Origin of the sequence: Endozoicomonas sp. (assembly GCF_031844845.1) — a bacterium.
Taxonomy (GTDB): domain Bacteria; phylum Pseudomonadota; class Gammaproteobacteria; order Pseudomonadales; family Endozoicomonadaceae; genus Endozoicomonas.
Genome location: NZ_JAVRMB020000164.1, coordinates 1 through 57,671 on the forward strand (window position 1 = coordinate 1; position 57,671 = coordinate 57,671).

General features: G+C 47.4%; 54 protein-coding genes and 4 tRNA genes (1 of these 58 running past the window's edge). 26 read left to right on the forward strand and 32 right to left on the reverse strand.

Annotated features, from left to right (window positions below):
• From RM811_RS08390 to xthA, 4 genes are all read right to left on the reverse strand, one after another.
• Nucleotides 1-518 (reverse strand): efflux RND transporter permease subunit (locus tag RM811_RS08390; protein ID WP_402522861.1); only part of this gene is annotated, 518 nt, incomplete at its 3' end.
• A gap of 4 nt (nucleotides 519-522) precedes the next feature.
• Entirely contained in the window at nucleotides 523-1,632 is a 1,110-nt protein-coding gene (locus RM811_RS08395; protein ID WP_402522864.1) for an efflux RND transporter periplasmic adaptor subunit, read from the reverse strand.
• Between the two features lie 273 nt (nucleotides 1,633-1,905).
• Nucleotides 1,906-3,090: a hypothetical protein gene (locus RM811_RS08400; RefSeq protein WP_402522866.1), complete on the reverse strand. Its 1,185-nt coding sequence runs from the start codon at nucleotides 3,088-3,090 to the stop codon at nucleotides 1,906-1,908.
• Nucleotides 3,091-3,254: 164 nt separating this feature from the next.
• Nucleotides 3,255-4,067 (reverse strand): exodeoxyribonuclease III, encoded by an 813-nt coding sequence (gene xthA / locus RM811_RS08405; protein WP_402522984.1) that lies wholly within the window; start codon nucleotides 4,065-4,067, stop codon nucleotides 3,255-3,257.
• A 545-nt stretch (nucleotides 4,068-4,612) separates the two neighbouring features.
• Between xthA and RM811_RS08410 the strand changes: the two genes are divergently transcribed.
• The 4 genes from RM811_RS08410 (at nucleotide 4,613) to RM811_RS08425 (ending at nucleotide 8,659) form a co-directional block, all read left to right on the forward strand.
• Nucleotides 4,613-4,942, forward strand: a complete 330-nt coding sequence (locus tag RM811_RS08410) for a MarR family winged helix-turn-helix transcriptional regulator (protein WP_020583484.1) — start codon at nucleotides 4,613-4,615, stop codon at nucleotides 4,940-4,942.
• A gap of 397 nt (nucleotides 4,943-5,339) precedes the next feature.
• Nucleotides 5,340-6,419 carry a DNA-binding protein gene (locus RM811_RS08415; protein WP_402522869.1) on the forward strand — a complete coding sequence of 360 codons (1,080 nt, stop codon included), beginning with the start codon at nucleotides 5,340-5,342 and terminating at the stop codon, nucleotides 6,417-6,419.
• Nucleotides 6,416-7,528 carry a tyrosine-type recombinase/integrase gene (locus tag RM811_RS08420; protein WP_402522870.1) on the forward strand — a complete coding sequence of 371 codons (1,113 nt, stop codon included), beginning with the start codon at nucleotides 6,416-6,418 and terminating at the stop codon, nucleotides 7,526-7,528. Before RM811_RS08415 ends, RM811_RS08420 begins: the two co-directional genes overlap by 4 nt.
• Nucleotides 7,529-7,636: 108 nt before the next feature.
• On the forward strand, nucleotides 7,637-8,659 hold the full coding sequence (locus RM811_RS08425) for a protein DA1 (protein ID WP_402522871.1): 1,023 nt from the start codon (nucleotides 7,637-7,639) through the stop codon (nucleotides 8,657-8,659).
• A gap of 189 nt (nucleotides 8,660-8,848) precedes the next feature.
• On the opposite strand, the gene RM811_RS08430 is transcribed toward RM811_RS08425, so the two are convergent.
• The 9 genes from RM811_RS08430 to RM811_RS08470 form a co-directional block, all read right to left on the reverse strand.
• Nucleotides 8,849-8,922, reverse strand: a tRNA-Cys gene (locus RM811_RS08430).
• A 21-nt stretch (nucleotides 8,923-8,943) separates the two neighbouring features.
• A tRNA-Leu gene (locus RM811_RS08435) sits at nucleotides 8,944-9,030 on the reverse strand.
• 61 nt (nucleotides 9,031-9,091) lie between these two features.
• Nucleotides 9,092-9,165: transfer RNA gene (locus RM811_RS08440), tRNA-Cys, on the reverse strand.
• A 15-nt stretch (nucleotides 9,166-9,180) separates the two neighbouring features.
• Nucleotides 9,181-9,265: transfer RNA gene (locus RM811_RS08445), tRNA-Gly, on the reverse strand.
• Nucleotides 9,266-9,364: 99 nt separating this feature from the next.
• Entirely contained in the window at nucleotides 9,365-9,928 is a 564-nt protein-coding gene (pgsA, locus tag RM811_RS08450; RefSeq protein ID WP_402522873.1) for a CDP-diacylglycerol--glycerol-3-phosphate 3-phosphatidyltransferase, read from the reverse strand.
• Nucleotides 9,929-9,993: 65 nt separating this feature from the next.
• Entirely contained in the window at nucleotides 9,994-11,838 is a 1,845-nt protein-coding gene (gene uvrC / locus RM811_RS08455) for an excinuclease ABC subunit UvrC (RefSeq protein WP_402522876.1), read from the reverse strand.
• A 178-nt stretch (nucleotides 11,839-12,016) separates the two neighbouring features.
• Nucleotides 12,017-12,655: a UvrY/SirA/GacA family response regulator transcription factor gene (uvrY, locus tag RM811_RS08460; protein WP_402522879.1), complete on the reverse strand. Its 639-nt coding sequence runs from the start codon at nucleotides 12,653-12,655 to the stop codon at nucleotides 12,017-12,019.
• A 193-nt stretch (nucleotides 12,656-12,848) separates the two neighbouring features.
• On the reverse strand, nucleotides 12,849-13,778 hold the full coding sequence (locus RM811_RS08465; RefSeq protein ID WP_402522881.1) for an electron transfer flavoprotein subunit alpha/FixB family protein: 930 nt from the start codon (nucleotides 13,776-13,778) through the stop codon (nucleotides 12,849-12,851).
• Nucleotides 13,778-14,527: an electron transfer flavoprotein subunit beta/FixA family protein gene (locus RM811_RS08470; protein WP_402522883.1), complete on the reverse strand. Its 750-nt coding sequence runs from the start codon at nucleotides 14,525-14,527 to the stop codon at nucleotides 13,778-13,780. The genes RM811_RS08465 and RM811_RS08470 overlap by 1 nt, the downstream gene beginning before the upstream one ends.
• A 436-nt stretch (nucleotides 14,528-14,963) precedes the next feature.
• On the opposite strand from RM811_RS08470, the gene RM811_RS08475 reads away from it, so the two are divergent.
• On the forward strand, nucleotides 14,964-16,622 hold the full coding sequence (locus tag RM811_RS08475) for an electron transfer flavoprotein-ubiquinone oxidoreductase (protein ID WP_402522885.1): 1,659 nt from the start codon (nucleotides 14,964-14,966) through the stop codon (nucleotides 16,620-16,622).
• 24 nt (nucleotides 16,623-16,646) lie between these two features.
• On the opposite strand, the gene RM811_RS08480 is transcribed toward RM811_RS08475, so the two are convergent.
• Nucleotides 16,647-17,228, reverse strand: a complete 582-nt coding sequence (locus RM811_RS08480; protein ID WP_402522887.1) for a DUF1285 domain-containing protein — start codon at nucleotides 17,226-17,228, stop codon at nucleotides 16,647-16,649.
• A 197-nt stretch (nucleotides 17,229-17,425) separates the two neighbouring features.
• Between RM811_RS08480 and RM811_RS08485 the strand changes: the two genes are divergently transcribed.
• Nucleotides 17,426-18,361 carry a hypothetical protein gene (locus RM811_RS08485; RefSeq protein WP_402522889.1) on the forward strand — a complete coding sequence of 312 codons (936 nt, stop codon included), beginning with the start codon at nucleotides 17,426-17,428 and terminating at the stop codon, nucleotides 18,359-18,361.
• Nucleotides 18,362-18,800: 439 nt separating this feature from the next.
• Here RM811_RS08485 and RM811_RS08490 read toward each other — a convergent pair whose 3' ends face one another.
• From RM811_RS08490 to RM811_RS08500, 3 genes are all read right to left on the reverse strand, one after another.
• Nucleotides 18,801-19,079, reverse strand: a complete 279-nt coding sequence (locus tag RM811_RS08490) for a 4a-hydroxytetrahydrobiopterin dehydratase (protein WP_402522892.1) — start codon at nucleotides 19,077-19,079, stop codon at nucleotides 18,801-18,803.
• 251 nt (nucleotides 19,080-19,330) lie between these two features.
• A complete protein-coding gene (locus RM811_RS08495; protein WP_402522894.1) occupies nucleotides 19,331-19,726 on the reverse strand; it encodes a hypothetical protein in 396 nt (131 codons plus the stop codon).
• A gap of 497 nt (nucleotides 19,727-20,223) precedes the next feature.
• A complete protein-coding gene (locus tag RM811_RS08500; protein WP_402522896.1) occupies nucleotides 20,224-20,883 on the reverse strand; it encodes a hypothetical protein in 660 nt (219 codons plus the stop codon).
• 3 nt (nucleotides 20,884-20,886) lie between these two features.
• On the opposite strand from RM811_RS08500, the gene RM811_RS08505 reads away from it, so the two are divergent.
• Nucleotides 20,887-21,129 carry a hypothetical protein gene (locus tag RM811_RS08505; RefSeq protein ID WP_402522898.1) on the forward strand — a complete coding sequence of 81 codons (243 nt, stop codon included), beginning with the start codon at nucleotides 20,887-20,889 and terminating at the stop codon, nucleotides 21,127-21,129.
• Nucleotides 21,130-21,419: 290 nt separating this feature from the next.
• Here the strand turns inward: RM811_RS08505 and RM811_RS08510 are convergent, their stop codons facing one another.
• Nucleotides 21,420-21,605: a hypothetical protein gene (locus RM811_RS08510; RefSeq protein ID WP_402522900.1), complete on the reverse strand. Its 186-nt coding sequence runs from the start codon at nucleotides 21,603-21,605 to the stop codon at nucleotides 21,420-21,422.
• Nucleotides 21,606-21,923: 318 nt separating this feature from the next.
• Here RM811_RS08510 and RM811_RS08515 point away from each other — a divergent pair, with 318 nt between their 5' ends.
• From RM811_RS08515 to infA, 4 genes are all read left to right on the forward strand, one after another.
• Nucleotides 21,924-25,283, forward strand: coding sequence for a hypothetical protein (locus RM811_RS08515; RefSeq protein ID WP_402522902.1), 3,360 nt, complete (start codon nucleotides 21,924-21,926; stop codon nucleotides 25,281-25,283).
• 125 nt (nucleotides 25,284-25,408) lie between these two features.
• Complete coding sequence (aat, locus tag RM811_RS08520; protein ID WP_402522904.1) at nucleotides 25,409-26,125, forward strand: leucyl/phenylalanyl-tRNA--protein transferase; 717 nt, start codon at nucleotides 25,409-25,411, stop codon at nucleotides 26,123-26,125.
• The gene (locus tag RM811_RS08525) at nucleotides 26,125-26,832 is read left to right on the forward strand and encodes an arginyltransferase (RefSeq protein WP_402522906.1); all 708 of its coding nucleotides are present in this window, start codon (nucleotides 26,125-26,127) and stop codon (nucleotides 26,830-26,832) included. Before aat ends, RM811_RS08525 begins: the two co-directional genes overlap by 1 nt.
• Before the next feature lie 102 nt (nucleotides 26,833-26,934).
• Complete coding sequence (gene infA / locus RM811_RS08530; RefSeq protein WP_020583463.1) at nucleotides 26,935-27,153, forward strand: translation initiation factor IF-1; 219 nt, start codon at nucleotides 26,935-26,937, stop codon at nucleotides 27,151-27,153.
• Nucleotides 27,154-27,186: 33 nt separating this feature from the next.
• Here the strand turns inward: infA and clpA are convergent, their stop codons facing one another.
• The 3 genes from clpA to icd form a co-directional block, all read right to left on the reverse strand.
• A complete protein-coding gene (gene clpA / locus RM811_RS08535; protein WP_402522907.1) occupies nucleotides 27,187-29,493 on the reverse strand; it encodes an ATP-dependent Clp protease ATP-binding subunit ClpA in 2,307 nt (768 codons plus the stop codon).
• Nucleotides 29,494-29,514: 21 nt separating this feature from the next.
• Nucleotides 29,515-29,871: an ATP-dependent Clp protease adapter ClpS gene (gene clpS / locus RM811_RS08540; RefSeq protein ID WP_402522909.1), complete on the reverse strand. Its 357-nt coding sequence runs from the start codon at nucleotides 29,869-29,871 to the stop codon at nucleotides 29,515-29,517.
• A 372-nt stretch (nucleotides 29,872-30,243) separates the two neighbouring features.
• Nucleotides 30,244-31,500 carry an NADP-dependent isocitrate dehydrogenase gene (gene icd, locus RM811_RS08545; protein ID WP_402522911.1) on the reverse strand — a complete coding sequence of 419 codons (1,257 nt, stop codon included), beginning with the start codon at nucleotides 31,498-31,500 and terminating at the stop codon, nucleotides 30,244-30,246.
• Between the two features lie 338 nt (nucleotides 31,501-31,838).
• On the opposite strand from icd, the gene mnmA reads away from it, so the two are divergent.
• From mnmA to purB, 4 genes are all read left to right on the forward strand, one after another.
• Complete coding sequence (gene mnmA, locus RM811_RS08550) at nucleotides 31,839-32,984, forward strand: tRNA 2-thiouridine(34) synthase MnmA (RefSeq protein ID WP_402522914.1); 1,146 nt, start codon at nucleotides 31,839-31,841, stop codon at nucleotides 32,982-32,984.
• Nucleotides 32,985-33,044: 60 nt separating this feature from the next.
• A complete protein-coding gene (gene hflD, locus RM811_RS08555; RefSeq protein ID WP_402522916.1) occupies nucleotides 33,045-33,656 on the forward strand; it encodes a high frequency lysogenization protein HflD in 612 nt (203 codons plus the stop codon).
• A 155-nt stretch (nucleotides 33,657-33,811) separates the two neighbouring features.
• Nucleotides 33,812-34,309: a hypothetical protein gene (locus RM811_RS08560; protein WP_402522918.1), complete on the forward strand. Its 498-nt coding sequence runs from the start codon at nucleotides 33,812-33,814 to the stop codon at nucleotides 34,307-34,309.
• A gap of 169 nt (nucleotides 34,310-34,478) precedes the next feature.
• Nucleotides 34,479-35,849, forward strand: a complete 1,371-nt coding sequence (gene purB, locus RM811_RS08565; RefSeq protein ID WP_402522921.1) for an adenylosuccinate lyase — start codon at nucleotides 34,479-34,481, stop codon at nucleotides 35,847-35,849.
• 5 nt (nucleotides 35,850-35,854) lie between these two features.
• On the opposite strand, the gene RM811_RS08570 is transcribed toward purB, so the two are convergent.
• Both RM811_RS08570 and RM811_RS08575 read right to left on the reverse strand, forming a co-directional pair.
• Nucleotides 35,855-37,351, reverse strand: a complete 1,497-nt coding sequence (locus RM811_RS08570; RefSeq protein WP_402522923.1) for a DHA2 family efflux MFS transporter permease subunit — start codon at nucleotides 37,349-37,351, stop codon at nucleotides 35,855-35,857.
• A complete protein-coding gene (locus RM811_RS08575; protein ID WP_402522925.1) occupies nucleotides 37,341-38,366 on the reverse strand; it encodes an efflux RND transporter periplasmic adaptor subunit in 1,026 nt (341 codons plus the stop codon). The genes RM811_RS08570 and RM811_RS08575 overlap by 11 nt, the downstream gene beginning before the upstream one ends.
• A 303-nt stretch (nucleotides 38,367-38,669) precedes the next feature.
• Between RM811_RS08575 and RM811_RS08580 the strand changes: the two genes are divergently transcribed.
• Complete coding sequence (locus RM811_RS08580; RefSeq protein ID WP_402522928.1) at nucleotides 38,670-38,897, forward strand: hypothetical protein; 228 nt, start codon at nucleotides 38,670-38,672, stop codon at nucleotides 38,895-38,897.
• On the opposite strand, the gene RM811_RS08585 is transcribed toward RM811_RS08580, so the two are convergent.
• From RM811_RS08585 to RM811_RS08600, 4 genes are all read right to left on the reverse strand, one after another.
• Complete coding sequence (locus tag RM811_RS08585; RefSeq protein ID WP_402522930.1) at nucleotides 38,886-41,063, reverse strand: malate synthase G; 2,178 nt, start codon at nucleotides 41,061-41,063, stop codon at nucleotides 38,886-38,888. The two genes, RM811_RS08580 and RM811_RS08585, sit on opposite strands and share 12 nt — an antisense overlap.
• Nucleotides 41,064-41,307: 244 nt before the next feature.
• A complete protein-coding gene (locus RM811_RS08590; protein ID WP_402522932.1) occupies nucleotides 41,308-42,468 on the reverse strand; it encodes an L-lactate dehydrogenase in 1,161 nt (386 codons plus the stop codon).
• Nucleotides 42,469-42,655: 187 nt separating this feature from the next.
• Entirely contained in the window at nucleotides 42,656-42,787 is a 132-nt protein-coding gene (locus RM811_RS08595) for a hypothetical protein (RefSeq protein WP_402522934.1), read from the reverse strand.
• Between the two features lie 183 nt (nucleotides 42,788-42,970).
• Nucleotides 42,971-43,903, reverse strand: a complete 933-nt coding sequence (locus RM811_RS08600; protein WP_402522936.1) for a LysR family transcriptional regulator — start codon at nucleotides 43,901-43,903, stop codon at nucleotides 42,971-42,973.
• Between the two features lie 157 nt (nucleotides 43,904-44,060).
• Between RM811_RS08600 and aceA the strand changes: the two genes are divergently transcribed.
• On the forward strand, nucleotides 44,061-45,377 hold the full coding sequence (gene aceA, locus RM811_RS08605; RefSeq protein WP_402522938.1) for an isocitrate lyase: 1,317 nt from the start codon (nucleotides 44,061-44,063) through the stop codon (nucleotides 45,375-45,377).
• A gap of 234 nt (nucleotides 45,378-45,611) precedes the next feature.
• Nucleotides 45,612-46,133, forward strand: a complete 522-nt coding sequence (locus tag RM811_RS08610) for a hypothetical protein (protein ID WP_402522941.1) — start codon at nucleotides 45,612-45,614, stop codon at nucleotides 46,131-46,133.
• Nucleotides 46,134-46,291: 158 nt separating this feature from the next.
• Here the strand turns inward: RM811_RS08610 and RM811_RS08615 are convergent, their stop codons facing one another.
• Nucleotides 46,292-46,861 carry a TetR/AcrR family transcriptional regulator gene (locus RM811_RS08615; RefSeq protein WP_402522943.1) on the reverse strand — a complete coding sequence of 190 codons (570 nt, stop codon included), beginning with the start codon at nucleotides 46,859-46,861 and terminating at the stop codon, nucleotides 46,292-46,294.
• Between the two features lie 124 nt (nucleotides 46,862-46,985).
• On the opposite strand from RM811_RS08615, the gene RM811_RS08620 reads away from it, so the two are divergent.
• The 5 genes from RM811_RS08620 (at nucleotide 46,986) to RM811_RS08640 (ending at nucleotide 49,571) form a co-directional block, all read left to right on the forward strand.
• Nucleotides 46,986-48,206 (forward strand): NADH:flavin oxidoreductase, encoded by a 1,221-nt coding sequence (locus tag RM811_RS08620; protein ID WP_402522946.1) that lies wholly within the window; start codon nucleotides 46,986-46,988, stop codon nucleotides 48,204-48,206.
• Nucleotides 48,203-48,592 carry a DUF4260 domain-containing protein gene (locus RM811_RS08625; protein ID WP_402522949.1) on the forward strand — a complete coding sequence of 130 codons (390 nt, stop codon included), beginning with the start codon at nucleotides 48,203-48,205 and terminating at the stop codon, nucleotides 48,590-48,592. The genes RM811_RS08620 and RM811_RS08625 overlap by 4 nt, the downstream gene beginning before the upstream one ends.
• Nucleotides 48,593-48,717: 125 nt before the next feature.
• On the forward strand, nucleotides 48,718-49,164 hold the full coding sequence (locus RM811_RS08630; RefSeq protein ID WP_402522951.1) for a sulfatase-like hydrolase/transferase: 447 nt from the start codon (nucleotides 48,718-48,720) through the stop codon (nucleotides 49,162-49,164).
• The gene (locus RM811_RS08635) at nucleotides 49,151-49,333 is read left to right on the forward strand and encodes a hypothetical protein (protein ID WP_402522954.1); all 183 of its coding nucleotides are present in this window, start codon (nucleotides 49,151-49,153) and stop codon (nucleotides 49,331-49,333) included. The genes RM811_RS08630 and RM811_RS08635 overlap by 14 nt, the downstream gene beginning before the upstream one ends.
• Entirely contained in the window at nucleotides 49,320-49,571 is a 252-nt protein-coding gene (locus RM811_RS08640) for a hypothetical protein (RefSeq protein WP_402522957.1), read from the forward strand. The genes RM811_RS08635 and RM811_RS08640 overlap by 14 nt, the downstream gene beginning before the upstream one ends.
• A gap of 474 nt (nucleotides 49,572-50,045) precedes the next feature.
• Here RM811_RS08640 and RM811_RS08645 read toward each other — a convergent pair whose 3' ends face one another.
• The 3 genes from RM811_RS08645 to rraA all read right to left on the reverse strand — a co-directional run bounded on the left by RM811_RS08645 (nucleotide 50,046) and on the right by rraA (nucleotide 54,053).
• Entirely contained in the window at nucleotides 50,046-51,497 is a 1,452-nt protein-coding gene (locus RM811_RS08645) for an ATP-binding protein (protein ID WP_402522959.1), read from the reverse strand.
• A 307-nt stretch (nucleotides 51,498-51,804) separates the two neighbouring features.
• Nucleotides 51,805-53,226, reverse strand: coding sequence for a pyruvate kinase PykF (gene pykF, locus RM811_RS08650; protein ID WP_402522963.1), 1,422 nt, complete (start codon nucleotides 53,224-53,226; stop codon nucleotides 51,805-51,807).
• Nucleotides 53,227-53,573: 347 nt separating this feature from the next.
• A complete protein-coding gene (gene rraA, locus RM811_RS08655; RefSeq protein ID WP_402522966.1) occupies nucleotides 53,574-54,053 on the reverse strand; it encodes a ribonuclease E activity regulator RraA in 480 nt (159 codons plus the stop codon).
• A gap of 209 nt (nucleotides 54,054-54,262) precedes the next feature.
• On the opposite strand from rraA, the gene RM811_RS08660 reads away from it, so the two are divergent.
• Entirely contained in the window at nucleotides 54,263-54,472 is a 210-nt protein-coding gene (locus tag RM811_RS08660) for a type II toxin-antitoxin system VapB family antitoxin (RefSeq protein WP_402522968.1), read from the forward strand.
• Nucleotides 54,472-54,894 carry a PIN domain-containing protein gene (locus RM811_RS08665; protein WP_402522970.1) on the forward strand — a complete coding sequence of 141 codons (423 nt, stop codon included), beginning with the start codon at nucleotides 54,472-54,474 and terminating at the stop codon, nucleotides 54,892-54,894. Before RM811_RS08660 ends, RM811_RS08665 begins: the two co-directional genes overlap by 1 nt.
• Nucleotides 54,895-54,970: 76 nt before the next feature.
• Here the strand turns inward: RM811_RS08665 and ppsA are convergent, their stop codons facing one another.
• Nucleotides 54,971-57,346, reverse strand: a complete 2,376-nt coding sequence (gene ppsA / locus RM811_RS08670) for a phosphoenolpyruvate synthase (RefSeq protein WP_402522973.1) — start codon at nucleotides 57,344-57,346, stop codon at nucleotides 54,971-54,973.
• Between the two features lie 296 nt (nucleotides 57,347-57,642).
• On the opposite strand from ppsA, the gene RM811_RS08675 reads away from it, so the two are divergent.
• Nucleotides 57,643-57,671: the 5' end (the start) of a pyruvate, water dikinase regulatory protein gene (locus RM811_RS08675; protein ID WP_402522975.1), read on the forward strand. 793 nt of this gene lie beyond the right edge of the window; only the first 29 of its 822 coding nucleotides appear in the window; its start codon is at nucleotides 57,643-57,645; the stop codon falls past the right edge of the window.

Sequence of the window (57,671 nt, forward strand, 5' to 3'; positions counted from 1 at the left end):
TCCAGAATCTGCTTTCTTGATTCCAGCTCATCTTTGAGTTTACGGGCCATTTTAACCAGCGCCCGTTCCGGCAGGTTACCGGAAAGAACAGCGGTAATGACCGGCTCCATACTGGCAAATGAGATCTGATTAATAATGGGTTCATCGGTACCCTGGGGGAGTTTGCTTTTTGCCAGGTTCACTTTGTCCCGAACATCCGCAAGAACCTCGTCAGTATCCAGCCCGGCAATAAATTCCAGAGTAATTGAGGCACGGGACTGTGAAGCGGTGGCCTTGAGCTCTTTAACACCCTCGATAGCTCTCAGTTCTTTCTCCAGGGGCAGAACCAGCAGACGTTCTGCATCCTCAGGAGATATACCTTCATGGGAAACCGAGATATAGATGACCGGAATGGTGATATCAGGGCTCGATTCTTTTGGAATAGTCAGATAGCTGGCCAGTCCGGATATCAAAATCAAAGCCAGCAGCATCATCACAGTACGGGTTCGTATCAACGAAGCAGAGATTATGTTGAGCATGGCATTATTCCCCCGCAATCAGGGAACGATCAGGACTGACCACATCCACAAGGTCACCGGCACGGACAAAACCCTGTCCACGGGTAATAATTCTCGCCTGCTCCGGAATTCCAGTGACCCAGAGGCGGTCACTTTCTGACTTCACCACATCCACCGGCGTAAACTGTACCTTACTGGCGGTGGTAACCCATTTGATGCCGGGTTCACCGTCTTCACTCAGGGCCAGCCAGGCAGGACTGATTTCCAGCGCCAGAACTTCTTCCATCAGAAGGTCCGCTTCAACACTGAGTCCTGCGGGAATTTTCATGTTTGGATTGGGGATGGTTAATTCAACAGAGAACGTCCGGGTTGATGAATTAGCCTGGCGGTCAATAAAACGAATAGTGGCTTCTAATGTGCGGCCACCCAGAAATCGGACTTCAGCTTTCTGGCCAGGCTTGAAGTAACTGATACTGTTTTGCGGAACATCGACACTCACCACCAGAGGATCAAGATCTAATATCTCAGCCACTGGGTTTCCTTTATCAAGAAAGTCACCAACCTCTACGTGTCGCTTATTAAGAATGCCAGGTATGGGTGCTTTAATCTGAGTATTATCCCACTGGGTCTGGAGTTCCTCTTTTTGCGATAATGCTTCTGCAAGTTCCGCTTCAAGCTGGGTGATCTGATTCTCGGCAATATGCTTTTTCTTTTGCAATAAAAGGGCTGACTGATAATCCTGCTCAGCTTGCCTGATCCTGGCCTCTGCCGATTTCAGCTGAGCTTTCAAGCTACCTTCACGAAGTCGGACAATTTCCTGTCCGGCAGTCACTAACTCACCACGATTGGCCAATATATCCATAACCCTCGCTGCCAGTTCGGCGCTGACAGTGACGGTACGGTCTGTCTCGGTTCTGCCATACAATGTTAACGTGCGTTTAACAAATTCTTGTTTGAAATGAGTTGCCTGAACAGCGGACAGGACTTCTTGCCCGGAAGTTACCGGGGTTGGGGCAGGGGTCTTGTCAGCATCATTGATATTTACGACATCGGCAGTAAGAAGGTACACCACTATACCCGCCGCAATAACACCGGCGGCCAGCCACGAGCCGTTCACATTGACTAACTTTTGCACTTTTTATATTACCCCGGCGTCACTTTTTTTATTTTAAATCGGCAATCATTGCCCTGACGTGTTCGTTGTTGTTAGCGTCGACTGTGCACGTAGCTAAAGTATTTGCATAGAAATACTACGATGGACGCATAACCCTATCCATAAGACCTGCAATTCTCGCAATATCCTATTAGAAATGCGACCAGTTTCTTATAGTTCAATAGGACGATGATAGGGAGAGAGTGCTATGAGCCCGATGATCAGGGCTCATAACACTGATTTGAGGAAATAAAGCTAGTTGATACTCTTTGCATTAAGGTGGCGTTTGTTTTCACCTTTTACCACAGGGCGAATAACCTCTGGCAGGGTATATTCATAATAATGATGCGGCACATGGTGATAACCAAAACTGGCAACGGTTAACACCATTTGAATCCCGTGAGCAAGAGAACGATCAGTTGCCAGCTCGAAAAAAGTGTGCCCTAAATGCAGCACTCCAAAGATTTCCCCCCATGCGCCATGATGATGGTCATGATAATGCTTCTGCCCCCCATTAATAAATTCACCAACGCCATTAGTATGATCAATAATTTCCGCGATATGGAAACCGGCACCGATCAAACTGGTTAATCTGTGTAGCCCCTGATGACCAATGCCAATAGAGTGAGCAAGCCTTTCTAATGAGGCAAAGTGTGACCCATGACTGGCATGATCTCCTACACCTAATAAAGAACCGCCGTGTTTAATAAAATCCATTCCATGTAAAACAAGGCCCACTAAATCCCCATAGCCAATGACTGTCTTGAAAACCGGACTCCTGTAGAGCTTCCAGCGATCGAGCACATAAACAGAAGAAGGATAGTTATCGTGATCAAAAATCAGGACCATCGAGTAACTGTCGCCAATGTCCAGTATTAGAAATTCATCATTAATAGAGTGCTTTAAGTTGCTTATATCTTTGGATGAAAGGTGATGTGGCTCAGGCTTGAATAAATGGAGAGTCTCTGAGTTTTTGGTCTCCCCGGTAAGATAGTCTGATATGTCAGTGGTGTTGTTGATCTCTTTATATGAGCGCTCTATGAGGGCAGGGTGGAGCTGAGCAATTATAGCTCTGGTCAGTGGGTTATCTTTGTTGCCAAGAGGTAACTCTTGGTAATCAATACTTAATGGAATTGTGGTTTCTTTATCATCCTTGTGGGCGATGATTGATCCCAGCTCTGACATATTATTGGGATTACGATGAAAGTATCCCTTAAATCGCAACCCTCTTAGAGGAAATTGTGAACCATTGTTCTGATAAACCTCGCCCTTTTCAAACTCCAGGACTGACTGACATACATTATCATGGCTTGAACATTCAACGGAGATAGTGGTATTTAATATTTCCTTGCCCTGATAATTTAATAGTATCTCTTTAAATTTCACACCATCATCCACAGCCGCTAATAAGGTTCCTGGAAGAAAGATAAAAAAAGCCATAAAAAACAATCTGCTTTTATGAAAAGCGGTCATATTTATTGCCCAATCATTTGTTATTGATTGGGCTTAGAATAGACCGCATTTAAAAGTAATCAAATAAGAATGATTCTCAATAAGGCAAGGAAAATATAATCACCCTTCGTGTTATCAATCACCATTTATATCTAGATCATGAATTCTGCTATGACTGGCGCATGATCTGATGGTTTTTGCATTGCCCTGACAGGGTAATCAATATTCACAGAATGACAGCGCTCCATAAGAGAAGCCGTTGCCAGAATAGCATCGATTCTAAGTCCTCGTTTTGGCTCTTTTTCAAATCCACGGCTGCGGTAATCAAACCAGCTGAACAGGTCGCTTTCAGTAGGATGCAACCTTCTAAAACAATCAGTTAGCCCCCATTCAAGCAGCCTGTCAAACCACGCTCTCTCCTCTGGTAAAAAGCTGCATTTGCCTGTTTTCAACCAGCGCACGGCGTTATCATGACCTATCCCAATATCCAGATCGGTGTGAGAGATATTAACATCGCCAACAACCAAAAGGTTGGAAGAGGGGAGGCAGCTACTGTTTAAATAGCTTTGTAATTCATTGTAAAACCTTTTTTTTCCAGAGAATTTAACCTCATGATTACGGTTTTCTCCCTGGGGGAAATAGCCATTGATAATTTTGACGATGTTTCCATTTATATCGTAATCACCAATGATGGCTCTTCTTTGAGCGCCCGGAATGTCTGTCGGAAAGCCTTTTTGAACCTGTAAGGGTGGAACTTTACTCAGCAAGGCAACACCATAATGAGTTTTTTGCCCATGGAATGTTACGTGGTATCCCATTTCGGTGACTGCGTTAACCGGGAAGTCTTCATCAGCTACTTTTGTCTCCTGAAGGCCAATGATATCAGGGCTATAGCAGTCAATAACCCGGGCTAGCTGGTGTAGCCTGGACCTGAGGCCATTAACATTAAAGCTAACTACTTTCATGGCTTTATCTCTAATCAACGTTTCACTTCTGTATTTAACATAATATATATTATGCGAATAATGATATCACCGTAATAACCTCGTCCCCTCAGGGGAAAAACACCTGAAAAGCGCTTTATTCACGACAATATATGCGTAATTTTATTTTTTAGAGAATTTTTTCAAAAAACAGTTGTCCAACACTTACGCGGTTTTAATATACATATACAGAGAGCAGGACGCTTAACTAATTAGACGTCATCGTGCTTCAACGGCCTTCAGCCGGAATTGATAGAGCTAAAAGTCTATTAACGCTCTGTATACGGATCGGTACTGCACTCGACAGACTGTTTCTTAACGTAACAGTTTTGTTACCCGGTGCCGAAATATTTAACGACTATGATCAGAAACTTGCTATAACAGTAGAAAACTGTCTACTATTTATTCTGGTATAGCAGTCGCCGTAACCGTTGTACAGACTAGGCTATAGCCTAACAGCATGAAAATTAAACGACGCTACTAGTCCACAACACGCCTCATAACCAATTAGAGAAAGGTAACTGCCAATGACTTTGAAAGGCCTCATAAAATTAACCCAGCTGATGCAGGAACAACCACTGACTGTTATCCAGTGGCAAATTCTTCTTGTGGTTGCAGAAAACCCTGGAGAAACCATTACTGATCTTGTGAACGCAGAAAAGCTTACCTGCGGTACCCCAAGTGATATTGCTGTCAGTGTCAAGCGTTTGGGCGAAGGACGGCATGATCGGCCAGGTCTTGGTTTGATTAAAAAAGTACAGCATGAAGACGATGGTCGCTATTTCAAGCTGACGTTAACTGCTAAAGGTAAAAAGCTTGTTGAGAAAATCAAGCAGAAAGCTCGTTATTTGAAATGAGTGCGCAGTGATAATAGAAGGGTTCTACACAGTTGTGAGAGTATCAAAGAAGTTACTCTTTAGGGCCCTCACCCTCATCTCCTCTTATTTATTCTTCATCCTGTCTGGCACTGGATTACTCCAAGCTTTTTATTCCTCCCACCATTTTAGTTCCTGTCACGCTTTATTTTAATCTTCGTAATGTTCAGCTCCAAAGACCTCCTTTTTAAAACCCGTTTTAACTCTGTGTCCTCTCAAACTATCTGATTCACTGCTTTTGGCTATATATCTTTCTTTTCGATATTTTACTGCCGGTAAGTTCAGTTACCGGCAGTAGAGATCTTTCTGGCGAAACCATTGATACTGGTATTATAATACTAGTATCAATGGTTCTATAATTTCCCGGGATTTACCACTTATGAAAGAAAATGATCAGGATCAGCAGAGAAGACAGCGGATATTCAGCATCCTTGATGGCCTGAAAGAAAAAGGTGAAAGAATCAACGCTGACAAGGTGGCCCGTATAGGAAAAATGGGTAAGCAGACCATCCTGCCCTACTACAATGAATGGCGTTTTCTGGGAGACTTGGGTGAGGAGCAAGAGCTTGAGTTACCTGATGAACTGGTTAGAAGCTTGAAACGCGGTATTGCCAGGTGGAAACATCAGCTGACTGAAGAACAAAGGACTTTTGAAGAGTCGGCAAATCAGGAAATTGATCAGTTAAAGGAAACCCTGCAGCAGCTTTTGGATAAAAATGAGCGCTTAAACAAAAGCAATGAGGGGCTGCAAAGTGCGCAGCAGAAGACTCAGGCAGAACTTGAAACGACAAAACTTGAGTTACAACAGAAAGACCAGCAGCACAAAGAGTTGGAAGCCCTTTTGCAGTGGGAACAAAAGCAGAACCAGCAGCTCCAGTCAATGCTGGAAGAGCAAAAGGCGCTTCATCAGCAGTCCATAATTAACCTTGAGAAGCAGATGGATCAGCGGCACCAGGAACAACTGGATCACTGGCTAAGGGTTGTTGATGATGAGCGCAGGTCAAAGCAGGGGCTGGAAAAAAATACGGCGAAGCTCAACGAAAAACTGGGGGAATTGCATAAGGCTAATCTTGAATTACAGAATCGTCTTGATAGCAAATCAAAGGCATATATTCAGGTTTGTGAGGAAAGAAATCAGCTGTCCTCCGGCAGAGAGAAAACAGAGATTATTCTTGAATCAACCCGAAAGCTCATGGTTTTACTGGACTGTGAACAGGAGGATGTCCTGAAAAATGTTCGAAGCCTCCAGAGTGAGTCAAGAGAATCGATGATCGTACATCAACAATATCAAACCACAAGAAGTGCTAATGACAAGCTTGAAATACGTCTTGCTGAGTCGGAAGATCGGGTAAAGCAACTCAGCGGCCTGGAGCGCGAGCTTGAAAGAGTCCGCGGTGCGGCTGAAGCCTTTGAGAAAGCACTATCCGTAAAGCCAAATAAGGAAGAGGTAAAGGAATGAGCCAATCCATTTTGCCCGAAGGCTTATTGATACCCGCCCTTCCCTTTGTCAGCTCCGACCCGGGTCATGATAACTTGATGGGCGCTGACCATGACGGTGATGCCATGGCCTTGTTTTTGACGAAGTCAGGCGCTCGCTCAGAGGAAACCCTTAGACGTTATGAAAGGGAAGTTACTCGGCTAACCGCTTATTTATATCTGGAGCTGGGGATTGGATACAAAGAAGTTCGACTGAAGCATGTGCAGAGCTATCTTTATTTTATTCAAAATCTGCCAGAACGCTGGCTGGTCAAAGGCGTTCTTCCTGGCCAGCCCAATAGAATCATGTTTCGGTCAGCGATAAGTCAGGGAAAAAGTACTGACCAAATCATTGATGTAATGTCATCTTTTTTCTCTTTTCTTGAGAAGAATCGCTATATTTTTGGTAACCCGGCTACCTCCCTGGTTCGCTCAGGTGAAAAGGTAGCCAAGGGTAATACTGTTATTTGCTATTTTTATGAAAATGAGTGGCAGTTTATCCGGGAGTGCCTTGAGAGTATGCCGTCAAACACAAATAAGGAGCGCCTTGAGGCTGAACGAACACGATTTATCATCTCATTGAGCTACGGACTGGCCTTAAGGGAATCTGAACTGACGGGACATACCTGCTCAGACATAAATCCAGATAATGACAATGGATACTGCCTCAGCGTTCTGGGAAAAGGACGAAAGAGAAGACAAGTACCGATCAATGCTAATCTTCAGCAGACGATTATTCGGTATCGACAGATTAATGGCCACTCAGGATTGTATGGTGATGATTTCCCTTTAGCTCCAAAGGTGCGAAAGACAAATGGCGTTATGAGTCCCCTTTCCTCTCGAGGACTTCGATACTGGTGGAAATCATTTATGAGTCATTGTCAGGACAGAGCGGACCCCATTATCAGACATCGCCTGCAGGATCTGCCATTTCATACTCTCCGCCATACTGCCCTTACTCATCTGGCGCACAGGATGGATATTGAAGATCTTGCTATATTTGCTGGTCACGACTCAATTAATACAACAAGTCAGTATTATCATGCCGAAGCGAGTCGATTGAAAAAGATGGCTGCCGATCATCATATTTGATAGGACAAGAAAAGAAGGCCTTGTCTCTATGAAGAATTGTTATTACAGGTCATGGAGAATTCTTCCAGAGTGTTACGGGGTCTTATTATTCATGCTTCAGGGAAGGTCATGAACTATTGCCAGGGTTGCAAAAAACCGGTTAAAGGACGGTATGTCAAGGCCATGGGGGTGAGATGGCATCCGGGTTGCTTTAAATGCAAAGGCTGTAAAAAGCCATTCGCAGGAAAGGCCTTTGTTGTTTTCAGGAATCGGGCTTTTCATCCGGACTGCTTTAAATGCCCTGGCTGCAGAAAGCCTGTAAAGGGAAGTTATATTGACCATGACAAGATGCCATGGCATCCGGTTTGTTTGGAAAAACAAACCGCCCCACTCTGCTCTGTCTGCCGAAACCCTCTAACGCCGAATTATTATATCGATTTCTGGGGGAATAAGTTTTGCAATATTCACTCTGGCCACCCGGAGTGCTCAAGCTGTGGCCGGCTGGTGTGCGATAATCTTACCGATGGCGGCATGCAATATCCCGATGGGGTGGTGATATGTAACCGATGCAGCCTCCATGGTGTTTCTTCACAGGAGCGAGCCGAAAAAATAGCAGAGGAAATGCGCTCGGCACTGGCGTCGGTTGGACTGAAGCTTAATTCAACCCAAACCCCGGTTAAACTCTGTGACAGAGATGAGTTAAATGGAGCGAGCCAGCATGATTTTCATGAGAACCACCCGATTCTTGGGGTGACCAGAACCACAACCACTCATCAGAAAGGGCGGATTCTGGCCAGAAACTTTGACTGCATTTTAATTCAAATAAACTTACCAGAAGAGCATTTTCGTACAGTTATGATTCATGAATTAACTCACGCCTGGTTTTTTTATAACTACTATGAAAATCTGCCATTGAAGGTCGAGGAAGGCATGTGTGTACTCATGGAATATATCTGGTTGAAAAATCTTGATACCCAGGATGCAGAATATCGACGCAAAGAGATAGAGCTCAGCCCGGATCCCATTTATGGTGATGGATTCAGAGAAGCGAGAGAATCTTTGAAGCATATGCCGCTTGAATCACTTCTCGACTTTATCAAGGATAAGAAGAAATTCCCTGGACGCTGGAGTTCTTTTTTTTACCATGGGTAATGCATAAGCCTCTCAGACCTTTCATGAGCTGTTTGATTTGCTCATAATCTATTACAAATGATGCTGACTATTGGTAAGTAAAACGCTGGATGAAACGTGGAGTTTTCTATTTCGAAGGGCTGCCTACCTGAATCCTGCAAAAGGACAATTATTATTTCAGGTAGATATTTATATCAGGAGAGTGAAGTCTGGAGGCGAGTACCGGAGTCGAACCGGTCTAAATGGAGTTGCAGTCCACTGCATAACCGCTTTGCTAACTCGCCATATTTGGAATGTAATCAGGGTGGTGCCCGAGGCCGGACTCGAACCGGCACGATCTTTCAATCGAGGGATTTTAAGTCCCTTGTGTCTACCAATTTCACCACTCGGGCAGTACTTGGATAGTACAGAGTAACGCCATAAAAAAACAGGCTTATGCCTGCAATTTTATTCTGGAGGCGAGTACCGGAGTCGAACCGGTCTAAATGGAGTTGCAGTCCACTGCATAACCGCTTTGCTAACTCGCCGCAATCTGGAACATAAACGGGAAACGAGGTTCGCTCTTGTCATAAGAAAGACGACCTCAACCTTGGCAAGGTTGCGCTCTACCAACTGAGCTATTCCCGCAATCTCGTGTTAGACGACGGATACTGAATACCTGTCAGCGCCCGAACACGAAGCGTATTGTAGGTTTTTTTGTTTTGATGTCAACTGCTATCAATCGCATCAGTCAGGTTTGTTAAACGGGGAGAGGTCTGGCCAGGCCGCTTTCAGATAAACATACATGGACCATAGTGTTAGAACTGCAGACAGATAAAGTAGCAGAATTCCGAGAAAGCCAACCCATGAGTCAACAGGCACGGGGGATAGTAGCAGCAAGGTAATGGACACCATCTGAGCCACTGTTTTTGCTTTCCCAATCATACTGACAGCCACGCTGGTTCGTTTACCCAGTTCGGCCATCCACTCCCTGAGGGCCGATATAACGATTTCACGACCAATAATGATTAATGCGGGCACGGTCACCCAGTATATCCGGAACTCATCAATCAACAGGCATAAGGCAGTAGCAACCATGATTTTGTCCGCTACCGGATCAAAGAAAGCACCAAACGGGGTACTCTGATTCAGACGTCGGGCAAGATAGCCGTCAAGCCAGTCAGTGGCCGCAGCAAAGGCAAATATTCCTGCACAGGTCAGATAACTCCATTCAAAGGGGAGATAAAAAATGACCACAAGAAAAGGAACCAGAACAATTCGTGTTAGTGTTAGAAGGTTTGGGATGTTCATATAAAGCCAGAGATCAAAGCAGAAGATTCTTTGGGGCATACGGTACACAGTACTGCTCCCCGGTGCTAGTCATTATGTAAATATTCATGTATCTGTTGTGCCAGCCTGAGGCTGATACCTTCAACTTTCTTTATTTCTTCAATGGTCGCATTAATCACGCCATCACGACCACCAAAGAACTTTAGTAGTGCAGAACGTCTTTTGCTGCCTATCCCCGGAATATCTTCAAGAACAGAGCGATTCCTGGCCTTTTGCCGACGCTGCCGATGACCGGTAATAGCAAAGCGATGGGCCTCATCCCTGATTTGCTGTATTAAAAGCAGTGCCGCTTCAGAACCTTCCGGATTGAGCTCTTTGCCCTGATAAATAAGCGTTTCAAGGCCGGGCTTGCGGGTTACGCCTTTAGCAACGCCCAGTAATGGGATCGGTAGTTTAAGCCTCTCGATGACCTCTGAAGCCATACCAAGCTGGCCTTTACCGCCATCTATAATGACCAGGTCCGGCTTCAGACCCTCCCCTTCAGGCGCCTCTGCGAGTTTGCGGTAACGCTTGTCAAGAGCGACAGCCATCGCTGCATAATCATCACCTGGCGCTATACCTGAGATATTGAACCGCCTGTATTCACTGCTAACCGGACCTTCTGGTCCGAAAACCACACAGGACGCAACGGTGGCTTCTCCCATGGTATGACTGATATCGAAGCACTCCATCCGCAAGATGGGATTCTCAATCCTCAGTAATTCATTAAGCTGGGCATATCGCTTTGTCATATGGCTTTTGCTGGCCAAATGACTTTCGAGGTTTTGCTGAGCGTTCTTATTGGCCAGAGTCAGCCAGTCATGTCTGTCAGAGCGTACTTTGCACTTGATTTTGATCTTTTTGCCCGAAACGGCCGTTATGGCATCCTCGATGGTGTTTGCTCCGGCCAATTCAACGGGAACAACGATTTCATCCGGCAGATCACGACTGCCAAACAGTCGAACATAAAACTGCGCCATAAAATCTTCGAGATAGTCAGCGGGCTCTGCTTCAAGCTTAAAATCAGGAAAGTAGTATTTATGGCCAAGCACCCTGCCCGATCGAATAAAAAGAACATCAAAACAGGTGTTGCCTGCTAGTTGAGCAAAACCGATAACATCAATATCTCCGGCGGCTTTAGTCACGGACTGTTGTTCCTGGATTGCCCGAAGGTGGTTTATCTTGTCCCGTGTTGCAGCGGCCTCTTCAAAATCAAGTGCTTCCGCAGCTGTTTCCATCCGCTTGATCAGAGATCGGATCAGTTGCTGATTTTTACCTTCAAGAAACTGCTGAGTATCGACAATATCCTGCTGGTATTCATCTTCTGTTACCAGCCCGACACAAGGGGCTTTACAGCGATCAATCTGATACTGAAGACAGGGCCTGGTACGGTTTCTGAAATAGCTGTCGCTACACTGGCGGATTTTAAATATCTTCTGAAGCAGGTGAAGGCTGTCTCTTACCGCTACTCCACTGGGGTATGGACCATAGTAATGCCCTTTCTGTCGTTTACGCCCCCTGCAGGAATCCATTCGGGGGAAGTCACTATCAGCAGAGATGTAAATATAAGGGTATGATTTGTCGTCCCTCAACAATATGTTGTAAGGCGGTTTCCTGTCCTTGATGAGGTTCTGCTCCAGAAGCAGTGCCTCGGTCTCGGTATTGGTGATGGTTAGCTGAATATCGGCAATTTTGCTAACCAGAGCCATTGTCTTTGTGGTAAGCCCCGTAGCCCTGAAATAACTGGAAAGGCGATTTTTGAGATTCTTGGCTTTACCGATATAAAGCGTTTTTCCATTTTGATCACGCATATCATAAACCCCCGGACGGCTTGAAGCCTTTTCCAGAAAGTCCTTGTGATCAAAAGTTTTTTTTCCTTCACTACCTGCCATGAAACACCAAACGAAGCTTATTAAACAACCATTGAATTATATCTTCACAGTGGCTGGAAACGAACAGTTCTTTAAACAGAAGAAGGTTGATCCACCATCCCGAACAGTGAGTGGTGGTGAAATGAAGCAAAAACAGTAGCAAGATTTTACCGAGGGAGGCAATGAGCAGTCAGTTTTATTACACGGTTTCCACCAGCTCATGACGAATGGCTAAATGCGTCAGCTCAACATCACTGCTGATATTCAACTTTTCAAACATCCGATAACGATAACTGTTTACGGTCTTGGGGCTAAGACAGAGTTTGTCAGAAATAGTCTGAACTTTCTCACAGTTGACAATCATCAGTGCTATTTGCATTTCCCGGTGAGAAAGCTGGCTGAATGGAGTGGCACTGTCAGGCCCTATAGCATTCAAAGCCATTTGCTGGGCTATTTCAGGAGAGATGTACTTCTTACCAGCAAAGACGGCCCTGATAGCCGTGATCATTTCAGTAATATTTGAGCTTTTTGTGACATAACCTGAAGCACCCGCTTCGAGCAGTTTTGTAGGGAATGGGTCTTCCATGCAGACGGTAACAGCAATCACTTTCGCATGAGGGTTAATCTGGCAGATTTTCCGGGTTGCTTCGAGCCCCCCTATGCCAGGCATCCTGACATCCATTAAAGTAACGTCAGGGGCGAATTCCCGATACAGACTGATGGCCTGTTCACCACTGTCGGCCTGGGCAACAATCTCAATGCCTTCAACGTCCGCCAGCATGCGTGAGATGCCGGTTCTCACCAAATCATGATCATCCGCAACCAGAACTCGTATCACAATATACTCCGGTACGTTTTTTATAATTTTATTTTGAACGATTATGCACAGAGTTTATGAATCTGGATAGTCCAAGACAGAAAAAAGACAGCAGGCAATTAATTAAAATGAGCAATGTTTGACCATAAAAAACACCACTCTACTGGAAAGTGGTATTTCGATTAATTAAAAGACTACTGTATTTTATTACCTGTCAGAGTTTACCTTCAAGCTCTGGGATTGCTTCAAACAGATCAGCTACCAGACCATAGTCCGCTACCTGAAAAATAGGTGCATCTTCATCCTTGTTAATGGCGACAATAACTTTACTGTCCTTCATGCCGGCAAGGTGCTGAATCGCACCGGAGATACCCACCGCAACATACAGGTCAGGCGCAACGATCTTACCCGTTTGTCCAACTTGCATGTCATTGGGAACATAGCCAGCATCAACCGCCGCCCTGGATGCACCAACCGCAGCGCCCAGTTTATCGGCAACCTTGTAGAGCAGCTCAAAGTTTTCGCCGTTACCCATGCCGCGACCGCCGGATACGATAATGTCGGCAGCGGTCAATTCAGGGCGGTCTGACTGTGCCAGTTCTTCACTGACAAAGCTTGAAATTCCCGCATCATGGCTACTGTCCACTGTTTCAACCGTGGCGGAACCACCTTCAGCAGAAACAGGATCAAAACCGGTACTGCGTACGGTAATAACTTTGATATTGGCACTGGACTGAACCGTTGCTATCGCATTGCCTGCGTAGATGGCTCTTGCAAAGGTATCCTCGCTGTCAACACGAATAATATCGGATATCTGATCAACATCCAGCATGGCAGCAACACGGGGCAACATATTTCTGGCATCGGTTGAGCTGGAGGCCAGTATATGGGAGTAATCCTTACCCAATTCAGCCACCAGCAGGCTGACATTTTCTGCGAGCCTGTTTTCAAGCGCCGGGTTTTCAGCCAGCAGCACTTTTGCAACACCGGATACGGCAGACGCCTGTTCTGCCACGCTGCTGCACCCTGAGCCAGCAACAAGAAGGTGGATTTCACCGCCAATTGCGACAGCGGCAGCTACCGTATTCAAAGTTGCAGCTCCCAGACTGCCATTATCATGATCAGCAACGACTAATATTGGCATTAGATCACCTTCGCCTCATTTTTTAATTTTTCTATCAGCTCATCCACGCTGGCCACCTTGATACCCGCCTGTCGTTGTGCCGGTGGTTCTACTTTAATGGTGGTTAAAGTAGACGACACTGAAACACCCAGGTCTTCTGGTGACTTAACATCCAGAGGCTTACGCTTGGCTTTCATAATATTGGGCAGTGATGCGTAACGGGGCTCATTAAGACGCAAATCCGTGGTAATCACAGCCGGCAGGTTAAGACTCAGTGTCTGTAATCCGCCATCAACTTCTCTGGTTACGCTGACCTTGCCGCCGTCAACAGTGACTTCTGATGCATAAGTCCCCTGTGACATGCCAGCGAGCGCTGCAAGCATCTGCCCTGTCTGACCATTATCACTATCAATGGACTGTTTACCCAGAAGGACGATATCAGGCTTCTCTTCATCAACAATCGCTTTAAGGAGTTTGGCGACGGTGAGAGAACCCAGAGGCCCATCAGTCTGAACATGAATACCGCGGTCGGCACCAAGCGCCAGTGCTGTCCGTATCTGCTCCTGGCACGCCTTTGAACCAAGGGATACGGCAACAATTTCTGTAGCAACACCTTTCTCTTTGAGTCTTACTGCTTCTTCAACAGCAATTTCACAGAAAGGGTTGATTGCCATTTTGACGTTGGTGAGATCGACGTCAGTGTTATCCGCCTTCACCCGAACCTTGACGTTATAGTCAATGACTCTTTTGACGGCTACTAATATTTTCATGGGTTCGCAGCCTTCCCTTCTCGTTATTGGCTTGATCTTGAATTATCGAACAGATAACGAACAACCGGTTTTTGGGAGCCAGACAGATTTTATTATCATTCAGCAACCTGTGTTCACCCATCTGCGCAAGCGCAGTCTACCAGCACGTCAATAAGGGTTCAAACGTATGTTCTAACTAGTTCATACAAACGATCCCCTGAAAGACACTTGTCTGCTACTATCCGACCATCGGAATATACCTGTTTCTGTGGGGTTCGAGTATATGATGTTTTCATAAAATGATGACCATCAGACGGTGAAGTCCTGAGAACAGGTATTAATAACTACTGATATATTGGTTATTCAGAGAAACACTGAGTATAATGCCAAACAAATTCAAACACTTGTTTGAATCTATTCCTTATAAAAAAACACTCCGACAGGGAGGAAGCTCATCATGGAACGCGAATCCATGGCATTTGATGTCGTTATCGTGGGTGCAGGCCCTTCCGGTTTGTCGGCCGCCTGTCGTTTGATGCAATTGTCACAAGAGCAGAATAAAGAAGTCAGTGTCTGTGTTGTTGAGAAAGGTTCTGAAGTGGGCGCCCATATCCTGTCTGGTGCTGTTTTTGAACCCACTGCATTGAACGAGTTGTTTCCAGACTGGAAAGAGCGCGGAGCGCCACTGAACACCCCCGTTTCTTCTGATGAGATTTATGTTCTTCGCTCTGAAGAAAAATCCATCAAAGTACCTAACCTCTTTGCGCCCAAGACCATGCACAATGACGGTAATTATATTATCAGTCTCGGTAATTTCACCCGATGGCTGGCCGAACAGGCGGAAGGTCTTGGGGTTGAGATTTTCCCCGGTTTTGCTGCCCAGGAAGTTTTGTTTAATGACGATGGCAGTGTTAAGGGTATTGCAACCGGGGATATGGGCGTTTCAGCCTCAGGAGAAGAAAAAGACAGCTTTATGCCGGGGATGGAGCTGCATGCTAAATACACCCTGTTTTCCGAAGGCTGTCGCGGACATTTAGGCAAGGAGCTGATCAGTCGCTTTAATCTTGATGATGGTCGCGACCCTCAACATTATGGGATTGGCATTAAAGAGCTGTGGGATATTTCACCGGATAAACATCAACAGGGCCTGGTGGTTCACACGGCAGGCTGGCCCCTGGATGAAAGTGGCTCCACCGGTGGTGGCTTCCTTTATCATCTGGAAGATAATCAGGTGGTTCTCGGCCTTATTACCGACCTGAGTTACTCCAATCCTCACCTGGACCCTTTTGAAGAATTTCAGCGGTTTAAGAAGAACCCGGTTATCAGGCAATATCTTGAGGGTGGCAAGCGGGTCTCCTATGGTGCGCGAGCCCTTACCAAGGGTGGTCCACAGTCGTTGCCAGAAATGACTTTCCCGGGCGGACTTTTGATGGGTTGTGATGCCGGGACAATGAATGGTGCCAAAATCAAGGGTTCTCATACCGCGATGAAATCCGGAATGATTGCGGCAGAAGAAGTCTTTAAAGCGGTAAGCAATGGCTCTGAAGGTGGTGACAAGCTTGAATCCTTCAACGAGGCATTTAAGGCATCCTGGCTCTATAAAGAGCTGCATCAGCAGCGCAATTTTGGCCCTGCCATGCATAAGTTCGGCAACATCTTTGGTGCCGCCTTTGCTTTTGCTGACATCAATATTTTCAATGGTAAATTACCTTTCACACTGCATGATAAAGTGCCGGATTATGCTCAACTAAAACCGGCAGCAGAATGCAATCCCATTAACTATCCGAAACCGGATGGCGTACTTACATTCGACCGTTTGAGCTCGGTATTCATCTCAAACACCAATCATGAGGAAGACCAGCCCTGCCATTTAAAACTGGCCGATGAAACCATTCCCCTAAAGCAGAATCTTCCTTTGTATGATGAGCCAGCCCAAAGATACTGCCCGGCCGGGGTTTATGAGATTGTTATTGATGAGAACAGTGGTGAAAAGCGGTTCCAGATAAACAGCCAGAACTGTGTTCACTGTAAGACTTGTGATATCAAAGATCCGGCTCAGAATATCACCTGGGTTGCACCGGAAGGCGGTGGCGGGCCAAATTATCCGAATATGTGATTTGCGGCTCTATCCGAGGGTGGCTTAGCCGCCGCCCTCAACACGTCCCAGGGAATATTCCTCCCCCTGGCTGGTTATTTTAAGTTCTACCCCTCCTTCTACAGGCAGTTCTACAGCCTCTTCAACCAGTTGATAAAATACATTTCGATTTATCAAGGCATTTAGCCGATCCCTGACCCGTACATAAGGTGCGGGCTCTCCCGTCTGGGAATCTTCCTTCATAATCAGAGGGTGATCCTTATCTAAAGTCACCTTGTCGCCAATATTGGTGATAAACAGATATTCCGGGCCGTTATCACTGCTCTGTACTTCTGCCTGAACAATCACAAATGGAGCATCATCCACCTGAATTCTAACCATCTCAACCGGTGTCACCAGGTAATAGCAATCGTCATCATCATGTCTGAGAACCGATGAAAACAGCTTTACCATGGCCTCCCTGCCAATAGGTGAGCCGTTATAATGCCACCGGCCATCCCTGCTGATGCGCATATCTATATCACCGCAGAATGGAGGGTTCCAGTTATGGACGGGAGGCAGGCCTTGTTTTTTTTTCAGGAATTGCAGGCTTGAGGCAATATCACCTGGTTCAGAGGGTTTGTTCACAAAGTATTCTCCAACGCTTAATGATTATAAAACCCATTATTTCGAGCTTACCGGGAATAACAAATTTTTGGAGTTTTTCCGAGTACCGGATCTTAAGAATCCAAACTCATGATAAAATGTCACTATTATCTCTATTTATAATCGAAACAATAACAAATGCTAACATAAAGAAATAAATATTAGCTCAGGGTAAGAGCATGAAACTCTTCAAAATGGTTGCGGCATATCTGACCGACTGGCTGAGCCGTGATGTTCAGGAAAGACACAGCCCCCTTTGTGATTTTGAACGCATACGCCATGAGGTTAAGCCCTGTGATGTACTTCTTGTAGAAGGGCGATCCAGAGTCAGTCAGGTCATTAAGCAGACCACACAAAGCCCCTGGTCCCATGCAATGCTTTATATTGGCCGCCTTCATGATATTGAAGATGATAGAGTCCGGCAGGTAGTCAGAGAATCTTACGGTGGCTCACCGGATGAGCAACTGGTTATTGAAAGTGAACTTGGAGTAGGTACAGCTATTCTGCCCCTGAGTAGCTATGATGGAGAACATTTACGAATCTGCCGACCCAAGGGGATCAACTACGGCGATAGCCAAAAAGTCATACATTATGCGATCAGTCGGTTGGGCATGGATTATAACGTCCGACAAATACTTGATCTGGCCCGATTCTTCTTCCCCTACTCTTTTCTTCCAAGACGGCTTGGCTCTTCATTGTTCCAACACTCCCCGGGACAGGAAACAAAAACGGTATGCTCCACAATGATCGCTGAAGCCTTCAGTTTTATCCATTTCCCCATACTCCCTCTGGTTAAACAGAATGACGAGTCAGGCGTTCAGCTTTTCCAGAGAAACCCAAAGCTCTGTACACCCAGTGACTTTGATTATTCGCCCTATTTTCAGATCATAAAGTATCCATTTCTGGATTACAGCCATCACTCTGATTACCGGTTACTGCCCTGGCATGGTCGGGGAGTGCTTGAAGGAAAAGAGGCAGATCTCTATATGTCTTCCCAGCAAATTCAGCAACTGCAGACGGAGAGCTCTGTGGATGGTGAAAGCCTGAGAGATTCCTCCTTTCTGGCGACGGGAAAGAAAGATAGCGATGAGAGTAGTTCTATTTCAACTCATTGAGTGGAATTGAGTGCATTCTTGTCAGGCAGAAAGGTCAGGCAAAAAGAAACCCGCGCTTCTGGGGGAAGAAGACGCGAGCTAAGACCATTAGGAGTGAAACATAGGTACACAATCCAAATATCAAGATCATTTCTGACCCAGACTGATTTAATCGTAGGGGGAAGTCGATCAAATCAGCATCGTAAGTATGATTCAGAATCAGAATACGTCCATTGAATTATAAGATCTTTTTATAATAACAAGCACCATTAAAAGAATTAGAGCCCTTAGACTATTTTAACGGCTTCTCTTATGGAACTGGTAAATTCAACTGGTATCCATCAATTCACAGCTGTACATACTGAGTAAGATGTTTTTAAACGTTAACAACAAAGAATGATCGAAGACAGGACGTACGTGACGCCAGGATGCCTGGCGCTCAAGCTTGTAGTTTCAGCAATCAGGAAGCAGGCTGATTAGTCAGCTCATAAAGAGTATCACAGCGCTGAGCCAGGGCTCGGTCAATAGCAAGTACGCCGCTACCTTCATCAGATTGATGCGTTCCCCAGGCCACAGAAACTTTTCCCCACTCAATGACAATCCGTGGATGATGAATATGCGCCTCAGCCAGACATGCGATGGCGTTGCAGAAAGCTAAGGCCCGAGAGTATTTCTTAAAGACAAAGGTCTTTTCAATATGATCAATATTCTCATATCGACAGGAAACCCATTCGCTCATACTTGCACTCCTGCTGCTGAAAAAGAACAGAGATCAGTCTAATTCAATTATTAGGAGATAGCACCAGAAATGCAGGTATGTTGGATATCAGGCTATGCAAGCAACTTGAAAAATGAATCATATAGCTAAAGCTACCTGACAGCTCACTTGCCGATAACAACTCAACGCATGGAGACTGGGTAGTCACCGGATGCCTGCTGAGCTGCTAAGGGCAACTTTTCCGAGATATTGCTAATTCACTCTTAATGAAATTATGCCTTCTCAGTCTCTGCTTCGGTTTCTTCAGCCTTCAGCTGCTCAAGCTCTTGTGTTGCCGTGCTCAATTGCTGGGTCAGCTGTTTCTGCTTACTCTTCAGAGTACTGTTTTCACCGGTCAGCGTACGATTCTGCTCCTGAAGACGCTTGACTTGCTTCTTCATTCGGTCAGGATTGCTGGCTCTCAGCTCTTTCAGTTCATTTTCCATGGTTTTCAGCTGGGCAGCAGCTTTTTCAGCTTTTTTCTCAGCAGTTTCCAGACGAGATTTTAGCTGACTTGCTTCCCGGTCGTGCTGCTCTGTAATTTCAATAAGAGCTGCCAGGCGTTGCTGTTCAATAATTTCCATTTCATTGCCTGTATCAATGCTTCCGCCCATGCTCAGGGTACCCATAGATTCGATTACCTCCGGGGAGATTTATTGGATAAGAAAGAATAAAAGGCTTCCACCAGCGTGAAGCTTACGCGCCGAAGCGAGAGAACAATTAAAAAAATATGATTTTTCTTCATTAAGCGGCTGGTCAAAAGCAGAATATCAGTAGACTAGGTGGCGCAGTCTAAACCATAAATCCGGATAAGAAAAGCACCAGGCCCTATTTAATGAGTTTACCCGATTCGGTGAATCATAAAGAAGGCTGTCGCAAAACCCACCGAACTCGTTCCCACGGCCCCCGTGGGAATGCATACCGAACCTGCCGCAAATGAAATAACCGGTGTGAAACCCCGTGCAGAGTAAGGCTGCCCCCTTGCTATCACCCTTTGTATGGCAATTCAGACTACGGAGTATCAACAAGCCCTGCGGCATATGTCCAGCTCCCATATGCATTCCCACGCAGGACCCCCAGAACCTAAAAGCGTGGGAGCGGTGTGCCGCAGCACACAATCAGGATGTTAAAGGATATACATCATGATCGTGTGGAAGCTGTGAGCACCATATCTTGCGCCGAACTGTGACAGAAGCTTTGTGGCGGTGGTCAGGCTACCGGCGGTAATGGCGTTATAGATAGGCTCCAGGATAACGGCAAAACGGGTGGCGTCAGCAGCGTGTTTTGCAAAAGATACCGAGGTTGAGTTTTCTCCACAGACCGCCGAAGTTATACCCGGCCCGTGGTGCAGAGCGGTCACGGCCATATTGATTAACGCAAAGGGGTTAGTACTTTTCACCCAGGCGGAGCCAAGATTGCCGGTGACTGCTGCAGCGGTACTGTTCAGTCCAAACCCATACTTTGTGGCGACGGTGGTTGCGGCAGTGACCAGAGACGATTCCAGAACCTTATGTGCGGTACGGGCCATATTAACCGGTGTCATTTTTCCCGGCCCCATCAAGCCGTCATCAATAATCAGGATGATCCTTTCTGCCAGTGATGGTTGTGATTTACCACTGCCTTGAGCCGCTAGATTTACTGTTGGTTTAGGTGCTCTGCTAGATACCGTTCTGCTCTGGCCCACAGCATCTTTTTTATCGGGCATCTTTTGATCGGGCATCCGATGAGGGGCTGTTTTCGGGATGAATCCAGCGATTTCAGGTGAGGCAGTGAAATTAAGGCCCATGGAATGAATCTCCGTTATTCTGCAGTGTCATGGCTTGAAGATGGATATTCAGACCCGATGGTCAAAGAGAAGTTCCCCGGGATTTTGATTTCAGAATTACGGCGCCAGCGATATTTCGTCCGCCTGAAGAGGACTTTGAGTGTGGCGCAAAAGGGAGAATTAACACCTAATCTCATCCCCGCGCAGGAGGTTGTCGCAAAAGGTAATCTGAACGATCTCGACAAGGTCGGTTCTCTAACCTGGTGAGTAGACCGGCGGAACTTCCCCGCCAGCCCCTCGTAAAACGGTACGTGAATCTCTCGACTCATACCGCTTCCATCAGGCAGACTTATCCACTGACCGAAAACTCACTCGGGTGATATCTGCCCTCCCTTGGGTATCACTTGCTGAGCCTCAACTCCATGAGTTGTCCTGTTTTCATTCAACACCGCCTCCCATATGTTCAGGTTGTCGATATACCTTGAAACAGGTTGCTGGCTACGTCCTTTTCCGGCATCCAGACAAGATCCTCATTTCAGGTTCACGAACAAGATCCCTCACATATCGTTGGGTATCTCAGAAAACTGCCTGACGCCGCCCCTTCGCTCCACTCCCATTACAGAAGCTTCAACACTACTACGAACGGCTCCGCCCCAGTGCGCAGCATTGGTACTCAAGCCCTTGTGGGTTCGCCACTTGGGAGTCTCCCTTAACATCCGCACGACTGGTTCCCGCAGTTCCATAAGAAAGCCCGATACAGAGTCATGCCTTCTATACGCCGGACACCGCCTACACAGCATTCGGAATTCACCTGTAGGCTGATCACTGGAGAGGAACGGGCCCCAGCTTTTGATGTCATCGTAAAGCTTTCGACGCCTCAACGAAGGTTCGGTTTTACTCATCTCTCTGTACCATACCTGACGACTCATTGTTCGCCTTTTCCTCAACGCTCACGACCACCACTCTTAATGACAGCCGCTTGAGGTGGTTTGAAGCCTGCTTCCGACAGCCGACTCCGGCGGGCCTACCGCCATCTTTCCTACAGCCTGGCACAGCATTATATGCACCAGCTCTGTAAAAAATTATCGCCCGAAGGTCGGAAGTTTCTTGAACCCTGGCTTCAGGCTCTGACACAAATAGCCGTAACCGCAGGCATACCGAATGATCGGGTCACATCGAGTGATCGCCACCCAGCCACCAGGCAGGATACCCATAACCACAGGGTATCAAGCGACAGCGAGCCACTCTATGCCGGATCTGTGAATACCACAGAAAGCTCCCGGGGCTGCGCCTCTGAAGGCAATGACCCCAGCTGTCTTGCCCGGGATTCGGACCTCCCTGCCTTGTTAGCGCAAAGAGAGGCATCACCGCAAACAAAAGCGGTTATCCTGCCCGCAAACCATACCGGCCATGGGCTGAACAGCCCCATGCTTACTGTTGATGCCCATGTACGTAACCCCGGGAAGAAGGCCGCTGCCACCGGTTTTCTGGAATTCACGGGGGCATGGGCGGGGGAAATCCGGTCCTTCCCCCCGGAACAGGTGAGAGGACATCTGCAGGAGGCCGCCCGTCAGCATCTTGAGCTGCCACAGAAATGCCCGGATATGGCCAACGCAACCCGGATCGGCGCTGACAACCGGGCTGTCTACCTGATAGAGGACGACACCAGCGGGTGGGTGACCTCCCCGGAGAATCATAACCAGAGCTTTCATTACCAGCTGTTTTTGGCAGACCCCGGGAGTCCACTGGTGGCTATCCATGCCGATGGTCACAGTGTTCCTGCCGCAGGCCTCTGGCCCCTGGCGCAGGCTATCCAAGATCAAATAAAGGAAAATATTGAGACTTTGCCGCCTATGGCGGAGCTTGCAAAAAATGTCATTGCTGATGGGTCCCGGAAAGAATCAGCCAATTTAACCTTTGCACAGCCGAAGATACAGACGCAGCTTGACCCTGAGGTGCTCAGCAAGGAAATCAAAAACGGCACAGTGCTGGTGCTGAAACCCTGCAATCCCATAACGCAACAGCCTGAAACGTCGGCGCTGGTTTTTTCTGTTGATCATAACGACCCGAACGTAAAGGTAAATATCGGTACTGAAGGGTTTGTAGAAGGCAGGTCACTGCGCGGCAGACGTCAGGCATCCGTAAAGTTTTCGCATTCTATTGTCACTCATATGGGGGAAATACCCGTTGGCAGGGCACGCACCGTGGTTAACACCGTTTGCAATACGGATAAAGCGCCGGTCATCAACGTCCGGGTCAGCCAGAAGACGGATGATAGCGATGCCGGCAATTGGCCGTTGGCTGGCGAACAATCAGCCTCTATTCATCAAGGGCAATGCAGAGGGTTTAATAATACCCTGGCGCCAATATCTCCCGGTGTTAAAACAAGCCAGCTTGATATTCAGGTCAATGATCAGAAGCAAAGCTTTCAGATTTATGGCACAGGTGTTGAGGCAGACAGCCCGCCACCCCTGGTACAGCATATCGCAACGATGACGCTGCCAGACGAATACACCAAAATGTCCTTCAACGGAAACAATGAACTGGTGACAGAGGGTCGGGGGTTGGGTAGTTACTTCCAGACTGAGCCTCACTTTACCGGTCAGAGACAGATAGATGAGCTTGAAATGAGAACAAATTCTGATTCCCTGTTATGTCCGGGGCCAGGGGGAACGGTGATCACATCTGGCCAGGCTCCGTCCCTGACTCAGCGCCAGCGGGGGAAGATTGTTCGTCAGGTCACTGGTAAAGCCCTTTCGGAACCTGAACAGCACCTCCGCCTGCGCGATGTCGGGTGTCCTGCAATAGAGGGCAAAGTGGTGGGGCTTCTGGAGGCGAAAAACCCTGCCGGCAAATGGGGAGGCGTCTGTCAGTCAGGCTTTGGGCCCATAGAGGGTCGGTTAGCCTGCGAAACCCTGGGTTACCCTGCAGCCGGTGCCATGACCAGCGTGGCCTGTGATGACGACACAAGTAGAGTATCGACTGTCGTGAGTTATATCCGGTGTACTGCCAGCGATAAGGCGCTCCTTGATTGTGAGGCCATTAGTTATACCGGGAGCTGCGAATCAGGAAATGTTTACTTAGCCTGTAACACTCAGCCAGTTACTGAGCCAGCCTTGTCCACCTCCACTGCCCGATTCCGGCCCAGCAGCGACTGCACAAACTTTGGCAAAGTAGACGCGTCGTCCGACATTTATGGGATTGTTGAAGTCAGGCGTAATGAAACCCAGTCTTGGCAAACGGCTTGTCATTGGTTTTTTGACGGAATGGAGAGGAGGGTAGCCGCTCGTATGCTGGGGATACCTCTTGACCGGGTTCGGTGTAGTCGGAGTCCTGTCGACAAGTGCATATCCGAGAAGTTCGATATGGCTTTTCAGAAACTCAACTGCCGTGGTACCGAGGAGTCACTGTATGATTGTCCTGTATTAGGTCATTCATTTTGCAGGGACAAGGACGATCTTAACCCTCTTTCAGCAATGCAATGCGATTTACAACCAGTAGGGTCAGGGTGTAGCGATGGGGCTGAAGACACGCTTCATCTGCAGCTTCAGGGTATTTATTTCCACAACTGGCAGACAGGAGAGACAAAAAAAATACAAAGTCTTGATCCGGAACTGTGGAATGTGAAGCAGTACCACTCCCCTGACACGAATACCATTCTGACATCTAATGGCAGCTTCGTTAACCTCTTGAGTCGCAATGGTAACGCCGGTAATTTCTCTAAACCCTCCCATTCCCTGCCATTGCCATTGATCCAGATGCGAGGTCAGCCAGGCAGTCATAGCGCTTTTGGGCTGACCAGCGATGAGCCTCCCGAGCTGATAAATATATCGGCAAATACCTCTGAGAACCAGTTGACCAGTACCAACCTGGGGAGGCTTGGTTTAAGCTTTGCGTTACCAGATCAGCTGGCCGTTTCGGGTAATGGTTTGATTGCGGTGGGCAATGGTCACGATGTCAGCATTTTTGCCATCGCAAGCAAGTACTGGCATGGGCTGGAAATGCGTCCGATTAGACAGGAAGAAACAGACTGGAAAGTCCCTCTTATTATTGCCGCCGGTGCAGTAGTTTCAAGTGCTAGTGTTACTGCCATCTGTCTTGCCGCCCGCAAACTGCGATGTCAGAGCAATGATGCAGATGTTTCCGACAGGGTGATAGAAATGAGCGAGATCAATCCAGCACAGGTTGCTCAAACCCAATCTGCGATAGCCCTGTTACCCGGTGGCACTCAATTGATGATTCTACCCCCGGAGCAACTGACTCAATTCCTTGCCAACTTCAGGGCTACTGGTGGACAGTTGGCGATAGAACCCGCACCTGCGAGTGCAAATTCTGAAGGAAGAGAGGAAGGAGATACACTCTTGGAACAACAACAAAATGGCGCTGATACTTCATTGCAAGTTGAAGAAATAAACGAATAATCACCCAAGATGAGGAGGGAAAAGACATTTGATAAGCCAGTGTTATAATGTAACCTCATTGAAGGTATGAGTTAGTGGTGTATCGTACTTTACGTTAATAACGCTCTGAATAAGTACTTGAAATAATGCGAGACACAATCACTTTCCTGCCTGAAAAGGTGACCGGGTTTCCTCCCGTAGAATATGCGCTTGAGCAGCCAGATGGACTACTGGCTGTTGGAGGAAACCTGCAAGTCGATACGCTGGTCATGGCCTATCAGCAGGGGATTTTCCCATGGTTCAATGATGATGACCCGATTCTTTGGTGGTCCCCGTCGCCAAGGATGGTGTTCACTCCGGGAGAGCTACATATATCCCGATCCCTGAAAAAGCTGCTTCGGAAAAGCATTTATCAGGTGACCATTGACCATGACTTCCCCGCTGTCATTAACCGCTGCGCCGGTACTCGCCAGAACTCGGAAGGCACCTGGATTACCAGCGATATGAAAGAAGCCTATGTAGCATTACATAATGCCGGGCATGCTCATTCTGTTGAAGTCTGGCGTAGCGGAAACCTGGTTGGCGGGCTTTATGGGTTGGCCATTGGTAAGATTTTCTATGCCGAATCAATGTTCAGTATTGAAAACAATACGTCAAAGATTGCCATGGCAGCACTGTCAGATCAGCTTTGCAAATGGGAGTTTGAGCTGGTGGACTGCCAGGTTCACTCGGCGCATCTTGAATCACTGGGGGCCAGGCTGATAACCAGGGAACTATTTTCTGATTATCTTGAGCGGTATTGCTCAGAAGCGTCTTCCTGTGCAAACTGGAAGCAGGAATGGCAATGGAATGACCATCGGTAATGAGTCAGTACAAGAATCTAAAGTTTTATGCGACCCAACCCCATGAATGCAGTTATCTGCCAGAAGAGCAGGCAACCACATTATTCATGGATCCGGAAGTCTTGCTCGATCAACAATTATGCAGCGATCTTGCCGACCTGGGGTTTCGAAGGAGTGGACAACATATATACCGACCACACTGTCGTCGTTGCAAAGCCTGTATACCCGCAAGAATACCGGTTGATTCCTTTATAATGCGCAGGACTCAACGAAAGACCTGGAACAGGAATTCGACCTTTAGCGTGGATCGGGTATCAGCCGGTTATCAGGATGAGCATTACCAGCTTTATGAGCGCTACATTAATCAGTGTCATCAGGATGGTGATATGTTCCCTGCTTCGGTAGAGCAGTACTCATCCTTTCTGGTTAAAAGCACCGGGTTCACTTCATTTTATGAGTTCCGGTTAAAAGGACAGCTTCTGGCAATATCGGTCGTCGATCGCTTACAAAACAGTCTTTCAGCAATTTATACTTTTTATGACCCTGATTATTCACAACGAAGTCTTGGGCAATACTGTATTTTATGGCTCATTCAAGAGGCCAGAAAGGAAGGGTTAGGCTATCTCCATCTGGGCTACTGGATCCGGAACTGTCAAAAAATGAATTACAAAATTGAGTATCGCCCTGTGGAGCTCTATATCGGTCAGGAGTGGCGGCCGTTGAAATAATTACATTGCAGGTCAAGGGTACTTTGCTTTACCAATTATTTTCAGGCAGAATGCCAGCAAATTTAATCAAGCCGTACCAATCCCCTTTGAGGTAGTTATTTAATGGCAAAAGAAGAGAGTCTGGAAATGGAGGGTGTTGTTATCGACACCCTCCCAAATACTATGTTTCGTGTAGAACTGGAAAATGGTCATGTGGTTACTGCACACATTTCCGGTAAAATGCGCAAAAACTATATCCGAATTCTGACTGGCGACCGGGTAAAAGTAGAACTGACTCCATATGATTTGACCAAAGGTCGCATCACTTACCGTTCTCGCTAAAACAGGGGCACTCAGCCCCTGAGTTTTCCACTTCTACCCTGTCCCACTATCGATCGCCTCAAGGTCTGAAGCCCTGCTTTTGGTTGCCTCAAACTTGAGGTACAGCTCCCCTTTGCGGACCGTGACTTTAACGTTACCACCATTTTCAGCGAGTTTACCAAAGAGAATCTGTTCAGCCATTGGCTTCTTCAAATGCTCTTGAATAATTCGCCCCATGGGCCTTGCACCCATCTGACGATCAAACCCTTTCTCGGATAACCACGTTCTGGCCTTGTCATCAATATCTAACTGAACCCGCTTTTCATCCAACTGCGCTTGCAGCTCAGTAAGGAACTTATCGACAACATGTTTGATAATGTCGTCATTCAGTGAGGCAAAAGGAATAATGGCATCCAGACGATTCCTGAATTCAGGCGTAAATGTCTTTTTGATAGCTTCACTGCCATCGGTGGTATGATCCTGCTCCACGAAACCGATTGAGCTTCGTGTCATATTGGCTGCACCGGCATTGGTGGTCATGATAACAATGACATTTCTGAAGTCTGCTTTACGACCATTGTTGTCTGTCAGAGTACCGTGATCCATAACCTGCAATAACAGATTGAAGACATCAGAGTGTCCTTTTTCAATCTCATCCAGTAACAAAACACAGTGTGGTGTTTTATTGACAGCTTCGGTTAGCAGGCCACCCTGATCAAACCCGACATAGCCAGGCGGTGCGCCAATCAGGCGGGATACCGTATGAGCCTCCATATACTCAGACATGTCAAAGCGAACCAGCTCAATACCCAGGGCTTGAGCCAATTGACGACAAACCTCTGTCTTACCCACCCCGGTCGGACCGGAGAACAAGAAAGAACCCACGGGTTTTTCAGGTGCTTTGAGCCCTGCCCTCGATAATTTAATGGCCGTTGATAAAGAAGCAATGGCCTCGTCCTGACCAAACACGACCATTTTTAAATTGCGCTCAAGCTTGCCAAGCAGCTCCTTATCAGAAGAAGAAACGGACTTGGGCGGAATTCTTGCCATTTTGGCAACGATGCTTTCTACATCGCCCACATCAATCACCTTCTTTCTATTTTCCACGGGCTGAAGTCTCTGATAGGCTCCAGCTTCATCAATAACGTCAATAGCCTTATCCGGCATATGGCGATCATTGATATAGCGTCCAGCTAACTCGGCAGCCGCTTTTAAAGCTTCATCAAGATATTTGATTTCATGATGTTCTTCGAATTTCGTCTTAAGTCCAAGGAGAATCTGGATAGTATCCTCAACACTGGGTTCAGTAATATCGACTTTCTGGAACCTTCTGGCAAGGGCTCGATCTTTTTCAAAGATGCCACGAAATTCCTGAAAAGTTGTAGAGCCGATACAGCGTAGTTCCCCGGATGTGAGCATCGGCTTAAGAAGGTTCGATGCATCCATCACACCGCCCGATGCTGCACCTGCACCAATAATGGTATGAATTTCATCAATAAACAAAATCGCATGATCATGTTTCTTAAGTTCGCTCAGTAACTGCTTGAATCTCTTCTCAAAATCACCGCGATACTTAGTGCCCGCCAATAGTGAACCGAGATCCAGAGAATAGACAACAGCCTTGGATAATACTTCTGGAACATCACCATCAACAATGCGTCGTGCAAGACCTTCAGCAATAGCGGTCTTTCCCACACCGGCTTCACCAACCAGTAAAGGGTTGTTTTTACGACGACGAGTGAGAATCTGGCAGACTCGCTCAACTTCTTCAGTCCGACCAATCAGTGGGTCAATCCGGCCAAGACGAGCCTGTTCATTCAGGTCTGTTGTATACAGTTTGAGAGGGTTTTTGCTACTACCACCGGAGGTTTCCGGCTCCATATCATCAGCAAGGTCATGACCAAGTTCTTCAAGCTCCTGTCCCGGTGTTTTGGCAATGCCATGGGCAATAAAATTGACCACATCAATCCGCGCAACATCCTGCTGCTTCAGAAAGTAAACTGCCTGACTTTCCTGCTCACTGAAGATGGCTACCAGAACGTTGGCTCCGGTCACTTCTTTCTTACCTGAGCTTTGAACATGAAAAACTGCACGCTGAAGAACCCGCTGAAAACCGAGCGTTGGTTGAGTCTCACGCTCCTGGTCATCATCGGGAATTAAGGGTGTTGTTGAACTGACAAACTCAGTGAGATCCTGACGAAGTTTATTCAGATCAATACCGCAGGAGACAAGAACTCTTGCTGCGGATTCATTATCAAGTAAAGCAAGTAAAAGATGCTCTACAGTCATGAACTCATGACGGTTATCGCGGGCATCTTTAAATGCGTTGTTCAGTGTTGCTTCGAGGTCTTTATTGAGCATAATGGTGTAACCTTGAAAACGCTAATCGGCCTTTTCTGCCTTACACTGCAGGGGATGGTCGTTCTCTCTGGAATATTCATTAACCTGCTGAGCCTTGGTTTCCGCGACGTCCTTGCTATATACACCACAAACTGCCTTTCCCTGGGTATGTACCATCAGCATAGTTTGAGTCGCCTTCCCCTCTGGCATACTGAAAAATTTCTCCAGTACCTCAACAACAAAATCCATTGGTGTAAAATCATCATTCAGGAGCAAGACCTGAAACATGGATGGGGGGGACAGCCTGGTTTTTTCTGGAACGACCGCAACGTCCAGACCACCATCCTGTTCCTCTCCCTCTCTTTCCAAGCTTAGACGAAACAGTTCGAGATTACTCATGGTTTTATGACTGCCAACCTTCAATATCCATCATTACTGTCTGGTAACTCATACCTTAATCAAGGTACCGAAAGCAATTACTACTGCCAATCATAAAAAACAACGAGCACTAATAATTGATCGGCACCACATAGGGAGATTTGACTGCAAAAATAAATTAGTGCGCATTTATTAAAAAACCGGCAACGCCATTATGCCTTCACTTCTTATTTTAAAGATACTGGAGCAAATCACAACGATGAGCTAGGAAAAAAAACAGACGAGAACGCCCCGGGGGAGAAAAAACAGGCAGAGTTATCTTCTAAAATTGTTGAATTAAAAAAGCCGGAAACAATATTCCGGCTTTTTCAGATTAAAAATCAGTTAGTCTGATTACATGTGTTTGATGATTTCATCAGCAAATTCAGAGCACTTAACCAGGGTCGCGCCTTCCATCAGTCGCTCAAAATCATAGGTTACGGTCTTGGCCCCGATGGCTCCATCAATACCCTTGATGATGAGATCGGCAGACTCATTCCACCCCATGTGACGCAGCATCATTTCAGCAGAAAGAATAATAGAGCCAGGGTTGACCTTATCCTGACCAGCATACTTTGGTGCAGTACCGTGAGTGGCTTCAAACACTGCAGTTGGCGCACCAATATTGGCGCCCGGAGCGATACCGATACCACCAACCTGAGCAGCCAGCGCATCAGAAATGTAGTCACCATTAAGGTTCAAAGTGGCAATGACATCGTATTCTTCAGGACGCAGGAGGATTTGCTGCAGGAAAGCGTCAGCAATGACATCCTTAATAACAATATCTTCGCCAGTGTTCGGGTTTTTGACAGTGTGCCATGGACCGCCATCCAAAGGCTGGCCAGAAAAATATTCTACGGCTGTCTCATAACCCCAGTCTTTGAAAGCACCTTCAGTGAATTTCATGATGTTACCCTTGTGAACCAGGGTAACCGACTTGCGATTATTATCGATGGCAAACTGAATGGCTTTTTTCACCAGTCGCTCAGTACCTTGCTTGGACACAGGCTTCACACCAATACCGCAGTCTTTTTCAAAGCGGATTTTGGTAACCCCCATTTCATCCCGCAGGAAGCTGATCACCTTGTCGGCTTCTGCACTGCCGGCTTTCCACTCGATACCTGCATAGATGTCTTCCGAGTTTTCACGGAAGATGACCATATCGGTCTTTTCTGGCTCTTTAACAGGGCTGGGTACGCCTTTGAACCAGCGAACCGGACGAATACAGGTAAACAGATCCAGCTCCTGACGAAGCGCTACATTCAGCGAACGAATACCACCACCCACCGGTGTGGTCAGAGGTCCTTTGATACTGACAACGTACTCTTTCAGGGCTTCCAGCGTTTCTTCCGGCATCCAGGTATTTTCATCGTACACTTGAGTCGCTTTTTCGCCACAGAAGACTTCCATCCATTCAACTTTTCGCTTACCTGCGTAAGCTTTTTCAACAGCAGCATCAACCACTTTCAGCATGGCGGGTGAAACGTCAGCCCCGATACCATCGCCTTCAATGTAAGGAATAACCGGGGTATCCGGAACATTCAGGGAGAGGTCCTCGTTGACAGTGATTTTGTCACCGCTGGCAGGCACCTTGATCTTTTGGTATCCCATTATCAACTCCGTTCTCTAATCATCGGTTTGGCCAGATGAAGCCTGGTTAAACGCTTTTTTCTTAATAAGAAGGCCGTTATATAAAACAGGCAGTTAGATCCGACAGGCATGCAGAAAATATTAAACGCATAACAGGAACCGGGGTGCTGTCTGGACAACGCCTTGGCTCATAAATGCCGCGTACACCATATACCATCCTTAATCAGGAATAAATGAAGATTTGTTAAAAAGCGAAACGGCCATCTGGATTTACCACTATAAATTTCAACCCTTCTGGCGCTTATTTGCTGGTAAAGGTAAAATGCGCAGCTATTTTTGACCGGTGGCAGTAATCCCCAGTGATAAAACAACCTTCCCTCCCTTCAAAGCTCTCTTCGCAGCTTTCTTCGCAGAGAAGCCGAGTCATTGTCGGCATGTCCGGCGGTGTTGATTCATCCGTATCTGCTTTGCTTCTGCAGCAACAGGGCTATCAGGTGGAAGGCCTCTTCATGAAGAACTGGGAAGAGGATGACGGCTCTGAATATTGTACCGCCATGTCTGATCTGGCTGATGCACAGGCTGTCTGTGACAAACTCGGCATTACGTTGCATAAAGCTAATTTTGCTGCGGAATATTGGGATAATGTTTTTGAACACTTCCTCCATGAATATCGTAATGGCAGAACGCCTAACCCGGATATCCTGTGCAACAAAGAGATCAAATTCAAGGCATTCCTGGACTACACCCTGACGCTGGGCAGTGATTTGATTGCCATGGGTCATTATTGTCGCCGGATTGACCGTGATGGTCACAGTTTTCTGGTTAAAGGTGTTGATAACAACAAGGATCAAACCTACTTCCTCCATGCGGTCAATGAGGCACAAATTGCCCGAACCCTTTTCCCTGTTGGCGACCTGGAAAAGCCTGAAGTCAGGCGGATTGCGGAAAAGCATGGGCTGGTTACTTATAACAAGAAAGACAGTACAGGCATCTGCTTTATTGGAGAACGACGCTTTAAAGACTTTCTCCAGCAATACCTTCCTGCCCAACCGGGTGCCATTGAAACCGTAGAAGGTCAGGTTATCGGTGAGCATGCCGGCCTGATGTATCACACCATTGGTCAGCGTCAGGGGCTGGGAATTGGCGGCTTGAAAAACGCCACTGAAGCGCCCTGGTATGTTCTGGATAAAAACCTTGAACGCAACGTTCTGATCGCAGGCCAGGGTAAGGATCATCCCCTGCTCTTCTCCCAGAGCCTGACCTGTTCGCATATTGACTGGGTTTCTGGCGAACCACCGGTAACACCCTGCAAGCTAAAGGCAAAAGTACGATATCGTCAGCAGGATCAGGACTGCGTCCTCACCAGAGAAGCCAATGGTGATTATCGGGTCACCTTTAACCATCCCCAAAGAGCGGTGACTCCTGGTCAGTCAGTGGTGTTCTATGACGATCAGGTATGCCTTGGCGGTGGTGTTATTGAAACACGGACTCAAGCAACTATTTGACCTTTCAGGCATTTAGTAAGCGTTATCAACCACAACGAAAACTCTCAGAGAAGAAGATTGGTGCGATATTCTACAAAGGATCAGGCGGCTGCATTATCTGGCGTGTTCCAGGCCGCAGAGCTGGTAGACAAATTGGCCAGAACCGGGCAATTGAGTGAAGAGGCGCTGACCCCTTCTATTCACAGTATTTTTGTCACCTCTCCCGGCGATGTGTCAGAGGTTTATGGTGGCTTCGATAAGTTGAGCATTGGGCGCAAAACTCTGGAGTCGGTCTTAAGCAGGGACAGCTCTGCCATTCAGGGGGATGTTATCCGGTATGCCCTGGCGATGATCCATATTGAGAAGAAGCTGAGCCGAAACCCTGAAATGCTCAATACCATTGGTCAGCGTCTGGTCAGAACCAAAGAGCAGGTGGCTCATTTTGGCATGCTTCATGAAAATGTGATTGCCAGTCTTGCCAGCATTTATCTTGATACCATCAGTACCTTCAAGACCAGAATACAGGTGGCCGGTGATATGCGTTACTTACAGAGCCCGGTCAACTCCAACCGGGTTCGGGCTATTCTTCTGGCGGGTATTCGCTCTGCTACGCTTTGGCGTCAGTGTGGAGGCAGCCGCTGGCATCTGTTCATCAACCGCAAAAAGCTGCAGGATGGCCTGAAAAGTCTCTGAGAAGCAAACCCTGCTCTTTAAATTATATGGGTGAATGTCGTGGGATGTGCCTTGCTCAATTAGACACAGCACTACTGACTATAATGATCTGATGCCACTGGTAGATATTACCAATTATCAATAATCGACTTCATTCACCCTTTAATAGTAAAAATATGAATAATAAAAAACCTTCGTTTAAGAAAATTATTTCAAGTGGGTTACTTCTTCTTGTGGTGATAGTGGCTATCGCCTTATTCAAGCTCATCTATTACTCCAGTAAGTACCCCAATCTGCACAAATTTGGCATCAATGACTGGCATGCGAATTGTGAAGGATCAGGTCGTTTCTATCGGATGCTGTCAACGAACAACAGGTCCAATAAAGGCGGGCACTATATTACATCACGAACACTGGGTTTCATGAATGACCGCCATGAGGTTGTATATCAAACATCCCACTTTGATGGTAACTCCCTTGATACCGACGGCGTCTGGCGTTTTCATTACAATGAATTTGACCCAAGGATGTTTACCAAAAAAGATCAAAGCATTTTATGGGGTGATGAGCAGTCTTTTGAAATTGCAGAAGATTTCAGTTCAATGAGCGTTATCAGAGAATCTGGCACACCTTTGCAACTGGAGTGTACTGGCATGAAACGGCCAAAAGACTGAAGACTGCTCCATGCAAGGCAGTTGTTCAGTGCTAAAGCACTATCACCAGAGAATTTGCTCACAACAAAAAGACAGAAACATCCTCTTGAACACCCACTCAAAACAGTGAAACTCACAGACGTATCCGTTATCATGCGCCCTTTTCCCCCGAGCATAAGGCATATAAAACATGGAGCTGAACTCACTGACCGCTGTCTCCCCTATTGATGGCCGTTATGGTGACAAGACCCAATCCCTGAGACCCATTTTCAGTGAATATGGACTGATCCGCTTTCGGGTAGCCGTTGAGGTTCGCTGGTTGCAATCTCTGGCCAAACACTCTGCCATTGCTGAAGTTCCCCCACTGTCTGAAGAAGCCAACCAGTTGCTGGACAATCTGGTCAGCGGTTTTTCCATGGCGGAAGCCGAGCGGGTCAAAGAGATTGAGCGCACCACCAATCATGATGTTAAAGCGGTGGAATACCTGATCAAGGAGCGCTTTGAGGGTAACGAGGAGCTGGCGTCTATCAGCGAGTTTGTCCATTTTGCCTGCACATCAGAAGACATCAATAACCTCTCCCATGGCCTGATGCTTAAAACTGGCATGGAAGAAGTGGTATTACCCGTCATGGGCAATATTATTGAAGCCATTGAGCACCTGGCTAAAACCCATGCCAGCCAGCCCATGCTATCCAGAACCCATGGTCAAACAGCCACACCAACGACACTGGGCAAGGAAATGGCGAATGTGGCCTACCGTCTGAAACGTCAGCTTAAGCAGATTGAAAGCATTGTACCCATGGGGAAAATTAATGGTGCTGTGGGCAACTATAATGCCCACTTATCAGCATACCCGGAAATCAACTGGGCGGAACACGCTGAGCAGTTTGTCACCAGCCTTGGCCTTGAATTTAATCCCTACACCACCCAGATTGAGCCTCACGATTATATTGCCGAACTATATGATGCCATCTGCCGTTTCAACACCATTCTGATTGATTTTGACCGGGATGTATGGGGTTATATTTCTCTGGGTTACTTCAAGCAGAGAACCGTCGCCGGTGAAGTGGGTTCTTCCACCATGCCTCACAAGGTTAACCCCATTGATTTTGAAAACTCGGAAGGCAATCTGGGGATTGCCAACGCTATCATGCAGCATCTGGCGTCCAAACTGCCGGTTTCCCGCTGGCAGCGTGATCTGACTGATTCAACAGTATTGCGTAATATGGGCGTTGGTCTGGGTCAGAGCCTTATTGCTTATGCGGCCACCCTGAAGGGTATTGGCAAGTTGGAAGCCTCGCCTGCCCGCCTTGATAAAGACCTTGATAATGCCTGGGAAGTGCTTGCAGAACCGATTCAAACCGTAATGCGTCGCTATGGTATTGAGCAGCCTTATGAGAAATTGAAAGCACTGACCCGGGGTCAGGATGGCATCACCCGCGAAACGCTGGCCAGTTTTATCGATGGTCTGGAACTGCCCGCCAATGTTAAAGAGGAGCTGAAAGCGATGACGCCATCAAATTACATTGGCAATGCAGTTGAGCAGGCACTGGCGATCTGAAGCAATCAGGGAGCTCCTGTTGTCTGACCCTTTTTGAACAGGGCCAGTAACAGGATCAACACCAGATAAATCACCATCATAAAACCAAAACTGTAAACGAAAGCCAGCATGGATGATTGCTGCTCCAGAAGAACAGCAATCTGCTTCAGGAATACCGGATCTGTCATCACCTCACCCTGCTTCTGCGCATACTGCTGTAACAGCGGGTTATCTAACGATAATGCGCCGCCGAGACTATGCCATTCGGATTGCTTCACCCGGGTAAAGAACGTATTAACAATAGCAATACCGATGGATGCCCCAATACTTCGGCACAGGCTAAACAGGGCGGCTCCCCCAGTAATGTATTCCGGCTTTAGCGTTGAGAATGCGATTTGGGACAAAGGGGCAAACACCAGCCCCATGCCGCCTCCCTGAATAATGGCTGGTAAGATAATCCAGAAAGGATCAATGTCAAAGGAGTAGAAAGTCATCAGCCAGACACCCAGGGCGTTCAGACTCAACCCCACCAGCACTAACAGACGACTGTCCAGCCTATCTATTATTGGTGCCACACAGAGCAAAACAACCGCTGAGGCCAAGCCTCTTGGCGCCATCATAAAGCCAGTAGTTTCCACCGGGTAATTCAACAGATCCTGTAGCATCATTGGCTGCAGTTGCAATACGCCAAATGTTCCCATGGCAAAGCAACCAACCACCAGGCAGGCCATTCCCAGATTTCGATCTTTCATCAACCAGACCGGTGCAATGGCACCTTTGGTCACCAGCGAACGGGAAATAAAGAAAACCAGCATGAATACGCAGATGACCGATGAAAAAAGAATCAGGCTGGAGTTGAACCAGTCTTTCTCATTGCCCTGAGACAGCACCATCTGCAATAGACCAATACCGATGGCCATGCTGAGCACCAGGGGCCAGTCCACCGAACTCTTCCCACGATTATTGACGTGAATATTACGAAAAATCAGAAAAAGACAGAGAGCGCCCATGGGCAGATTGATATAAAACACCCATCGCCAGTCAAGATGTTCGGTAATAGTCCCACCCACCACAGGCCCCAGAATCGGGCCAACCATCACCCCGATACTGAACATGGCCATGGCTTTTCCCCGCTCAGCTCTGGAATAGGTCTGCACCAGAATTGACTGGGCCAGCGGAATAACCGATGCCCCAAAAGCACCCTGCAAAATCCGAAAGACCACCATTTCCATTAATGAATCCGCCTGACCACACAAGGCTGACATGACGATAAAACCGGCAATGGAATAGATCAGCAGGTTACGTTCACCAAAACGCAGGGTCAGCCAGGCGGCCAGGGGAATACAAATCGCTTCAGCCATGCTGTAACTGGTCAGCACCCAGGTAATCTGAGTGGAGGTGGCACCCAGCGATCCCATCATATTCGGCAGCGCAACATTGGCGACGGTCATATCAATCAGCACCATCAGTGCCGACAAAATGATGGTAATGGTGATTGCCGCGCGACTGATATTAGCGGTCATGGGCGGCGGTCGTGGTGTCCACAGTCACGGTGGCACTAGAGCCGACTCTTAACGGACTTGTGCCTTTTTGGTCATCATGATCAAGCAAGCGAATACTGACCGGAAATCGCTGACTGATTTTCACCCAGTTCCCCGTGGCATTTTCCGGAGGCAATAAAGAAAACGCTGAGCCGCTGGCCGGGGAAATAGCCGCCACCACGCCCGAGAAGGTTTTACCTGGATACATGTCCAGCTGAACACTGGCAGACATGCCCGGCTGAATACGCCCAAGGTCATCCTCTTTAAAATTGGCCTGAATCCAGAAACTGCGGGAAACCACTAGCGGTGTCAGAGCCTGGCCTACATTAACGATGCTACCGGGATGAACACTGATCCTGCCCAGCTCACCCTCAATCGGTGCGGAAATATTGGTATAGGACAGATTAAGGGTGGCCAGCATCAGCGCCGCTGCTGCTTCCTGTACCGATGGTGCTTCTGTCCCTTCCATCCCCTGCTCTGCTTCCAGCTGAGCCATATGGGCCTGGGCACTGGCCAGATCATTCTGAGCGGTGGTCAGGGCTGCCCGGGCATTATCACCGTCCTGCTCTGGCAGCACACCCTCCGACACCAACGTCATGGTGCGCCGGTAATTCACCTGTACCCTGCGAAGATTCGCGGCAGCGGAGGAGATATCCGAACTGGCAGCAAGAATACCCTCACTTGCCGCTTCATTTTCTTTTGTAGCTAAGCCATAGGCTGCCCTCGCCCTGTCGAGTTGTGCTTGATAAATGGCAGGATCAATCTGAAACAGCATCTCGCCCTCTTGCACAGACTCATAGTGATCCACATTGACGACGCTGACCCTGCCACTGACCTGCGGAGCTATGTAGATAATGTTCCCGTGAACATAGGCATCGTTAGTGGAGGGATAGTGCTTCTGGTATTCAAGATAAAAATACCCTCCCGTCGATAGCAGTAACAGAACTACAACAATAATGAACCAGCGTCGTATTGGATGAGGGGTTGTATTATCCATTCTTGAAACCAGTACAGCAGAAATCAGAAAAGTGAGAAAAGCCGAGTCCTCGTCACCTTATTCCAGAGGAGAGACCGACAGGTTGATTTGAGGGGGAAATATCAGGAAATATTAGTACAGAGGAGGGTGTTGGTCTAACGATCTCAGCTTTGGGATACGCTGTGACACCTACCAAGAGCTTTAGCGGAAGGGAAGTATCTATTATCAAAACATATAATTCTAAAGAACTTATTTGTTTTAAAGTGGTCTCAGGCATCAGATATTTCATAACCAGTGAGACAGACAATGGATCAAATGCGGGGAATGACCGGAAAGACCAGCATCAGCGAATTCCCGAAATCACCCCACAGCGAAGAAGCTGTCCCTTTAATCAGCCCGGCTAAGTCGTTGCTAATGCGTAAATTTCCTGAGAAAAAGGGTCTGGATGAACAGCCGGGGTTGCACAGCGTTGGAATAACATTCAACCCTATTTTAAAAACTGAAAAAGTCAAAGACACCTCCCAAAGGGAGGCGAATGCCTCACCTCTTTAAGCGCTTAAACTCTTTTCGTTTCTGGTGAAGAACCGGCTCAGTATAACCACTGGGCTGTTCACACCCCTTGAAAACCAGCTCACAGGCCGCAGAGAAAGCAATACTGTCGTCGAAACTGGATGCCATGGGTTGATAGGCCGGATCATTGGTGTTTTGACGATCAACAACCACCGCCATCCGCTTCATGGTTGCCAAAACCTGATCTTCACTGCAGATGCCATGACGAAGCCAGTTAGCAATGTGCTGGCTGGATATCCTCAATGTTGCCCGGTCTTCCATCAGGCCGACATTGTTGATATCGGGTACTTTTGAACAGCCCACGCCCTGGTCAATCCAGCGAACCACATAACCGAGAATGCCCTGCGCGTTGTTATCCAGCTCCTTCTGAATCGTTTCTGGTGACAGTTCCCTGCCCTGTTCCAGAACCGGTATTTGCAGAATGTCATCAACACTGGCCCGTTTACGGCCAGCCAATTCCTGCTGCCGTGCCGATACATTGATCTGATGATAATGGGTAGCATGCAAAGTTGCCCCATTGGGCGATGGCACCCAGGCGGTGTTTGCACCTGAGAGTGGATGCCCCGCCTTTTGCTCCAGCATTTTGGCCATTTCATCGGGCATGGCCCACATACCCTTACCAATTTGGGCTTTACCCGGTAAACCGGTGGCCAGACCAATATCCACATTTTGATCTTCATAGGCCTGAATCCATCGGGATTGTTTCATCTCACCTTTGGGGATCATGGGGCCCGCTTCCATACTGGTATGAATCTCATCACCGGTTCGGTCAAGAAACCCGGTATTGATAAAGACAATCCGCTCTTTCGCCGCCCGAATGCACTCTTTCAGGTTGATTGAGGTTCTGCGTTCCTCATCCATAATCCCAACTTTCAAGGTGTTGGCAGGAAGGTCAAGGGCACTTTCGATACCACTGAACAGCTTGCAGGTAAAGGCAACTTCTTCAGGGCCATGCATCTTTGGTTTTACAATATAAACACTGCCCTTGCGGGAGTTCTGGCACGGGCCTGTATTTTTCAGATCATGGATGGCAATCATGGAAGTGAACATAGCATCCATAATGCCCTCAGGAATTTCATTACCCCCGGCATCCAGAATGGCATCGTTAGTCATCAGGTGACCTACATTCCGGACAAACATCAGGCTTCGGCCAGGTAAAACCAGTTCACTGCCATCCGGTGCCGTGTAAACCCGGTCAGTATTGAGTTTACGCGTCAGTGGCTTACCCCCTTTAATGAAAGTATCTTCAAGCGTTCCTTTCATTAAACCGAGCCAGCTACGATATACCTGAACCTTGTCGTCTGCATCAACAGCCGCCACTGAATCCTCGCAGTCCATAATGGTGGTAATTGCAGCCTCGACGATCAGATCCTGAATACCTGCAGCGTCTTCTTTGCCAATAACGCCTTCAGGGTTAATCTGAATATCTATATGTAATTCATTGTTTTTTAACAGGATTGATTCTGGCTTATGCTTTGAGCCCGTGTAGCCGACAAACTTACCCGTATCTTTCAGCGAAGTAGCTGAACCATCTTTCAGGGCAACGGTAAGATTGTTTTCAACTACCTGATACTGAATCACATCTTTATGGCTCCCCGCAGTTAATGGTGCAGCCGTATCGAGCAGCTCCCGACCAAACTCGATGACTTTTCTGCCACGAACCGGGTTATAGCCTTTGCCTTTATCGGCTCCGTCACTTTCAGAAATAACATCCGTGCCATAGAGTGCGTCGTATAGACTGCCCCAACGTGCATTGGCTGCGTTCAGAGCAAATCGGGCATTCATAACGGGTACTACCAGCTGGGGGCCAGCCTGAATAGCAATTTCACTGTCCACATTTTCAGTGGTAATGGCGAAATCATCACCTTCCGGTAACAGATACCCAATATTCTCAAGGAAAGACTTATAGGCAGGACGAGTATCCGGTGTATAGACATTCTGCCGATGCCAGTTATCAATTTTCTGCTGAAATTCATCACGATGAGCCAGTAATACCTTGTTTTCAGGGGCAAGGTCTTGCACCAGATCTTCCAGGGACTGCCAGAATTGATCAGCATCAACCCCGGTTCCAGGTACAATCTCATTGACCAGTAAATCGTAGAGTACCGTTGCTATTTGCAGGCCACCCTTCTGGATACGTTCAGTCATTTCAACCTCATTTCCTGATTGTCATTATTATTAACTGTTGCCAGCACTATCCTGCTGCTCAGCCTCTGAAAAAGTCAACGAGTGGATAGACAGAATTTGAACCTGAAACTATCTACCGACCATTTCAAACAAAATCAATTCGATGTTCATGATATCCAGGCACAGCACGATTTCCAATTTACAACCGTAATGCCGGATATTTCTCATGTGAATGGTACAGCTACCTGCCTGAACCGATGAATTCTCAGGGTAAAAGCAGATTATGCAGGCCAATATCAGCAGCCTCCCGTTCACCAAGCAATGCCATGGTCGTGTCCATCTCTTTATGGATAATTTCCAGAGCTCGGGTTACACCGGATTCTCCGGCAGCCCCCAGGCCATAAGAGAACGCACGGCCAATAAAAACGCCTCGGGCTCCGAGTGCAATGGCCTTTAATACATCCTGACCGGAGCGGATACCTCCATCCATATATATCTCAACCTGATTATTCGCGGCTTTTATAATCTCAGGCAATATACTGATGGTTGATGGCGCTCCGTCCAGTTGACGCCCCCCATGGTTAGAAACCACAACGGCCTGGGCACCAATATCTATTGCCTGATATAAATCCTCGGTATCAAGTATGCCTTTCAGAATCAAAAAACCATCCCATTGATCCCGGATCCACTGAATATCTTTCCAGGTCAGCGTTGCATCCAGCTGCTCTGATGTCCATGAGGCCAGAGAACTGAGGTTTGAAACGCCTTTGGCATGCCCGACAATGTTGCCAAAGGTCCGGTGACGGCAGCGCATCATATTAAGACACCACGCGGGACGATTCAGAAACTGCATAAGAGAGGATAAGGAAATTTTGGGCGGCGCTGAGAGCTGGTTTTTCACATCCCTGTGTCGTTGACCCATAACCGGTAAATCCAGTGTGACAACCAGTGTATTACAACCAGCTACCCTGGCTCTTGCCATTAATTGTTGAGTAAAATCGCGATCTTTAAATACATAGAGCTGAAACCAGAAAGGCTGTTTTGTATGCTCTGAAACCGCTTCGACAGAGCAGATACTCAGAGTGGATAGAGTAAAAGGAACACCAAATGCTTCCGCCGCCCGGGCTGCAAGAATCTCACCCCCGGCATATTGCATGCCGGTCAGGCCGACGGGGGCCAGGGCAACCGGCATGGCCACTGGGGTTCGGGCCATAATTGAGGATGTAGTTCGTTGCGAAACATCCCTGCCAACACGCTGGCGAAACAAGACTTTACTGAAGTCACTTTCATTATGTCTATAAGTTCCTTCTGTCCAGGAGCCAGAATCGACGTAGTCATAAAACATTTTCGGGACTCGTTTTCTGGCCAGGAATTGTAAATCCTGAATAGTACATACCTTGTCCGGAATAGAGCGACTGGCAAACATGCGAATGTCCATCGTGACAACAATGTGGACTAAATCTAGCTCTGAGGATTATTTTCGCCAATGGAAGTAATAAGAAATGCTGAGAAAGGAATGCAGATATTATCTTGGTGAGCAGAATTATACAGAAACCCTTTTCCTTTATTCAAAGGAAAAAGGTTTCTAAAAAAGATCATAATTACGAGGAAAATCAGTCGTCCAGAACATCATCTTGCTGCTGTTCAGAGATCAGCAGATAATAGGACTCAGCTATAAACTCCTTGCACTCTTCAGCAACATCATACAGTGCATGTTCTGTTTCCAGGTCACTTAGCCAATCCATTTTTATCTCCTGTTATCCAACTGATTTTTTTGTACTTCAGGTGAGGATGACAGCTAAACACCTCTTGTTTCGCAGAAATCAGCGAAAGTGATCAGATTAAAACATATTGAAACACGCGGTGACAGAGTTAATTGTTATTCTCTGTTATTTGTTGTTTGGATGAGTAATAAATAACCAAATCTATCAATCCTTCGCTACCGATTTGATAATATTTCTCAACCACTGATGAGCCGAGTCATGATGTAATAACGGACTCCAGGCTATGGATAAGTCAAAGGATGGAATCTCAAAAGGAGGCCTGACCACGGCCAGTTCACTATTGAAACGCTGTGTGTCTGCCAGACGACTGGGAAGCGTTGCGATCAGATCATTTTGTGCAGACAGCAGTATGGCCACCTGATAATGACGGGTGAAGACACTGATCCTGCGTTTTTTGCCAACCGCAGCCAACGCTTCATCAACCCAGCCCAACCGCTGAACATCTTCAGGGTTAACCCCGACACCAACGCCCATGCCTGTTTTGCTGGCCCAGATATGCCGGGCTTCAAGATAGCTATCAAGGGTAAAGCGGTTGAGGATGGGGTTTTCTTTACGCACCACGCAGGAGAAGTCATCCTGCCAGATTCGCAATTGATGAAAAGACTGTGGCAGGCTATCGAAGCGATTAATGGCCATATCAACCCAGCCCTGCTCTACGTCATGAAAAGTGACGTCACTGGGGGTTAAGACATCCAGCGTAACGTTCGGGGCAGTCGAGCGCATTTGCTGCAAAACCAGCGGGATCAATGTGGACTCGGCATAATCCGATGCCATTATTCTGAATACCCGCTGACTGGTTTGTGGCGCAAACTCTTCTTTGGGCTGGATGGTTTTCTCCATCGCCAGCAACGCTTCACGGATCAGTGGCTGCAGCTCCAGTGCACGTGCAGTGGGTGTCATACCCCCACTGGTCCTGATCAACAGCGGGTCATTAAAAAGATCCCGAAGCCTGCGAAGCCCGTTGCTCATAGCGGGCTGAGTAATACCAAGCTGCTCGGCAGCACGGGTGACATTGCGCTCTCTGAGCAGAACATCCAGATACACCATCAGATTCAGATCAACACGTGCAATATTCATTCTAAAAATACCCAAGATAACCCTTATAAATTACCAGAATATTTCTCAGGTGTTTAGGATGGATATGGAAAATCAAACGATTGTTTGAATTCATGCATGCTTTACTGAATTTATAGTCGTATAACAACACCTCGCTTCCCGGGGGAGGGAAAATAAGATGGCTCGTTACAATCGCTCTGAAGAAATCGCCCGCATCGAAAAAGACTGGGCAGAAAACCCTCGCTGGAAAAATGTGACCAGAACCTACACGGCAGAAGATGTGGTTCGCCTGAGAGGCTCTATTAAGATTGAAAATACCATCGCCAGACAGGGCGCAGAAACGCTCTGGGATCTGGTATATGGGAATCAGGCAAAGAAAGGTTATGTTAACTGTCTGGGTGCGCTGACCGGTGGTCAGGCGGTTCAGCAGGTTAAAGCAGGTATTGAAGCGATCTATCTTTCTGGTTGGCAGGTTGCGGCAGATAACAACAGTGCCAGTACTATGTATCCGGATCAGTCACTCTATCCGGTTGATTCAGTACCTGCCGTTGTTAAACGTATAAACAACAGTTTCCGTCGCGCAGACCAGGTTCAATGGAAAACAGGCAAAACATCGGATGATGAAGGCTATGTGGAGATGTTTGCGCCTATCGTTGCCGATGCCGAAGCGGGTTTTGGTGGCGTACTGAATGCCTATGAACTTATGAAAGCCATGATCGAGGCGGGTGCTGCTGGCGTTCACTTTGAAGACCAGCTGGCTTCCGTCAAGAAGTGTGGCCATATGGGTGGTAAGGTACTGGTTCCAACTCAGGAAGCAATCCAGAAACTGACTGCGGCCCGACTGGCTGCTGATGTTGCCGACGTACCGACTATTGTTCTGGCTCGTACCGATGCCAATGCTGCTGACCTGATCACTTCTGACTGCGATCCTTACGATGCACCATACCTGACCGGAGGGAGAACCGCCGAAGGTTTCTTCCGTACCAAAGCCGGTATTGAACAGGCTATAGCCCGTGGCCTGGCCTACGCGCCTTATGCCGATCTTCTGTGGTGCGAAACAGCAACCCCTGATCTGGATGAAGCACGCAGGTTTGCAGAAGCAATCCAGGCCGAGTATCCAGACCAACTGCTGGCCTACAACTGCTCACCTTCTTTCAACTGGAAGAAGAATCTGGACGATGCCACCATCGCCAAATTCCAGCAGGAGCTGAGTGATATGGGCTACAAGTACCAGTTCATCACCCTCGCCGGTATCCATAACATGTGGTACAACATGTTTGAGCTGGCTCATAGCTACGCCCGGGGCGAAGGTATGAAGCACTACGTAGAAATGGTTCAGGAACCAGAATTTGCTGCTGCTGAAAAAGGCTACACGTTTGTGGCCCACCAGCAGGAAGTAGGTACCGGTTATTTTGATGATATGACGACCGTGATTCAGGGTGGACAGTCTTCGGTAACCGCATTAACGGGTTCTACTGAAGAAGAGCAGTTCTGATTCCGGGTAACAGCGCTTAACGAAAAAACCCGCATTTGCGGGTTTTTTTCTCTCGTCAGTGATTAAAAGAGAGAGGTTAACGTTCTGAATTCGTCAAAAAGCTGGCTGAACACCTGATCTTTTGATTTATATTGCTTATTGATAATCCTCTCCCTGCTCCAGCTTTGAACACTTAAAAATCATGGATTATTCTTATAAAAATAATCTCTTATAACACGCCATGGGAAGGAAGCCATGTCATTTAACGAACGCCTGCATGTAGCTAAGCAAACTTACCGTAACTACCTGCAAGATCACCCTAATGACAGGCTAAAGGCGCTCATAAAAGCAGTTGGCAGTTTTTATACCCGTCAGGTCACGGCATTGGATTCCTGCAATAAGCTACAACAACCAAAGGGGGGAGAGTCTCTTTCTTCACAGTCCGACAAAGCCCTCATAAAACGTAATGCTTCCTCACACTCCATAGATCCAGGCTTACCTGACGCTGACGCCTCTCTGGCTAATTGTGTTAATAAAAGAGAGGAGGTGCAGAAAGATGAAGCTCCATCGCCCAAGCTCGATGAAAGCATTGGAGAAAAAGCAGAAAGCCACCCGGCAATGGCTGATACCCCTGAAATTTTTCCTATACCCCGCACATCTCTTCTCGATAACAGCCACTCAAAACACAAAAGAGAACTGGCTAAGGCTGACCCCAAACGGAGACCACCTCGTCAAGTTAACCCTTTTAAAACGCAAAGACCGCCTAACAACAGTTAACCATGAGAATCCAACACCAAATCAAAAGCCTATGAAGGGTATTGCAGGAACTCCCTTAAAAAAGAACAGCTAAAAGCCTTAGTTTTGCTGTCAAGCCTGTTTAAAGCACTGGTTAAGTCAGTCCCACCTTTCTGAAATTGCATTGGCCATTCTATTTTCTATAGAAAAGAAATTGCATTATTAACCACTTCCCTCGCCTCCTGTTTGGCCAGATCAATATCATCCGCCTCAGCAATCATAAGTGCCGCTTCTGCCATGGCTGCAATGGCCATTCGACTGAGTAGTTGCTGGCGATACTGCCCCTCACTTCCCTGCTGCTGATTCATAAGGAGTGCTTCAGCCCTGGCAGTGACCGGGCTGTTTTTCCAACGTTCCCGTCCGAGAATGGTCGGGTTATCAATAAGTACTACCTGACGAAAAGCAGGGTCATCACAAAGAACCAGGAAGGCGTCCCAGATAGCCATAAATCGGGAGGCTTTATCGCCGGACCGGGGTTGATGCTGTATATCCAGAATTCTGGTAATCATCACATCATTCACTGCCCGGAACAGAGCAAGCTTATTTCCAAAATAGTGATATACCGGGCGAGTCGTCAGCCCACAATCCCGGGCAATGTCATCCAGTGAGGTATTGGCATATCCATTTTTACCAAACAGACGACTGGCGCTATCAAGTACCTGTTGCCTTGTCTCCTCTCGTCTCTCTGCCTGGGTTTTTCTTTTTACCATCACTGATCTGCAACAACCATTCTATGAGTCTCTGAAATAAGTAAAAATGCATTCTTTAGTTGATTTATGCAATCTCATTGCATAACTTATGCAACATCATTACACAAGCAAGAACAATAAGAAAATGAGCCCGTTACTGCAGAAAGCGTTCAGCCCGGCGAAGCTGGGAACTCTTGAACTTCGTAATCGCATCATTAAGGCCGCCACCTTTGAAGGGAAAACCCCCGATGGAATTCCCGGCGATGCCTTACACAAATTTCATCGCGAGTTCTGTGATGGTGGTGCAGGCATGACCACTATCGGTTATTGCACCACTGATCCAGATGGCCGTGTTAACGATCAGATGATGTATATGGGCGACTACGTCCGTAAACCCCTGGGCGATATAATCACTGATTTAAAATCCACCGGGGCCAGAGTTTCTGGTCAAATGGCTCATTGTGGGCACTTCTCCAAAAATCGTAAGCTTCAGCGGTTAAAACGCCCTAAAGGTCCTACGGCCATGATCAACCCTCTGGGGTTGACCGTTGGCAAGCCATGGTCCGATGCCATGACTGAAAAAGACATCGACTACATGGTGAATACCTATTATGAAGCAGGACTGATAATGAAGGAGATTGGCTTCGATGCCATCGAGATTCATTTTGGTCACGGTTATGGTCTTAGCCAGTTTATCAGCCCTAAAACTAATAAACGGACAGACCGCTATGGCGGTAGTCTTGAAAATCGAATGCGTTTACCACTTCGTGCCCTGGAAGCGGTTCGTAAAGCCGTCGGTGATGATTTTCCAATTCTTGGCAAAATGGGGCTGACTGATGCTGTTCGGGGTGGGTTATCACGGGATGAGGCCATTGAAGTCGCGGCTCATCTTGATAAAGGCGGTATTGATGCCCTGATTACCAGTGGTGGCACCAGCAGCTACAACGTCATGCATATGTTCCGGGGTGATTCTATTGCTGAGGGCATGGCAGAGTCACAAACCAACCCGATTATGAAAGCGGCTTTCCGTTTTATGGGCCCCAAACTATTCAAGGAGTACCCCTACGAAGAGCTCTATTTCCTGGACGGCTGCAAACGGGTTCGGGACCGGGTAAAAAATGCCCAGCTGGTTTATATCGGTGGCTGTCACACCATGGAAAGCCTGGAAACAGTGATGGCTGAAGGCATCGACTTTGTGCAGATTGGCCGGGCACTGATCAAAGATCCTGATTACGTCAAAAATGCCATGGCTCAACAGGATAACTACGTTAACGGATGCACCCATTGCAACCGTTGTGTCACCACCATTGAAGTGCCTGGCGGCGTTCACTGCCCCCTGAATATCAAACAGGAGCAGGTGGCATGAAAATCACTGAACCGATCATTCAGAAACGATTGGAAGCCACGGCTGTGTTGATTTGCAGTCTCTATCTATACCATTACTTTGGTTTTTCCTGGCTGTTTTTTGCGCTGACTTTTGCCCTGCCCGACCTTTCCCTACTGGGCTATCTCAAGAGCAAATCATTCGGCGCATTTACCTATAACCTGATTCACTGCTTTATCTGGCCAACCCTGTTACTGGTTGCCGGTTTTACCACTGAAACAGCCATGGCCCAACAGCTGGGCCTGGTCTGGCTGTCTCATTGTGCATTTGATCGCACCATTGGCTGGGGCTTGAAATATGAAGACAGCTTCTGTCACACCGACCTTGGCACCAGGCAGCTGCCAATTGATGCCGCTTTATTGAAATAACCAATAAACTGACAGAGTTAATCTGACCATGAAAATAAAAAAAAGACATGAGCCGATGATAAAAATTGCCAGACAATCCAGAACTGCCTGAGTTTTTCTGAGAGAACTTCCCGAGAGTCATGAGAATGAAAACAATAATAAAGACAGCTCTGGCAACGGCTGTTGTCGCGACCTTCCCTGCACTCGCTGAAAATAATCTGACATCGGTACCGGACAAACCGAATATCATCATTATGCTGGCGGATGATATTGGCTATGCAGATCCGGGTTTCAGGGGGTCGGGTATAGAAACCCCATCTCTGGATAGCCTGGCCAAAGAAGGCATGACCCTGGATCGGTTCTATACCGCCCCGATCTGTTCCCCTACCCGTGCAGCACTAATGACCGGGCGAGACCCTATGAGACTTGGGGTTGCTTACAGTGTTCTTCTCCCCTGGGATAGTGGCGGCGTTCATACTGATGAGCATTTCATGCCGGAGAGCTTTCAGGCAGCAGGTTATCAGACGGCCATGTTTGGCAAATGGCACCTTGGACATTCTCAGCAGGTATTCCACCCGAATGAACGATGGTGACTGGAAACTGGTACAGTGGGTGACGATGGAACCTCTGGCCACGACGGTAACCCATGAGCTATACAATGTTGCGGATGATCCCGGTGAATACAATAACCTGGCCAGCGAGTATCCCCGCAAGGTTGGAAAAATGGCTCAGGCCATTCTGGATCGCCGTGCTTTTTTATAAAGCCTATCTTTACAGCTCCGTCACTGGCATGGCAGGAACCATCATTGCCGACATACTGGCTCATATTAATACATCCAGCTCCGTCCTGTTTGCAAAGGTTTGCCCAATGACTATTGGCTTGTTGACTGCGCTGAGCAGCCTGTCATCGATAATTTCCGAAATTATCAAAAAAACAGAGAAACCCGCAACGAATCCTGACCATTTTTTAATGCGTGACGATCTCCCCGATATTATTTAGCCCCATAACAGTTCCTGAAAAACAGGATCTGAATCGTGCTTTTCAGCAGATCAGAAAATATGTCCGAACGACACCGCCCTTAAAGTCAGGTTATTTAAGTGAGCTGATTGATGGTAGGTTCTGGTAAAAGCTGAGTCGTTACAAATTACCGGAGCCTTTAAGTATCGCGGTGCTATTTATCGACTCCTGCATTTTGAAAACCATCAAAAGAAACAGGGAGTTATTGCCTGTTTCTCAGGTAGTATTGCAGCCTCCTGGCACATGGTTTCAATGGGTTTGACCGGTAGGTTGGGTCGAGCGGAGCGAGCCCCAACAAATCTCGCCGCCCCCCATAAACAGCCGTTAAATATTGACAGTCTGAATTGCCGGTGCCGTTTTTTTTGCGGATTGTTTTTTGCTGCTGAGGGTTTGTGTTGGGGCTCGCATTCGCTCGACCCAACCTACGTCACCGGTCAATTTCAATGAAACCATGTACTAGGCAGTCAGCCAGCTTTGAATACGGTTTATCAACACTCTGACTTCCACAGGTTTCTGCAGATAATCATCTGCGCCCGCTGCCCGGCAACGAACCTCATCATCCTTGAGTGTACTGCCGGTGAGTATGATGACAGGCATCAGTTGTAATTCTACTTTGCTCCTGAACTGCGCTAGCACTGCGCACCCATCAATAGTCGGCATCATCAAATCCAGCAACACAAGCTCGATGTTCTTATTCTCTTCCAGGAAACTCAATGCCTGCTCGCCACTTTCCGCCAGATGCACCTTGAGCCCCTGACCTTCAAGTAGTCGGGATAAAGCAAAGCTGTTTCTTAAATCATCATCCACCAGAAGAACCTGCTGGCCACTGAAATAGTCCGTGGTATCTTCTTCACTGACAATAATAAACTCACTGTCAACACCCCTGATGGACTCTTCAGTAGTAACCAATGTCAGTGGTGGCAACAGAAGGGAAAATGTAGCCCCCTTGTTCTCTTCACTTTCCAGGGTCAAATCACCTTCAAGCAAACGTGCGAGCTTTCTGGAAATTGAAAGCCCAAGACCTGTACCACCGTACTTACGGCTTATGGCTCCATCGGCCTGTTTAAACAAATGGAAAACCGTTTCGTGTTTCTCTACAGGAATCCCAACGCCATTATCGATGACCTGAAAAACCAGCCCCTCAGATGTGTACTCTTTACCTAAACGCCAGGTTTCTTTATGGATCACCAGTTTTATAGATCCATCTTTGGGAGTGAACTTAAAAGCATTGGCCAGCAGATTTTTCAGAATTTGCTTTAACCGTTTACGATCCGTGTGTATCCATTCAGGCAGGTCAGGTGCGCACACCACCTCAAACTCAATCCCTTTCTCCTTACTGACTGGCATAAACTGGTCAGTAAGGCTACGCCAGATATCCCCCAGTAAAATATCTTCATGATAGATACTGAGTTCGCCAGCCTCTGCCCTGGACATATCCAGTATATCTTCAATTATCTCCAGTAACTCATTGGAACTATTAAATATTATCTGTACCGACTGGATCTGTTCAGAGGTCAGGTTACCTTCCTGATTGTCAGCCAGAAGACTCGCCAGAATCATCAGACTATTCAGCGGAGTTCTCAACTCATGAGATACATTAGCCAGGAATTGGGATTTATGGTGACTGACGTTTTCCAACTCCGCCGCTTTTTCCCGCAGTCGCTGATTAGTTTCCTGCAATTCTTTTTTCTGGGCTCGCAGCGCATTTCTGGAGTCAACAAGGCGATGGTTATTAGCTTCCAGTTCTGCTGTGCGCTCTTTAGTCTGCTGCTCAAGATTCTCAGTCAGATTTTTTAATTCAAGGTTACGGCAGGAAATTTCACGGATTTTTTCTTCTGCTATTTTTTCCGCTTGAAGTCGGGCTGTTTTTTCTCGCTCGTATCGTTTCTGCCAGGCTTTCTCATCCATAACCCATCAAGCCTCAATCATCTGCTCGGCGACTTCAATAGAAAAACGTGACGCCACCATTTCCATGAACTCAGTGAAAATAACGCCTTTCATCTGCCCGAGCCCCATAAACGATCCATTGCTTCTTATTGTCGGCAGCAGTCATAGAAGTATTTACCCGCAGGCAGACTAAAGCCTGAGTTATGATACTTGAACCAATAATGAGGAATGTTATGAAAGGGTATATATAGGAACTGCATGTTAGCTGACTGACAACTGGCAGACAGCCAACATGAGTTAAAGGCAGATAATCTTCAGATCAGGAAGATTAGTCAATCACATGGACAGAAGAAGTATTGGTAGTACCTGAATCGACCAGAGCACCGGAAACCATAACCACAACATCACCAGAGCGAACCAGACCCTGTTCAACCGCCAGCTCTTTACCCAGCTTATAGAAAGCATCGGTATTGGCCTGCTGAGGCACCAGGCTGGTAGTAATACCCTTGCTCAGGCACAACTGGTTTGCTGTTTTCTCAGAAGAGGTCAGGGCCAGAATCTGAGCTTTAGGGAAGAACTTACGCAGTGAACGTGCGGACTTGCCCTGCTCGGTAGCCACGATAACCAACCTGGCGGCCAGGAGATCCGCAGTTTTCACCGCACCACGACAAACGGCCTGAGTGATGCTGCGATAATCGTCGATTTCTGCATCAAACGCTTCCACTCTGAGTTCCATGCTGTCATCGGTACTGTTACAGATGGTCGCCATTACCTGTACGGATTCTGCAGGGTATTTACCCTTGGCACTTTCACCAGACAGCATGACAGCATCAGTACCATCCAGAATGGCATTCGCCACATCGCCGGCTTCGGCACGGGTTGGACGAGGATTCTTGATCATGGAATCCAGCATCTGGGTTGCTGTAATAACCGGCTTACGAGCCTGATTACACTTGCTGATCATCATCTTCTGGGCAAAAATCACCTGATCAACCGGAATTTCAACACCAAGGTCACCACGGGCAACCATGATGCCATCAGATTCAATCAGGATTTCATCAAAATTATCGACGCCTTCCTGGTTTTCGATTTTGGAAATAATCTGAATTTCCTGGCCACCATTGGCATCCAGTAATTCACGAATTTCTTTTACATCGCTGGCTTTACGAATGAAGGAAGCCGCAACAAAATCAACGCGCTGCTCGCAGCCAAAGACCAGATCTGCTTTATCTTTTTCAGACAGTGCTGGCAGGTTAACATTAACGCCAGGCAGGTTAACGCCTTTGTTTTCACCCAGCTCACCACTGTTTTTCACTTCACAGACAATGGCTTTGTCCTTAACCGCTTTTACGGTCAGCTCAATCAGGCCATCGTCCAGCAGAACTGTGTTCCCTGGTTTCAGGTCGTCAGCCAGGCCCGGGTAGGTAACCGCTACACAGGTATTGTCGCCAATCACTGTAGTGTCAGTGGTCAGGGTAAATTCCTGGCCCGCTTTCAGCAGTACATCGTTACCGCCCTGCAGCTTAACCGTACGGATTTCCGGTCCTTTGGTGTCCAGCAGAATCGCGAGACGTTTACCGGTTTCAGTCATCACTTTTCGGAGGCTGGCAATACGGGCACCATGCTCGTCAAAGTCACCATGGGAGAAGTTAAGGCGCATCACATTCATGCCACACTCAGTCAGCCTGGTCAGCATTTCATGGGATTCAGACTTAGGGCCGATGGTGCAGACGATCTTGGTCTTTCTCACTGGAGCTTTCTCCGTTGGAGGGGGGTTCTAGGATAGGTGGTGGTCAGGGTAGTCAGGAGTCTATCTTGGACATGCTCCGGGTCCCGACGTTCTATTGGACGCGGATATTACCGCAAAAATAAAAGAAAACCTTCGCCTTTTTGAAATAAACCGGTTGTTTTAGATCAGTATTTTCCGAACATCAGTTTAATTAATAATCAATAGTAATAAGTTATGAAAATGCTTGTTAAACAATGGCTTATTATAGGAAAAAACGTTATTAAAATGACCGTTCGTAACACACATTACTCCGAGTGAACAGAGTGTAATTTGCGACCATCAGGGCAATTTTTAAAACCAGAAAATCATCAGGCTAATTTATCTTCCGAAATCACAATGCCGTTCAAATCAGCATAAAGGTATTGCCCTGAAAAAAAATCAACACCATGAAAGCGAACCGGTACATTTAGCTTTCCTACACCTTTCTTATCGGTTTTCACTGGGTGCGCACCCAGTGCCTGAACGCCAAGACTCAGCCCGGCAATTACTTCCACATCACGAATACAGCCAAACACCACAATACCCTGCCAGCCATTGGCCACCGCCTGTTCAGCCAGCATATCGCCTAATAGCGCACAGCGCATGGAACCACCACCATCCACCACCAGCACTTTACCCTGGCCTTCCTTAAATAGCTGTTCACGAACCAGAGAGTTATCTTCATGACACTTTATCGTAACGATTTCACCACTGAACCGGGTGTTGCCGCCGTAGCTTTGAAAGCCCGGCTCAACTACCTTTATGCTGGCGGGAAAATCATCACAAAGATCGGGGGTGGTAAAGGTCATTTTTATTCTCCGGTGGTCATTCGCAGTCAACAGGATAACCACAAAATGCACAAAGTTCACCGAGTATAAATAATCCTGACTCTTCAAAAATGTCCGTTGCTATAAGGTGTACAAGGGATGCATGGACTTGAATTGTTGAATCAGTACAGACTAAACATAAAATATGTGTAACCCATTGTGTAACTCATTATCTGGAGAGCGCTTTCAACATGCCAACAAACCTCGCTATTGATGACGATCTGATCGCCCAGGTTCAGGCACTGGGGGGATATAAGACCAAAAGAGCGGCAGTGAATGAAGCCCTGGCAGAATTTATTCGTCACCGCAAACAGCTGGAACTACTTGATGACTTCGGAACGATTGATTATGAACCGGATACCGCTGGCAAAGCGGCTCGCCATACATCCGGGCAGAAATAATGGTACTGGTCGATACCTGCGTATGGTCTGCAGCGCTTCGTCGCAAGGCACCCAACCTGCCTTTAGCAGCAGAAACACTCCTTTTACAGCGGCTGATCCGGCAACATCGGGCAGTGATGATCGGCCCGATACTCCAGAAAGTACTGACCGGCATTCGTCATGAACAACAGTTTATCAACCTAAAGGCCAAACTCTCGGCTTTTGATCTGCTATCCATTTCAACGGTCGACTATATAAGCGCTGCGGGGCTGTCTAACACTTGCCAGCGCAAGGGTATTCAGGGTTCACATACGGACTTTCTGATTGCCGCCGTTGCCATTCAACAGCAGATACCCATCCTGACAACCGATAAAGATTTCACCCACTATCAGAAATATATCCCCTTAATGCTTTACGCCAATCCGAAGTCCTTTCAGAGTTAATTACCGTCACTCCCGCGCAAGGGGAGTAACGAAGTGAGTGACAACCGGGAAGTTATGTCGATACTATTTTCAGGTTCTATTCAGCCAGATAGAGCCAGGTTTCCAGAACCGAGTCTGGATTCAGTGAAATGGTATCAATCCCCTCCTCCACCAACCAGCGGGCAAGGTCCGGATGATCACTGGGACCCTGACCACAGATGCCAATGTATTTTCCCTGCCGACGACAGGCCTGAATGGCCATGGAGATCAACTGTTTTATGGCCGGATTGCGCTCATCAAACAGATGGGCGATTAACCCGGAGTCCCGGTCAAGCCCAAGGGTTAACTGGGTCATATCATTAGAGCCAATGGAAAAACCATCAAAGTAGTTAAGAAACTCATCCGCCAGCAGCGCATTGGAGGGCAGCTCGCACATCATAATGATTCTTAACCCGTTCTCACCCCGACGAAGACCAAAATCAGACATGATTTTAATCACCTGACGGGCCTCATCCGGTGTTCTGACAAAAGGCACCATCAGCTCAACATTAGTCAGGCCAAATTCCTCCCGAATCCGTTTCATGGCCCGACATTCCAGCTCAAAGCAATCGCGGAAGTCTTCCGAGATATAACGGGATGCACCCCGGAAACCCAGCATGGGATTCTCTTCATGGGGCTCATAAATGCTGCCACCCACCAGGTTGGCGTATTCATTAGATTTGAAGTCAGAAAGACGGACAATCACTTTTTCCGGCGCAAAAGCCGCTGCAATGGTAGCAACGCCTTCCACCAGTTTTTCAACGTAAAAATCCACTGGATTGTCATAACCCGCCATGCGTTCATCAATCTGGTGCTTTACCGATTCCGGCATGCGGTCGTAGTTGAGCAGGGCTTTGGGGTGAACGCCGATCATCTTGTTAATAATGAATTCCAGCCGGGCCAGGCCAACACCCGCATTGGGCAATCTGGAAAAACTGAAGGCCCGGTCAGGATTACCCACATTCATCATGATTTTAAAGGACAGCTCTGGCATTTCATCCAGATCTTTCTTCTGATGTTCAAAGGGTAATTCACCGTCATAAATAAAGCCGGCATCACCCTCTGCACAGGAAACAGTCACCGTCTGGCCATCTTTCAACAGACGGGTGGCATCACCACAACCGACCACCGCAGGGATGCCCAGTTCCCGGGCAATAATAGCCGCATGGCAGGTTCGTCCACCACGATTGGTGACAATGGCCGAAGCCCGTTTCATCACCGGCTCCCAGTCCGGGTCGGTCATGTCCGTAACCAGCACATCGCCCACCTTAACCCGATCCATATCCGCCAGATCATCCACCATGCAGACGCGCCCCTGGCCAATGCGCTGGCCAATACTGCGCCCTTCCGCCAGTATTTTACCGGGTTTCAGCAAACGATAGCGTTCGAGGGTTCTGGACTGAGTCCGGCTCTGCACCGTTTCCGGTCTGGCCTGAACCACATAAAGTTGCTGGTCATCACCATCTTTGGCCCATTCGATATCCATCGGACAACCGTAATGCGCCTCAATAGCCATGGCTTGTCGGGCCAGTTCAAGAACATCCTGATCATTGATAGAAAACTTATTCTGTTTCGCCAGGTCCACATCCACCGTCTGTACAGAACGACCGGTCTCACCCGTATCACCGTAGACCATCTGAATGGCTTTACTGCCCATATTTCGTCTTAATATGGCAGAGTGGCCAGCTTCCAGGGCGGGTTTATAGACGTAAAATTCATCCGGATTGACAGCGCCTTGAACAACAGTCTCACCCAGTCCATAGGATGAGGTAATAAAGACCGCATCACGAAAGCCAGATTCAGTATCAAGGGTGAACATCACACCAGCCGAGCCGGTTTCACTGCGAACCATCCGCTGGATACCGGCAGAAAGAGCGACATCACGATGGTCAAAGCCCTGATGCTCACGGTATGAAATAGCCCGATCATTAAACAATGAGGCAAAGACTTCCCGAACAGCCCTGAGCACATTCTGCTCACCGCGAATATTCAGGAACGTCTCCTGCTGGCCAGCAAATGAAGCATCCGGCAAATCTTCTGCAGTGGCCGATGAGCGAACAGCAACGGCAAGATCTTTCTGGTCGCCACAGAGCTCCCGATAACTATTGACAATGGCCTGTTCAAATTCTGACTGAAATGGCTCATCCATAATCCACTGGCGGATTTTGGCACCCGCTTGTGTCAACTGCTGGATATCATCAATATTCAGCTCATCCAGAAGCGTATGAATTCGATCATACAGGCCGGAGCCATCCAGAAAATCACGATAGGCCTCTGCGGTGGTGGCAAAACCACCAGGCACACGTACCCCGGCATTGCCAAGATGGCTGAGCATTTCTCCCAACGAGGCGTTTTTCCCACCTACCCGCCCTACATCGCTATTACCCAGAGCGTTCAGGCTCACCACAAACTTTGGTAAAGATGAAATGTTCAAGCCATTCTCCTCCTGTGCTTTGATGATTTACCACTGGTTTCGCCGTTGAGAGTGTACCTACTGCGCTGTGGCGCGGAAAATGCTGTGGCGCAGAAAGGCTGTCACAGCACTTCAAATAAGACGACACTGTTTCTCTCATCGGGAATAATCCGGTATAGTTTGTTAGATAATGTTATAAATTGGAAGAATTTTTTACTTGTGATAACACTGCTTTAAATAATGTATTCCAAAACCAGAAGAAAATGGTGTTATTTGAGGCTATTAATCGCTGAAAATCGGCTGCTGGAGTGTTTTTAATGGAGCGATCAGTATTTTTTATCTCTGA

Coding starts and splice junctions, on each gene's coding strand:
- RM811_RS08420 (WP_402522870.1), top strand. CDS start 6,416: ATGAGCCAATCCATTTTGCCCGAAGGCTTATTGATACCCGCCCTTCCC.
- RM811_RS08475 (WP_402522885.1), top strand. CDS start 14,964: ATGGAACGCGAATCCATGGCATTTGATGTCGTTATCGTGGGTGCAGGC.
- clpA (WP_402522907.1), bottom strand. CDS start 29,493: ATGCTCAATAAAGACCTCGAAGCAACACTGAACAACGCATTTAAAGAT.
- RM811_RS08575 (WP_402522925.1), bottom strand. CDS start 38,366: ATGGATAATACAACCCCTCATCCAATACGACGCTGGTTCATTATTGTT.
- RM811_RS08620 (WP_402522946.1), top strand. CDS start 46,986: ATGAGCCCGTTACTGCAGAAAGCGTTCAGCCCGGCGAAGCTGGGAACT.
- RM811_RS08660 (WP_402522968.1), top strand. CDS start 54,263: ATGCCAACAAACCTCGCTATTGATGACGATCTGATCGCCCAGGTTCAG.
- rraA (WP_402522966.1), bottom strand. CDS start 54,053: ATGACCTTTACCACCCCCGATCTTTGTGATGATTTTCCCGCCAGCATA.
- RM811_RS08415 (WP_402522869.1), top strand. CDS start 5,340: ATGAAAGAAAATGATCAGGATCAGCAGAGAAGACAGCGGATATTCAGC.
- RM811_RS08610 (WP_402522941.1), top strand. CDS start 45,612: ATGTCATTTAACGAACGCCTGCATGTAGCTAAGCAAACTTACCGTAAC.
- RM811_RS08570 (WP_402522923.1), bottom strand. CDS start 37,351: ATGACCGCTAATATCAGTCGCGCGGCAATCACCATTACCATCATTTTG.
- clpS (WP_402522909.1), bottom strand. CDS start 29,871: ATGAGTAATCTCGAACTGTTTCGTCTAAGCTTGGAAAGAGAGGGAGAG.
- RM811_RS08410 (WP_020583484.1), top strand. CDS start 4,613: ATGACTTTGAAAGGCCTCATAAAATTAACCCAGCTGATGCAGGAACAA.
- RM811_RS08465 (WP_402522881.1), bottom strand. CDS start 13,778: ATGCCAATATTAGTCGTTGCTGATCATGATAATGGCAGTCTGGGAGCT.
- infA (WP_020583463.1), top strand. CDS start 26,935: ATGGCAAAAGAAGAGAGTCTGGAAATGGAGGGTGTTGTTATCGACACC.
- RM811_RS08485 (WP_402522889.1), top strand. CDS start 17,426: ATGAAACTCTTCAAAATGGTTGCGGCATATCTGACCGACTGGCTGAGC.
- RM811_RS08665 (WP_402522970.1), top strand. CDS start 54,472: ATGGTACTGGTCGATACCTGCGTATGGTCTGCAGCGCTTCGTCGCAAG.
- RM811_RS08615 (WP_402522943.1), bottom strand. CDS start 46,861: ATGGTAAAAAGAAAAACCCAGGCAGAGAGACGAGAGGAGACAAGGCAA.
- RM811_RS08595 (WP_402522934.1), bottom strand. CDS start 42,787: ATGGATTGGCTAAGTGACCTGGAAACAGAACATGCACTGTATGATGTT.
- xthA (WP_402522984.1), bottom strand. CDS start 4,067: ATGAAAGTAGTTAGCTTTAATGTTAATGGCCTCAGGTCCAGGCTACAC.
- RM811_RS08490 (WP_402522892.1), bottom strand. CDS start 19,079: ATGAGCGAATGGGTTTCCTGTCGATATGAGAATATTGATCATATTGAA.
- RM811_RS08590 (WP_402522932.1), bottom strand. CDS start 42,468: ATGTTTGCCAGTCGCTCTATTCCGGACAAGGTATGTACTATTCAGGAT.
- RM811_RS08505 (WP_402522898.1), top strand. CDS start 20,887: ATGAATCTCCGTTATTCTGCAGTGTCATGGCTTGAAGATGGATATTCA.
- RM811_RS08630 (WP_402522951.1), top strand. CDS start 48,718: ATGAAAACAATAATAAAGACAGCTCTGGCAACGGCTGTTGTCGCGACC.
- RM811_RS08510 (WP_402522900.1), bottom strand. CDS start 21,605: ATGGAACTGCGGGAACCAGTCGTGCGGATGTTAAGGGAGACTCCCAAG.
- RM811_RS08425 (WP_402522871.1), top strand. CDS start 7,637: ATGAACTATTGCCAGGGTTGCAAAAAACCGGTTAAAGGACGGTATGTC.
- RM811_RS08525 (WP_402522906.1), top strand. CDS start 26,125: ATGAGTCAGTACAAGAATCTAAAGTTTTATGCGACCCAACCCCATGAA.
- RM811_RS08470 (WP_402522883.1), bottom strand. CDS start 14,527: ATGAAAATATTAGTAGCCGTCAAAAGAGTCATTGACTATAACGTCAAG.
- purB (WP_402522921.1), top strand. CDS start 34,479: ATGGAGCTGAACTCACTGACCGCTGTCTCCCCTATTGATGGCCGTTAT.
- uvrC (WP_402522876.1), bottom strand. CDS start 11,838: ATGGCAGGTAGTGAAGGAAAAAAAACTTTTGATCACAAGGACTTTCTG.
- RM811_RS08645 (WP_402522959.1), bottom strand. CDS start 51,497: ATGGATGAGAAAGCCTGGCAGAAACGATACGAGCGAGAAAAAACAGCC.
- RM811_RS08515 (WP_402522902.1), top strand. CDS start 21,924: ATGCACCAGCTCTGTAAAAAATTATCGCCCGAAGGTCGGAAGTTTCTT.
- RM811_RS08560 (WP_402522918.1), top strand. CDS start 33,812: ATGAATAATAAAAAACCTTCGTTTAAGAAAATTATTTCAAGTGGGTTA.
- RM811_RS08625 (WP_402522949.1), top strand. CDS start 48,203: ATGAAAATCACTGAACCGATCATTCAGAAACGATTGGAAGCCACGGCT.
- aceA (WP_402522938.1), top strand. CDS start 44,061: ATGGCTCGTTACAATCGCTCTGAAGAAATCGCCCGCATCGAAAAAGAC.
- RM811_RS08585 (WP_402522930.1), bottom strand. CDS start 41,063: ATGACTGAACGTATCCAGAAGGGTGGCCTGCAAATAGCAACGGTACTC.
- RM811_RS08580 (WP_402522928.1), top strand. CDS start 38,670: ATGACCGGAAAGACCAGCATCAGCGAATTCCCGAAATCACCCCACAGC.
- RM811_RS08600 (WP_402522936.1), bottom strand. CDS start 43,903: ATGAATATTGCACGTGTTGATCTGAATCTGATGGTGTATCTGGATGTT.
- aat (WP_402522904.1), top strand. CDS start 25,409: ATGCGAGACACAATCACTTTCCTGCCTGAAAAGGTGACCGGGTTTCCT.
- icd (WP_402522911.1), bottom strand. CDS start 31,500: ATGGGATACCAAAAGATCAAGGTGCCTGCCAGCGGTGACAAAATCACT.
- RM811_RS08400 (WP_402522866.1), bottom strand. CDS start 3,090: ATGGCTTTTTTTATCTTTCTTCCAGGAACCTTATTAGCGGCTGTGGAT.
- RM811_RS08495 (WP_402522894.1), bottom strand. CDS start 19,726: ATGGGTACCCTGAGCATGGGCGGAAGCATTGATACAGGCAATGAAATG.
- RM811_RS08500 (WP_402522896.1), bottom strand. CDS start 20,883: ATGGGCCTTAATTTCACTGCCTCACCTGAAATCGCTGGATTCATCCCG.
- pgsA (WP_402522873.1), bottom strand. CDS start 9,928: ATGAACATCCCAAACCTTCTAACACTAACACGAATTGTTCTGGTTCCT.
- RM811_RS08635 (WP_402522954.1), top strand. CDS start 49,151: ATGAACGATGGTGACTGGAAACTGGTACAGTGGGTGACGATGGAACCT.